This is a genomic window from Streptomyces sp. NPDC006326 (assembly GCF_040612915.1).
Taxonomy (GTDB): domain Bacteria; phylum Actinomycetota; class Actinomycetes; order Streptomycetales; family Streptomycetaceae; genus Streptomyces.
Genome location: NZ_JBEXRC010000040.1, coordinates 1 through 57,671, shown reverse-complemented (window position 1 = coordinate 57,671; position 57,671 = coordinate 1). Strand labels below are relative to the sequence as shown.

47 protein-coding genes, 1 tRNA gene and 1 riboswitch (1 of these 49 running past the window's edge) are annotated in these 57,671 nt (G+C 72.3%); of the genes, 36 read left to right on the top strand and 12 right to left on the bottom strand.

Annotated features, from left to right (window positions below; translation table 11 throughout):
• On the bottom strand, window positions 1-411 hold the 5' end (the start) of the coding sequence (locus ABZ128_RS26745; RefSeq protein WP_356851357.1) for a YfhO family protein. It extends 1,974 nt beyond the left edge of the window; only the first 411 of its 2,385 coding nucleotides appear in the window; its start codon is at window positions 409-411; its stop codon lies beyond the left edge, outside the window.
• A gap of 191 nt (window positions 412-602) precedes the next feature.
• Here ABZ128_RS26745 and ABZ128_RS26740 point away from each other — a divergent pair, with 191 nt between their 5' ends.
• From ABZ128_RS26740 to ABZ128_RS26690, 11 genes are all read left to right on the top strand, one after another.
• Window positions 603-1,229 carry a SurA N-terminal domain-containing protein gene (locus ABZ128_RS26740; protein WP_356851356.1) on the top strand — a complete coding sequence of 209 codons (627 nt, stop codon included), beginning with the start codon at window positions 603-605 and terminating at the stop codon, window positions 1,227-1,229.
• Between the two features lie 28 nt (window positions 1,230-1,257).
• Window positions 1,258-2,244: a nucleoside triphosphate pyrophosphohydrolase gene (locus tag ABZ128_RS26735; protein WP_356851355.1), complete on the top strand. Its 987-nt coding sequence runs from the start codon at window positions 1,258-1,260 to the stop codon at window positions 2,242-2,244.
• 30 nt (window positions 2,245-2,274) lie between these two features.
• The gene (locus ABZ128_RS26730; RefSeq protein WP_356851354.1) at window positions 2,275-3,549 is read left to right on the top strand and encodes a cytochrome P450; all 1,275 of its coding nucleotides are present in this window, start codon (window positions 2,275-2,277) and stop codon (window positions 3,547-3,549) included.
• A 102-nt stretch (window positions 3,550-3,651) separates the two neighbouring features.
• The gene (locus tag ABZ128_RS26725; RefSeq protein WP_356851353.1) at window positions 3,652-4,686 is read left to right on the top strand and encodes a transglycosylase family protein; all 1,035 of its coding nucleotides are present in this window, start codon (window positions 3,652-3,654) and stop codon (window positions 4,684-4,686) included.
• A gap of 276 nt (window positions 4,687-4,962) precedes the next feature.
• Window positions 4,963-5,130: riboswitch (cyclic di-AMP (ydaO/yuaA leader) on the top strand.
• Window positions 5,131-5,132: 2 nt separating this feature from the next.
• Complete coding sequence (locus tag ABZ128_RS26720) at window positions 5,133-5,828, top strand: transglycosylase family protein (protein ID WP_356851352.1); 696 nt, start codon at window positions 5,133-5,135, stop codon at window positions 5,826-5,828.
• A gap of 264 nt (window positions 5,829-6,092) precedes the next feature.
• On the top strand, window positions 6,093-7,379 hold the full coding sequence (gene eno, locus ABZ128_RS26715) for a phosphopyruvate hydratase (RefSeq protein WP_030028493.1): 1,287 nt from the start codon (window positions 6,093-6,095) through the stop codon (window positions 7,377-7,379).
• 90 nt (window positions 7,380-7,469) lie between these two features.
• A complete protein-coding gene (locus ABZ128_RS26710) occupies window positions 7,470-7,958 on the top strand; it encodes a septum formation initiator family protein (protein WP_356851351.1) in 489 nt (162 codons plus the stop codon).
• 91 nt (window positions 7,959-8,049) lie between these two features.
• Window positions 8,050-8,625: a DUF501 domain-containing protein gene (locus tag ABZ128_RS26705; RefSeq protein ID WP_356851350.1), complete on the top strand. Its 576-nt coding sequence runs from the start codon at window positions 8,050-8,052 to the stop codon at window positions 8,623-8,625.
• Window positions 8,622-9,575, top strand: a complete 954-nt coding sequence (locus ABZ128_RS26700) for a Ppx/GppA phosphatase family protein (RefSeq protein WP_356851349.1) — start codon at window positions 8,622-8,624, stop codon at window positions 9,573-9,575. Before ABZ128_RS26705 ends, ABZ128_RS26700 begins: the two co-directional genes overlap by 4 nt.
• A 570-nt stretch (window positions 9,576-10,145) precedes the next feature.
• Window positions 10,146-11,531, top strand: coding sequence for an NAD(P)/FAD-dependent oxidoreductase (locus ABZ128_RS26695; RefSeq protein ID WP_356851348.1), 1,386 nt, complete (start codon window positions 10,146-10,148; stop codon window positions 11,529-11,531).
• 231 nt (window positions 11,532-11,762) lie between these two features.
• Complete coding sequence (locus ABZ128_RS26690) at window positions 11,763-13,091, top strand: cyclopropane-fatty-acyl-phospholipid synthase family protein (protein ID WP_356851347.1); 1,329 nt, start codon at window positions 11,763-11,765, stop codon at window positions 13,089-13,091.
• Window positions 13,092-13,171: 80 nt separating this feature from the next.
• On the opposite strand, the gene ABZ128_RS26685 is transcribed toward ABZ128_RS26690, so the two are convergent.
• On the bottom strand, window positions 13,172-15,721 hold the full coding sequence (locus tag ABZ128_RS26685) for an FtsX-like permease family protein (protein ID WP_356851346.1): 2,550 nt from the start codon (window positions 15,719-15,721) through the stop codon (window positions 13,172-13,174).
• Between the two features lie 74 nt (window positions 15,722-15,795).
• Entirely contained in the window at window positions 15,796-16,569 is a 774-nt protein-coding gene (locus ABZ128_RS26680; protein WP_356851345.1) for an ABC transporter ATP-binding protein, read from the bottom strand.
• A gap of 439 nt (window positions 16,570-17,008) precedes the next feature.
• Between ABZ128_RS26680 and ABZ128_RS26675 the strand changes: the two genes are divergently transcribed.
• Together ABZ128_RS26675 and ABZ128_RS26670 are read left to right on the top strand one after the other, a co-directional pair.
• Window positions 17,009-17,090: transfer RNA gene (locus tag ABZ128_RS26675), tRNA-Leu, on the top strand.
• Window positions 17,091-17,226: 136 nt separating this feature from the next.
• A complete protein-coding gene (locus ABZ128_RS26670) occupies window positions 17,227-18,075 on the top strand; it encodes a Bax inhibitor-1/YccA family protein (RefSeq protein WP_356851344.1) in 849 nt (282 codons plus the stop codon).
• Between the two features lie 138 nt (window positions 18,076-18,213).
• On the opposite strand, the gene ABZ128_RS26665 is transcribed toward ABZ128_RS26670, so the two are convergent.
• A complete protein-coding gene (locus tag ABZ128_RS26665) occupies window positions 18,214-18,444 on the bottom strand; it encodes a DUF4287 domain-containing protein (RefSeq protein ID WP_356851343.1) in 231 nt (76 codons plus the stop codon).
• Window positions 18,445-18,559: 115 nt separating this feature from the next.
• On the opposite strand from ABZ128_RS26665, the gene ABZ128_RS26660 reads away from it, so the two are divergent.
• Entirely contained in the window at window positions 18,560-18,919 is a 360-nt protein-coding gene (locus tag ABZ128_RS26660; protein ID WP_356851342.1) for a hypothetical protein, read from the top strand.
• Here the strand turns inward: ABZ128_RS26660 and ABZ128_RS26655 are convergent.
• The 3 genes from ABZ128_RS26655 to ABZ128_RS26645 form a co-directional block, all read right to left on the bottom strand.
• Complete coding sequence (locus ABZ128_RS26655) at window positions 18,903-19,718, bottom strand: hypothetical protein (protein ID WP_356851371.1); 816 nt, start codon at window positions 19,716-19,718, stop codon at window positions 18,903-18,905. The two genes, ABZ128_RS26660 and ABZ128_RS26655, sit on opposite strands and share 17 nt — an antisense overlap.
• Before the next feature lie 309 nt (window positions 19,719-20,027).
• Complete coding sequence (locus tag ABZ128_RS26650) at window positions 20,028-21,248, bottom strand: acetyl-CoA C-acetyltransferase (RefSeq protein ID WP_356851341.1); 1,221 nt, start codon at window positions 21,246-21,248, stop codon at window positions 20,028-20,030.
• Window positions 21,249-21,405: 157 nt separating this feature from the next.
• Window positions 21,406-22,443, bottom strand: a complete 1,038-nt coding sequence (locus tag ABZ128_RS26645) for an SGNH/GDSL hydrolase family protein (protein WP_356851340.1) — start codon at window positions 22,441-22,443, stop codon at window positions 21,406-21,408.
• 133 nt (window positions 22,444-22,576) lie between these two features.
• On the opposite strand from ABZ128_RS26645, the gene ABZ128_RS26640 reads away from it, so the two are divergent.
• Window positions 22,577-23,962, top strand: coding sequence for a cystathionine beta-synthase (locus ABZ128_RS26640; RefSeq protein WP_356851370.1), 1,386 nt, complete (start codon window positions 22,577-22,579; stop codon window positions 23,960-23,962).
• A 646-nt stretch (window positions 23,963-24,608) separates the two neighbouring features.
• Window positions 24,609-25,451 (top strand): MurR/RpiR family transcriptional regulator, encoded by an 843-nt coding sequence (locus ABZ128_RS26635; protein WP_356851339.1) that lies wholly within the window; start codon window positions 24,609-24,611, stop codon window positions 25,449-25,451.
• A 179-nt stretch (window positions 25,452-25,630) separates the two neighbouring features.
• On the opposite strand, the gene ABZ128_RS26630 is transcribed toward ABZ128_RS26635, so the two are convergent.
• Window positions 25,631-26,974 carry a diaminopimelate decarboxylase gene (locus tag ABZ128_RS26630; RefSeq protein ID WP_356851338.1) on the bottom strand — a complete coding sequence of 448 codons (1,344 nt, stop codon included), beginning with the start codon at window positions 26,972-26,974 and terminating at the stop codon, window positions 25,631-25,633.
• A gap of 104 nt (window positions 26,975-27,078) precedes the next feature.
• On the opposite strand from ABZ128_RS26630, the gene hutU reads away from it, so the two are divergent.
• The 8 genes from hutU to ABZ128_RS26590 all read left to right on the top strand — a co-directional run bounded on the left by hutU (window position 27,079) and on the right by ABZ128_RS26590 (window position 36,814).
• Complete coding sequence (gene hutU, locus ABZ128_RS26625; protein WP_356851337.1) at window positions 27,079-28,743, top strand: urocanate hydratase; 1,665 nt, start codon at window positions 27,079-27,081, stop codon at window positions 28,741-28,743.
• 35 nt (window positions 28,744-28,778) lie between these two features.
• A complete protein-coding gene (locus ABZ128_RS26620; protein WP_356851369.1) occupies window positions 28,779-29,969 on the top strand; it encodes an allantoate amidohydrolase in 1,191 nt (396 codons plus the stop codon).
• Window positions 29,960-31,306 carry a formimidoylglutamate deiminase gene (locus ABZ128_RS26615; protein ID WP_356851336.1) on the top strand — a complete coding sequence of 449 codons (1,347 nt, stop codon included), beginning with the start codon at window positions 29,960-29,962 and terminating at the stop codon, window positions 31,304-31,306. The genes ABZ128_RS26620 and ABZ128_RS26615 overlap by 10 nt, the downstream gene beginning before the upstream one ends.
• A 118-nt stretch (window positions 31,307-31,424) precedes the next feature.
• Entirely contained in the window at window positions 31,425-32,600 is a 1,176-nt protein-coding gene (gene hutI / locus ABZ128_RS26610) for an imidazolonepropionase (RefSeq protein WP_356851335.1), read from the top strand.
• A gap of 126 nt (window positions 32,601-32,726) precedes the next feature.
• Window positions 32,727-33,410 (top strand): LPXTG cell wall anchor domain-containing protein, encoded by a 684-nt coding sequence (locus tag ABZ128_RS26605; protein ID WP_356851334.1) that lies wholly within the window; start codon window positions 32,727-32,729, stop codon window positions 33,408-33,410.
• A 16-nt stretch (window positions 33,411-33,426) separates the two neighbouring features.
• Window positions 33,427-34,404 carry a hypothetical protein gene (locus tag ABZ128_RS26600; protein ID WP_356851333.1) on the top strand — a complete coding sequence of 326 codons (978 nt, stop codon included), beginning with the start codon at window positions 33,427-33,429 and terminating at the stop codon, window positions 34,402-34,404.
• Window positions 34,401-35,471, top strand: coding sequence for a hypothetical protein (locus ABZ128_RS26595; RefSeq protein WP_356851332.1), 1,071 nt, complete (start codon window positions 34,401-34,403; stop codon window positions 35,469-35,471). The genes ABZ128_RS26600 and ABZ128_RS26595 overlap by 4 nt, the downstream gene beginning before the upstream one ends.
• Entirely contained in the window at window positions 35,468-36,814 is a 1,347-nt protein-coding gene (locus ABZ128_RS26590) for a hypothetical protein (protein WP_356851331.1), read from the top strand. The genes ABZ128_RS26595 and ABZ128_RS26590 overlap by 4 nt, the downstream gene beginning before the upstream one ends.
• 118 nt (window positions 36,815-36,932) lie before the next feature.
• On the opposite strand, the gene ABZ128_RS26585 is transcribed toward ABZ128_RS26590, so the two are convergent.
• A complete protein-coding gene (locus ABZ128_RS26585) occupies window positions 36,933-38,450 on the bottom strand; it encodes an oligopeptide:H+ symporter (RefSeq protein WP_356851330.1) in 1,518 nt (505 codons plus the stop codon).
• 493 nt (window positions 38,451-38,943) lie between these two features.
• On the opposite strand from ABZ128_RS26585, the gene ABZ128_RS26580 reads away from it, so the two are divergent.
• A complete protein-coding gene (locus ABZ128_RS26580; protein ID WP_125816630.1) occupies window positions 38,944-39,621 on the top strand; it encodes a response regulator transcription factor in 678 nt (225 codons plus the stop codon).
• A gap of 22 nt (window positions 39,622-39,643) precedes the next feature.
• Complete coding sequence (locus ABZ128_RS26575) at window positions 39,644-40,909, top strand: ATP-binding protein (RefSeq protein ID WP_356851329.1); 1,266 nt, start codon at window positions 39,644-39,646, stop codon at window positions 40,907-40,909.
• A 13-nt stretch (window positions 40,910-40,922) separates the two neighbouring features.
• Here the strand turns inward: ABZ128_RS26575 and ABZ128_RS26570 are convergent, their stop codons facing one another.
• On the bottom strand, window positions 40,923-41,450 hold the full coding sequence (locus ABZ128_RS26570) for a GtrA family protein (RefSeq protein WP_356851328.1): 528 nt from the start codon (window positions 41,448-41,450) through the stop codon (window positions 40,923-40,925).
• A 215-nt stretch (window positions 41,451-41,665) separates the two neighbouring features.
• Here ABZ128_RS26570 and ABZ128_RS26565 point away from each other — a divergent pair, with 215 nt between their 5' ends.
• From ABZ128_RS26565 to ABZ128_RS26550, 4 genes are all read left to right on the top strand, one after another.
• Window positions 41,666-42,805, top strand: a complete 1,140-nt coding sequence (locus tag ABZ128_RS26565) for a 5-(carboxyamino)imidazole ribonucleotide synthase (protein WP_356851327.1) — start codon at window positions 41,666-41,668, stop codon at window positions 42,803-42,805.
• On the top strand, window positions 42,802-43,338 hold the full coding sequence (purE, locus tag ABZ128_RS26560) for a 5-(carboxyamino)imidazole ribonucleotide mutase (protein ID WP_356851326.1): 537 nt from the start codon (window positions 42,802-42,804) through the stop codon (window positions 43,336-43,338). The genes ABZ128_RS26565 and purE overlap by 4 nt, the downstream gene beginning before the upstream one ends.
• 62 nt (window positions 43,339-43,400) lie before the next feature.
• On the top strand, window positions 43,401-44,573 hold the full coding sequence (locus ABZ128_RS26555) for a dipeptidase (protein WP_356851368.1): 1,173 nt from the start codon (window positions 43,401-43,403) through the stop codon (window positions 44,571-44,573).
• A 147-nt stretch (window positions 44,574-44,720) separates the two neighbouring features.
• A complete protein-coding gene (locus tag ABZ128_RS26550; RefSeq protein WP_356851325.1) occupies window positions 44,721-45,809 on the top strand; it encodes a membrane dipeptidase in 1,089 nt (362 codons plus the stop codon).
• Between the two features lie 134 nt (window positions 45,810-45,943).
• On the opposite strand, the gene ABZ128_RS26545 is transcribed toward ABZ128_RS26550, so the two are convergent.
• Complete coding sequence (locus ABZ128_RS26545; protein ID WP_356851324.1) at window positions 45,944-47,287, bottom strand: UDP-glucose/GDP-mannose dehydrogenase family protein; 1,344 nt, start codon at window positions 47,285-47,287, stop codon at window positions 45,944-45,946.
• A 194-nt stretch (window positions 47,288-47,481) separates the two neighbouring features.
• On the opposite strand from ABZ128_RS26545, the gene ABZ128_RS26540 reads away from it, so the two are divergent.
• Both ABZ128_RS26540 and ABZ128_RS26535 read left to right on the top strand, forming a co-directional pair.
• Entirely contained in the window at window positions 47,482-48,639 is a 1,158-nt protein-coding gene (locus ABZ128_RS26540; protein WP_356851323.1) for an acyl-CoA dehydrogenase family protein, read from the top strand.
• A gap of 109 nt (window positions 48,640-48,748) precedes the next feature.
• Entirely contained in the window at window positions 48,749-49,831 is a 1,083-nt protein-coding gene (locus ABZ128_RS26535) for an NDP-sugar synthase (protein ID WP_356851367.1), read from the top strand.
• Between the two features lie 73 nt (window positions 49,832-49,904).
• Here the strand turns inward: ABZ128_RS26535 and ABZ128_RS26530 are convergent, their stop codons facing one another.
• Window positions 49,905-51,401 carry a peptidoglycan recognition protein gene (locus tag ABZ128_RS26530; protein WP_356851322.1) on the bottom strand — a complete coding sequence of 499 codons (1,497 nt, stop codon included), beginning with the start codon at window positions 51,399-51,401 and terminating at the stop codon, window positions 49,905-49,907.
• 139 nt (window positions 51,402-51,540) lie between these two features.
• Here ABZ128_RS26530 and ABZ128_RS26525 point away from each other — a divergent pair, with 139 nt between their 5' ends.
• The 4 genes from ABZ128_RS26525 to ABZ128_RS26510 all read left to right on the top strand — a co-directional run bounded on the left by ABZ128_RS26525 (window position 51,541) and on the right by ABZ128_RS26510 (window position 57,550).
• Complete coding sequence (locus ABZ128_RS26525; protein ID WP_356851321.1) at window positions 51,541-52,293, top strand: TIGR03089 family protein; 753 nt, start codon at window positions 51,541-51,543, stop codon at window positions 52,291-52,293.
• Window positions 52,294-52,506: 213 nt separating this feature from the next.
• Window positions 52,507-53,733 (top strand): LCP family protein, encoded by a 1,227-nt coding sequence (locus ABZ128_RS26520; protein WP_356851320.1) that lies wholly within the window; start codon window positions 52,507-52,509, stop codon window positions 53,731-53,733.
• A gap of 223 nt (window positions 53,734-53,956) precedes the next feature.
• Window positions 53,957-55,702 (top strand): LCP family protein, encoded by a 1,746-nt coding sequence (locus ABZ128_RS26515; RefSeq protein ID WP_356851319.1) that lies wholly within the window; start codon window positions 53,957-53,959, stop codon window positions 55,700-55,702.
• Window positions 55,703-55,855: 153 nt separating this feature from the next.
• Window positions 55,856-57,550 (top strand): LCP family protein, encoded by a 1,695-nt coding sequence (locus tag ABZ128_RS26510; RefSeq protein ID WP_356851318.1) that lies wholly within the window; start codon window positions 55,856-55,858, stop codon window positions 57,548-57,550.
• Window positions 57,551-57,671 lie beyond the last annotated feature (121 nt).

Sequence of the window (57,671 nt, the reverse complement as noted above, 5' to 3'; positions counted from 1 at the left end):
CGTGCGCAGCAGCCAGGCCATGGCCGCCGCGCCGGCGGCCGTCTTCAGCACCGTGACGACGTACACCGCAAGGTCGGTGTCGGTGCGCGGGAACACCGCGACGAGCACGGCGAACGGGCTGGTGAGGTACGTCCCGAGGTCCGGGAGGAAGCTCGTGCCGTAGCCGGACTGCCAGTTGAGCAGCAGCCCGCCCTGCGCCCGCCCGTGCAGGAGGTCCCACAGGTGGGCGTGGAAGGGGACGAACTGGTTGCCGAGGTCGTTGATGCTGCGGTGGCGGTGTCCGTAGGGGAAGACGCGTGCGACGGCGTCCCCCGCGCACACGGCCACCACCGTGATCAGAGCGGCGAGCGCCGAGCCGGACAGGCTCCGGCGGCGCGGCGAACGGTGCGGCGAACGGTGCGGTGTCGACATGGTGGGCCGACTTTGGCAGCACCGGTGGACCGAAGGGTGGCCGCGGGATGGCGCGGACACCAACACACGCGTACCCCGACACCCCCGGAATCGTTGGTCGAACCAGTGGCTCGGATCACTCTGACTGCATACCATCGATCACCGCACGGCCTTGTGCACCGACGCACAATCTCCCGGCCTTGGAGGCTCCTTTGCACCGTCGCACAGCGCTCTCCGTCTCCGCCGCCCTCCTCGTGGCGGCTCCCCTGCTGTCCGCCTGCTCGGGTCAGGCCCGCCCCGGCACCGCGGCCGTCGTCGGCGGCGAGCGGATCACCACCTCGGCACTCCAGGCCCAGGTCAACGACGTCCGCGCCGCGCAGAACCGTTCCGGGGAGGCCGCAGCCCAGCTCATCCAGTCCACGCCGGGCCTGGAGCGGATCAAGCTCAACAAGATGATCCAGACCGCGGTGCTGGAGCGCGCCGCGAAGGACGCCGGCGTGAGCGTCAGCGACAAGGAGATCGGCGACCTGCGCAAGGCCCAGCTGGAGCAGGCGGGCGACGCCGGCAAACTGGAGCAGGCCGCCCTCCAGCAGGCCAGTCTCGCCCCCGGCCAGCTCGACGCGGACGCCCGCTTCAAGCTGCTGCGCGACAAGCTGTTCGACCACTACGGCAGCCAGGACAAGGCCGTCGTACAGCTCGCGGCCGCCGCGAAGGCGCTGCACATCGAGGTCAACCCGCGCTACGGCGTCTGGGACCCGCAGCAGATCGTGCTCGGGGACCAGGACACCCCGTGGATCGTCCAGCGGACCCGGCCCGACCAGCCCCCCGCCGGAGCCTGAGCCGCCGCCGCGGAGGTAGGTTCGGAGGGTGAATGACGACGCCCCCTCCGAACCCGCCGAGCCCACCGGCCGCATCGTCCTGCTGACCGCCAGCCACCGGGTCGCGCCCGGCCTGCTGTCCTGGCCGGCCTGGCAGACCCTGCGCGCCGCGGACCGGGTGCTGTGCGCCGACCCGGACCACCCGCAGCTGCCCTACCTGCGCGAGGCGGGCATCGTCGTCGAGCGGGAGAGCCCCGATGCGCAGGGCCTGGTCGAGGCCTGCGCCGGCGGGCGCACCGTCGTGGTGCTGCCGAGCGGCGAGGGCGACCGGCGGCTGACCGACGGGCTGGCCCGGCTCGCCGGCTCCGGCCGGGTCGCCATGCCCGACCTGGAACTGCTGCCCGGGTCCTACGACCTGCCCGGCGCCCGCCTCCTCGACCTGGTCCAGGTGATGGACCGGGTCCGCCGGGAGTGCCCGTGGACCTCGGCACAGACCCACGAAGGGCTCGTGAAGTACGCCATCGAGGAGGCGTACGAGCTGGTGGAGGCCATCGAGGCCGGCGAACGCGAGGAACTGCGCGAGGAGCTCGGCGACGTGCTGCTCCAGGTGGTCTTCCACGCGCGCATCGCCCAGGAGGACCCCGAGGAGCCGTTCTCCATCGACGACGTGGCCGGGGGCCTCGTCGAGAAGCTGATCCACCGCCATCCGCACGTCTTCGGGGACGCCGAGGCGCGGACCGCGCAGGACGTCCACGCGCACTGGCAGCGCACCAAGGCCGTCGAGAAGCAGCGGGAGTCCGTCACCGACGGGATCCCGCTGGGCCAGCCGGGCCTGGCGCTCGCCGCCAAGCTCGCCGGCCGGGTCCGCGCGGGCGGTGTGCCCGTGGAGCTGCCCCGGGGCGAGGGCATCGGCTACGAGCTGCTCGCGCTGGCGGCGCGGGCGGAGGCCGAGGGAGTCGACCCCGAGACGGCCCTGCGCGCGGCGGCCCGGACCTACCGCGCCGCGATCCGCGCCGCGGAGGGCCTCTCGGCGTAGGGCTTCGGCGGCGCGGGATACCGTCGGGGCGTGCACGAGCCGAACTCCGCAGCCTCCGCAGACCGCACTCCTCCGCAGGGCCCCACCCTGTTCGACTGGGAGTTCGCGACCGACCCGTATCCCGCGTACGCCTGGCTGCGCGAGCACTCCCCGGTGCACCGCACCAAGCTCCCCAGCGGGGTCGAGGCCTGGCTGGTCACCCGGTACGCCGACGCCCGCCAGGCCCTGGCCGACCAGCGGCTCAGCAAGAACCCGGTGCACCACGCGGAGCCGGCGCACGCCAAGGGCAAGACCGGGATCCCGGGGGAGCGCAAGGCGGAGCTGATGACGCACCTGCTCAACATCGACCCGCCGGACCACACCCGGCTGCGGCGGCTGGTGTCGAAGGCGTTCACCCCGCGCCGGGTCGCCGAGTTCACCCCGCGCGTGCAGGAGCTGACCGACCACCTCATCGACCGGTTCGCCGGCCGGGGCGAGGCGGACCTGATCCACGAGTTCGCCTTCCCGCTGCCCATCTACGCCATCTGCGAGATGCTCGGCGTCCCGCGCGAGGACCAGGACGACTTCCGCGACTGGGCGGGGATGATGATCCGCCACGGCGGCGGCCCGCGCGGCGGGGTCGCCCGGTCCGTGAAGCAGATGCGGACCTATCTCGGCGAACTCATCCACCGCAAAAGGGATGATCTGGGCCATGACCTCATTTCGGATCTGATCCGGGCGAGCGACCACGGCGACCACCTGACCGAGGCCGAGGCCACCGCCATGGCCTTCATCCTGCTCTTCGCCGGGTTCGAGACCACTGTCAACCTCATCGGCAACGGCGTCCACTCCCTCTTCATGAACCCGGACCAGCGCGTGCGCCTGCAGGCCTCGCTCGCCGCCGGGGAGCGGTCCCTGCTGGAGACCGGCGTGGAGGAGCTGCTGCGCTACGACGGCCCCGTGGAGCTGGCCACCTGGCGGTTCGCCACCGAGCCGCTGACCCTCGGCGGGCAGGACGTCGAGGCCGGCGACCCGGTCCTGGTCGTCCTCGCGGCCGCCGACCGGGACCCCGGGCGGTTCGCCGATCCGGACACCCTGGACCTCGCCCGGAGTGACAATCAGCACCTCGGTTACGGGCACGGCATCCACTACTGCCTGGGCGCTCCGCTCGCGCGACTCGAAGGACAGACCGCGCTTGCGACTTTGCTCACGCGTCTGCCGGATCTGGAACTCGCCGTTCCGTCAACGGAGCTGCGCTGGCGCGGCGGACTGATCATGCGTGGCCTGCGCACTCTTCCCGTTCGCTTCACACCCCGGAACGAGTGAACGCGAACTGATCGGAAGTCAGTTTCCGACCGAACTTGTGACAATCGTGAGAAGGCCGCTAGGTTCTGCCGTTACCCAGCCGTTATGCGAAAGGTGCAGCTCATGCGTTCCGGGAACGGCCGCCACAGACGCCCCCGCCAGGTGCCCGCGATTGTCGTCACCGCCGGAGTCACCGGCTCCGCGTTGGCCCTGCCCCTGCTCGCCGCCACCGGCGCGAGCGCGGCGGACGCCTCCACGTGGGACAAGGTCGCAGAGTGCGAGAGTGGCGGCTCCTGGAGCGCCAACTCGGGCAGCGGTGCTTACGGCGGACTCCAGTTCACCCAGGAGCAGTGGAACAACGCGGGCGGCCTCACCTACGCCGAGCGCCCCGACCTCGCCAGCCGTTCCCAGCAGATCGCCGTCGCCGAGCAGGTGCTGGCCTCCCAGGGCCCCGGAGCCTGGCCGCTGTGCGCCGCCGGGGCCGGGCTGACCCAGGAGGCGCCCGCCGCCGCGGTGGACCCGGGTACGCCCGGCACCCACGGGCCGATCGCCCCCACCCCCTCGCGCCCGGACGATTCCGTCCCGGCCGGCGGTTCCGGCGCGCCCGCCAAGGACTTCGGGGCCCCGACCCCGACCCCGGACCCCTCGTTCACGCTCCCCGCGGCGCCGCTCGCGCCCTCCAGCGGACTGCCCGTCATGCCCGCCCCGGACGACCCGGCCACGATCCCGGTGTTCCCCGGAGACCCGACGACCACCCCGGTCCCCACGCCGACGCCCCCGACGCCGACCCTCCCGGCCGACCCGACCGCCCCGGTGTCGCCGGCCGATCCGGCGAACCCCTCGGCGCCCGTTCCGGCCGACCCGACCGCCCCCGCGGCCCCCACCGCCCCGGGCGCCCCCGGCGACCCGGCGGCCACCGGGGATGCCGGGGCCACCGGCAAGCACCGTGGTGCGCCCGCGCAGGAGACCCCGGCCCCTTCTGACGCCGCGTCGGAGCCCACGTACACCGTCAAGTCGGGCGACAGCCTGGCCACCATCGCGGTTGCCAAGGGGGTCAAGGGCGGGTGGAGCGCGCTCTACCAGGCCAATGAGCAGGTCATCGGCGAGGACGCCAACCTGATCACGCCCGGGCAGAATCTGGATCTAACCCAGCAATAGGGGCAGTTCGGGCGCCCGGAAGGCGCTGAATGTCCGTAATCGGCAAGTGAGACATGTGTCTCTTCCGGTCAACTGGCGTGTCACGCCCTGCGCCTTCCGCAAACCCCGTCCTCACCTGCGCAAACACCCCTAAGAGGGACGCAAGTAGGGGCCGTTTCTCCCCGATGTCGCGCGTTGAACATCGGGGAGGGACCTGTCTACCTTCTGAACCGCCCGCCACCGCGGGCCCCTTCGACCGCATCGCCGAATCCTGCCGGCGGACGGAGGGAACAGTCGTCGCGTCAAGCGCCGAAGGCAGGAGCGGGGGACCCAAGGTAAGTGCCGGGCCCGGCCATTGAGAGATGGTCAGGAACGGCTTGGGGTGAAGCCGCGCGCCAGCCGCGCGGCCGGGCACCATCGGCCCGAACCCGACAGCTCACCTCGCAGGCGTCGGTGAGGAGAACTCCATGCTGCTTTCCGGCAAGGGCAAGCACCGCCGCGCCTCCAAGGCCGCTCGCATCGTCACGCTCGCCGGCGTCACCGGCGTCGCCGTCGCGGCACCCCTGATGGCGGCCGGCTCGGCCAGCGCCGCGACCGCCTCCGAGTGGGACCGCGTCGCGCAGTGCGAGTCCGGCGGCAACTGGGCCATCAACACGGGCAACGGCTACTACGGCGGCCTGCAGTTCTCGTCCTCCACCTGGGCCGCGTACGGCGGCAAGGCGTACGCCGCGCAGGCCAACCAGGCCTCCAAGGCCCAGCAGATAGCCATCGCCGAGAAGGTCCTCAAGGGCCAGGGCAAGGGCGCCTGGCCGTCCTGCGGCGTCGGCCTGTCGAACTCCTCCTACACCGGTGGTGCCACCGACACCCCGAAGAAGACGGAGCAGAAGACCCAGCCGCAGAAGACGCAGCCGAAGAAGACCGAGCCGAAGAAGACGGAGCCCAAGCGCGCCGAGGCGCCGACCACCCGCTCCGAGCGCTCCGAGGCCCCGGCCCCCGCGCCGGCCGGCAACGGCTCGTACGAGGTCAAGACCGGCGACACCCTCAGCACCATCGCCGAGGCCAACGGCGTCAAGGGCGGCTGGGAGAAGCTCTTCGAGCTGAACAAGGACACCGTCAAGGACGCCGACCTGATCTTCCCGGGGCAGAAGCTGAAGCTCGCCTGACCCCCCCGCACGCACTCCCTGCCGCCCGGCGCGTCTCCGCACGCGCCGGGCGGCGGCGCGTGCAGGTCCACGGCCGCGGGAGCGGGCGTGATCAAGGCCTTGACCAGGGTCCCTATGTCCCGGAAGAGGGGTATTCGGGCCCTTTTTCGTCCCAGGAGCCGGGCGGTCGGGCGGCCCAGTGCCCGGAGCCGGTTAGGCTCTAGTCGGCAGGGCCGTCCACCGGCTCACCGCCACCGCACATCCAGCGTCACATCCCAGAAGGAGATGCTCGTGCCGTCCATCGACGTCGTCGTAGCCCGGGAAATCCTGGACTCCCGAGGCAACCCCACGGTCGAGGTCGAGGTGGGCCTCGACGACGGCAGCACCGGCCGTGCTGCCGTCCCGTCCGGCGCCTCCACCGGTGCCTTCGAGGCCATCGAGCTCCGCGACGGTGACCCCAACCGCTACATGGGCAAGGGTGTCGAGAAGGCCGTCCTCGCGGTCATCGAGCAGATCGGCCCGGAGCTCGTCGGCTACGACGCCACCGAGCAGCGGCTGATCGACCAGGCCATGTTCGACCTGGACGCCACCGACAACAAGGGCTCGCTCGGCGCCAACGCCATCCTCGGCGTCTCCCTCGCCGTCGCGCACGCCGCGTCCGAGGCCTCCGACCTCCCCCTCTTCCGCTACCTCGGCGGCCCGAACGCGCACCTGCTGCCCGTTCCGATGATGAACATCCTCAACGGTGGGTCGCACGCCGACTCCAACGTGGACATCCAGGAGTTCATGATCGCCCCGATCGGCGCGGAGTCCTTCTCCGAGGCGCTGCGCTGGGGCGCGGAGGTCTACCACACCCTCAAGAAGGTCCTCCACACCAAGGGCCTGTCCACCGGCCTGGGCGACGAGGGCGGCTTCGCCCCGAACCTGGAGTCCAACCGCGCCGCGCTCGACCTCATCATCGAGGCCATCAAGCAGGCCGGCTACACCCCGGGCAAGGACATCGCGCTCGCGCTCGACGTCGCCGCGTCCGAGTTCTACAAGGACGGCAAGTACGAGTTCGAGGGCCAGTCCCGCTCGGCCGCCGAGATGACCGACTACTACGCCGAGCTCGTCGAGGCGTACCCGCTGGTCTCCATCGAGGACCCGCTGTTCGAGGACGACTGGGCCGGCTGGAAGACCATCACCGACCGCCTGGGCGCCAAGGTCCAGATCGTCGGTGACGACCTGTTCGTCACCAACCCGGAGCGCCTGGCCCGTGGTATCGAGGAGGGCTCCGCCAACGCCCTGCTCGTCAAGGTGAACCAGATCGGTTCGCTGACCGAGACCCTCGACGCCGTCGAGATGGCCCAGCGCAACGGCTTCAAGTGCATGATGTCGCACCGCTCCGGCGAGACCGAGGACGTCACCATCGCCGACCTCGCCGTCGCCGTGAACTGCGGCCAGATCAAGACCGGCGCCCCGGCCCGCTCGGACCGCGTCGCCAAGTACAACCAGCTGCTGCGCATCGAGGAGATCCTCGACGACGCCGCCGTGTACGCGGGCCGCAGCGCGTTCCCGCGCTTCAAGGGCTAATTGCGCCCTCGCCTCCGTACGTCCCCGCACTCGGTCCCGTACCGTGTGCGGGGACGTATTGCGTAGTGCGTGCACAGGGGAGGCGGGACCATGGCCGGGAACCGGGATCGGTTCTCCACCTTCTCCACCGCGACCAGGCTCAAGCAGCTCGGCGAGCGGACCGCCGCGCACGTCTACCGCTCCCAGAGCCGCCGTCAGGTGCGGCGCAGCCGGCTGACCGGCCGGGCCGCGCTCCTCGTGCTCGTCCTCTGTACGCTGGTCGTCGCCCTCGCCTATCCGATGCGCCAGTACGTCTCCCAGCGCTCGGAGATCGCGGAGCAGCGGCGGGCGGCCGAGGCGGCGAGCCGGCGCCTCGAACGCCTCCGCGACGAGAAGGCCCGCTGGCAGGACAACGCATACGCGGAGCAGCAGGCCCGCAAACACCTGCACTTCGTACGCCCGGGCGAGATCAGCTACATCATGACCGACCCCGGGGCCGAGGCCGCCGAGCGGCACCGCAGCGGACAGGCCGGCTCCGACCGGCCCTGGTACTCCAACGTCTGGGACGGCGTCGACAAGGCCGACCGTCCCGGGGACTGAGCGGCAGCCGGCCGTCCCGGCAGTACCAGGCAGCACCACCGGCGAGCAGTACCAGCACCCATCCACGAGAACGAAGAGACTTCCTCCAGGCATGCAGACGCCCCCGCCCCAGACCGACCGGACCGAGCCGACCGACGCGGACATCGAGGCGTTCGAGCAGCAGCTCGGCCGCCCGCCGCGCGGGCTGCGCGCCATCGCCCACCGCTGCCCGTGCGGCCAGCCGGACGTGGTGGAGACCGCCCCCCGGCTGCCCGACGGCACGCCCTTCCCGACGCTGTACTACCTGACGTGCCCGCGCGCGGCCTCCGCGATCGGCACGCTGGAGGCCAACGGCGTGATGAAGGAGATGCAGGCCCGGCTCGCCGAGGACCCCGAGCTCGCCGCCGCCTACCGGGCCGCGCACGAGGACTACATCCGGCGCCGTGACGCCATCGAGGTGCTCCAGGGCTTCCCGAGCGCCGGCGGGATGCCGGACCGGGTGAAGTGCCTGCACGTGCTGGTGGGCCACTCGCTGGCCGCCGGCCCCGGGGTGAACCCGTTCGGCGACGAGGCCCTGGCCATGCTGCCGGAGTGGTGGGCCAAGGGCGCCTGCGTCACCCCGTGCGCCGACAAGGCGCAGGACGAGCCGGGCGATGCGCAGACGGCCGGGACGGAGGCGGACGCGTGATCCGGGTCGCGGGCATCGACTGCGGTACGAACTCCATCCGCCTCCTCGTCGCGGACTGCGACCCCGCGACCGGCGAGCTGGTCGAGCTGGACCGGCGGATGACGATCGTCCGCCTCGGCCAGGGCGTGGACAAGACGGGCCGGCTGGCCCCCGAGGCCCTGGAGCGCACCTTCGCGGCCTGCCGCGAGTACGCGGCGGTCATCAAGGAGCTCGGCGCCGAGCGGCTGCGCTTCGTGGCCACCTCGGCCTCCCGCGACGCCGAGAACCGGGACGAGTTCGTCCAGGGGGTGCTGGACATCCTGGGCGTCGAGCCCGAGGTGATCTCCGGTGACCAGGAGGCGGAGTTCTCCTTCGTCGGCGCCACCAAGGAGCTGACGGGCGCCGCCCACCTGGACAAGCCGTTCCTGGTGGTGGACATCGGCGGCGGTTCGACCGAGTTCGTGGTCGGCGAGGAGCACGTACGGGCGGCCCGCTCCGTGGACATGGGCTGCGTACGGATGACCGAGCGCCACCTGGTGGTGGACGGGGCGGTCAGCGACCCGCCGGGCGCGGAGCAGATCGCCGCCATACGGGCCGACGTCGAGGCGGCCCTGGACCTGGCCGAGCAGACGGTGCCGCTGCGCGAGGCCCGCACGCTGGTGGGCCTGGCGGGCTCGGTGACCACGGTGGCCGGGATCGCGCTCGGGCTGCCGGAGTACGTCTCCTCGGAGATCCACCACGCCCGGATCCCGTACGAGACGGTCCGCGAGATCAGCGAGCGGATGCTGACCACGACGCACGCCGAACGGGCCGCGATCCCGGTCATGCACCCGGGCCGGGTGGACGTGATCGGCGCGGGCGCGCTGATCCTGCTGGCGATCATGGAGCGGATCGGGGCCTCGGAGGTCGTGGTCTCGGAACACGACATCCTCGACGGCATCGCCTGGGACGCGGCGCGCGACGGCGCTTGAGGTACCGGCCGGCCGCCCGGGAGCTGCAGTTCCCGGGCGCGCCCGCTCACAGCCCGCGGTAGACGTCGCGCCCGTCGCCGATCGTGACCAAGCCTGACCCCGCCCGCACCCGTCACGGCTCCGGCCCAACCGGAACACCCCGTTCCGGTCGGGCCGTTCGCGTGGGGCGGGGGCTCCCCGGGGTGGCCCGAAACCGCCCTTCGGGGGGTGTGCGGGGCCGCGCGCCGAGAAAGTTCGTGAAGTTCTTCACAAGGAAAAGAAGCCTGTGGGGGCGTCCGAAGGCACTTTCGAGGGGTTCCGGGGCGCCGAAGGCGTGTTTTGGGCGGGCGCTTGTGCGAACAGCGGAGCTCGACGCGGCCGGCCGGTAGGTATCCACGAACCCGGTGGTCTACTCCGGTTGAACGCCTGGAGGCCAGTTCAGGACGGGTGGACAACGAATCCCGTTACACCTTGGTTCCCCGTTGGCGCCATGACCTCCGTCACGTGGGCCGCGCAGTGTAGCAGAGGCCTCGGAACACCTTGTGAAGGGGCTCACGAGCGTCACCCCTGAGGGTGCTGGATACTCGTTCCATGAGCACCACGGAGCGTCCCAGGATCCTCGTTGTAGGAGGTGGGTACGTAGGCCTGTACGCAGCCAAGCGCATCATGAAGAAGATGCGTTACGGCGAGGCGACCGTCACGGTCGTCGACCCGCGCTCGTACATGACCTACCAGCCCTTCCTCCCCGAAGTGGCCGCAGGCAGCATCTCGCCTCGGCACGTCGTCGTCCCGCTGCGACGCGTGCTGCCCAAGGCTGAGGTTCTCACCGGCCGGGTCACCAGCATCGACCAGGACCGCAAGGTCGCCGTCGTCACGCCGCTCGTCGGCGAGGCGTACGAGCTGCCCTTCGACTACCTGGTGATCGCGCTCGGCGCCGTCTCCCGCACCTTCCCGATCCCCGGCCTCGCCGAACAGGGCATCGGCATGAAGGGCGTCGAAGAGGGCATCGGCCTGCGCAACCACGTCCTTGAGCAGCTGGACAAGGCCGAGTCCACGACGGACGAGAACGTCCGCCGCAAGGCCCTCACCTTCGTCTTCGTGGGCGGCGGCTTCGCCGGCGCGGAGACCATCGGCGAGGTCGAGGACATGGCCCGCGACGCCGCCAAGTACTACGCCACGATCAAGCGCGAGGACATGCGCTTCATCCTGGTCGACGCGGCCGACAAGATCCTTCCCGAGGTCGGGCCCAAGCTCGGCACCTGGGGCAAGGAGCACCTTGAGTCCCGCGGCATCGAGATCTACCTCAACACCTCGATGGACTCCTGCGTGGACGGCCACGTGGTGCTGAAGAACGGCCTTGAGGTCGACTCCAACACCATCGTGTGGACCGCGGGCGTCAAGCCCAACCCGGCCCTGGCCCGCTACGGCCTGCCGCTGGGCCCGCGAGGCCACGTGGACACCGCCCCCACCCTCCAGGTCCAGGGCACCGACTACATCTGGGCCGCCGGCGACAACGCCCAGGTCCCGGACGTCGCCGCCCGCAAGGCCGGCGTCGAGAACGCCTGGTGCCCGCCGAACGCCCAGCACGCGCTGCGCCAGGCCAAGGTCCTCGGCGACAACGTCATCTCGGGCATGCGGGGCTTCCCGCAGACCGAGTACGAGCACTCCAACAAGGGTGCGGTGGCCGGCCTCGGCCTCCACAAGGGCGTCGCGATGATCGTCATGGGCAAGATGAAGATCAAGCTCAAGGGCCGGCTCGCCTGGTACATGCACCGTGGCTACCACGGCATGGCCATGCCGACCTGGAACCGCAAGATCCGCGTCTTCGCCGACTGGACCCTCGCCATGTTCCTCAAGCGCGAGGTCGTCTCCCTCGGCGCCCTCGAAACCCCGCGCGAGGAGTTCTACGAGGCCGCCAAGCCGGCGCCGGCTCCGGCCGCCGCCGCGGCACCGGCCCAGAAGGCCAAGGCCTCCTGACCCGCCGGTAGTACCTGCACGTCCCCGAAGGGGCCGCCTGCCATCCGTGGTGCGGGCGGCCCCTTCGGCGTGCCGGTGTGCCGCCGGTGCCGCCGACGTGCCGCCCGGTGGTCGCCGGGTGTCGTCGGGGTGTCTTCGTCGCGCCGCCGGGTGCCTCCGCGCGCCGTCCCGGCTTATCCGGCACCGGAATGGGGTAGGCCGTTCGGTCGGATCATTCAGGAGGTGCCTTCGATGACCGACGCCGCGCCGCGGCTGGCCGCAATCGCCGAGACCCTGCTGGGCGCCCCTCTGCCCGTACGCATCCGAGCCTGGGACGGCAGCGAGGCCGGACCGCCCGACGGCCCCACCCTGGTCATCGCCCACCGGAGGGCCCTGCGCCGCGTCCTGTGGAAGCCCGGCGAGCTGGGCCTCGCCCGTGCCTGGGTCGCCGGCGAAGTGACCGCGGAGGGCGACCTTTTCGAGCTGCTGGACCGGGTCGCGGGCCTGCTCTGGGAGCGGGAGCCCGCCGCCGTGCGCCCGCACCTGCCGGAGCGGGCCGCGAGCGCCGCCCGGGCCGCCGCCCTGCTGCGCGATCCGGACGCGCGGGCGGCCGTACGGGAGCTGATCGCGCTGGCCCGGCCGTGGCTCCCGCCCGCACCGCCGCCCGAGGAGGCCGTCCGCCGCGGCGGTCCGGCGCACAGCAAGAACCGCGACCGGCAGGCGATCAGCCACCACTACGACGTGGGCAACGAGTTCTACGAGCGGGTCCTCGGCCCGTCCATGGTGTACTCCTGCGCCTACTGGAGCCCCGGCTCCACCCTGGAGCAGGCCCAGCGCGACAAGCTCGACCTGGTCTGCCGCAAGCTGGACCTGCGCCCCGGCGAACGGCTCCTGGACGTGGGCTGCGGCTGGGGCTCCATGGCCCTGCACGCCGCCCGGGAGTACGACGTCCGGGTCACCGGCATCACGCTCTCGCGCGAACAGGCCGTCCACGCCCGCAAGCGGATCGCCGAGGAGGGGCTGGCCGACCGGGTGGACATCCGCGTCCAGGACTACCGGGACGTCAAGGACGGCCCCTACGACGCGATTTCGTCCATCGGGATGGCCGAGCACGTCGGCGCCGAGCGCTACCGCGGATACGCCCGCACCCTCCACGCCCTGCTGCCGCCCGGCGGCCGGCTGCTGAACCACCAGATCGCGCGCCGGCCCGAGCCGGACGAGGAGGCGTACCGCATCGACGAGTTCATCGACGCCTACGTCTTCCCCGACGGCGAACTCTCCCCGCTCGGCAGCACGGTGGGCGAGCTGGAGCGGGCCGGGTTCGAGGTCCGGGACGTGGAGGCGCTGCGCGAGCACTACGGGCTGACCCTGCGGGCCTGGGTGGCGCGGCTGGAGCGGCACTGGGACGAGTGCGTCCGGCTGACCTCGCCCGGCCGGGCCCGGGTCTGGCGGCTGTACATGGCGGCCTCGGCGCTGGGCTTCGAGCGGGGCCGCCTCGGGGTCAACCAGGTCCTCGCGGTGCGGCCCTCCGGAGCGGGGGAGTCCGGGCTGCCGCTGCGGCTGCGCACCTGGGGCGCGTAGCCCCCGTACGACACCGCGGGCAGCGGGAAGGGCCCCGGGGCGGCTGCCCCGGGGCCCTTCCGTGTCCGCGCGGACGGCGGTTACTCGGTCTTGATGGCCGTCAGCATGTTGAGCCTGGCGGCGCTGCGGGCGGGCCACATGGCCGCCAGGACGCCCACCACGCCGGCGAGCAGCAGGAAGATGCCGATCCGGTCCCACGGGAGGACCAGCGCGTAGCCGGGCACCGACTTCGCCAGGGTGGAGCCGACCGCCCAGGCGAGGAAGATGCCGACGGCGATGCCGAGGACCGCACCGAAGAGGGAGATGACCACGGCCTCCAGGCGGATCATGTTCTTGACCCGGCTGCGGTCGAGGCCGATCGCCCGCAGCATGCCGATCTCCTGGGTCCGCTCGAAGACGGACATCGCAAGGGTGTTGACGACGCCGAGGACGGAGATGATCAGTGCCATGCCGAGCAGGCCGTACATGATGTTCAGCGCCGTGTTGACGACGCCGCCCATCTCGTTGCGCATGTCCTGCTGGGTGGCCAGGGAGATCGCCGGGTTGTTGCCGAGGGCGTCGAGGACGGCCTTCTCGGCGGCCTTGGACTCCCCGCCGGTGGTGTTGACGTACACCTCGGGGATGTACGGGGTCTCGGAGTGGGCGCTGAGGATCCTGTCGTCGAGGACGTACGGGGACAGCAGGCCGTCGAGGTCCTTGTAGACGGCGCCGACCTTGAGCGAGGCCTTCTCGCCGTCGTCGTACATGACCTGGAGGGTCGAGCCGACCGCGAGTCCGTTCTTCTTCGCGGTCTTCTCCGCGACCGCGACCTCGCCCTTGCCGAGGCTCGCGAGCGAGCCGCCGACCACGTCGATGTTGAGGATCTCGCCGATGGCGGCCGGGTTGACGCCGGACGCGGCCCGGAAGTCCTCGCCGATCTTGAGCGAGCCGGCGGTCTGCGGGGAGACCGCCTTGATCCCCTTGGCCTTGGCCAGGGTCTCGGCGACGGACTTGTCCAGGCTGCCGCCGCCCATGGCCATGGAGACCTTGTAGTCGGCCTTGATCTTGTCGGTGCTCATCCGGTCGACGGCCTTGCCCATGGTGATGCCCAGCACCGACAGGGTGGTGACCAGGGTCAGGCCGATGGCCAGGGAGGCGGCGGTGACGGCGGTGCGGCGCGGGTTGCGCACGGCGTTCTGCGCGGCCAGCTTGCCGGGCACGCCGAAGACCTTCTGCAGCAGCGGCCGGACGGCGGCGATCATCGGCCGGGACAGCAGCGGGAGCACCACGATCAGCCCGATGAGCAGGAAGAAGGCTCCGGCGGCGATGGTGTAGCGGCCGTTGGTTCCGCCGGCGGAGACACCGGCGAGGACCAGGGCGATGCCGAGCAGGAACAGGACGCTCCCGCTGATGTTGCGCAGGACCAGCGACTTCATGGTGGCCGGGAGGTGGGCGCTGCCCATGGCGGCGACCGGGGGGATCCGGCCGGTGCGCCAGGCGGGGAACACCGCGGCGACCATGGTGACGAACACCCCGATGACGAGGGCCGTGACGATCGTGGCCGGGGAGATGACGAGCTCGCCGGCGGGGATCTTCGCACCGAGGGAGTCCATGACGGAGCGCATCCCCACGGCCAGGCCGACACCGGTGACCAGGCCGATGGTGGCGGACACCAGGCCGACGACCACGGCCTCGGCCATCACGGAGTTGACGACCTGGCCGCGCTTGGCGCCGACGGCGCGCAGCAGCGCCAGCTCCTTGGTGCGCTGGGCGACCAGCATGGTGAAGGTGTTGTAGATCAGGAAGATGCCGACGAAGAGGGCGATGCCGGCGAAGGCGAGCAGCATGGTGCTCATGCCGCTCATCCCCTCCTTGATGGCCTTGGCCTGTTCGGCGGCCAGCTCGGCGCCCGTCTGGGCCTTGCTGTTCTTGTCGAGCAGCGGCTTGATGTCGGCCAGCAGCCGGTCGGCGGGGACGCCCTGCTTGGCGCTGACGGAGAGCTCGTTGTAGAAGCCGGGCTGGAGGTACAGCTTCTGGGCGGTGGCGGTGTCGAAGAGGACGAGGCTGCCGCCCGCGTTGACCTGGCCGTCCTCGGTGGTGAAGACGCCGGTGAGGGTGTACTCCTTCACCGGGCCGTTGGTGGCGACCCGGACCTTGTCGCCGACCTCGTACGCGCCCTTGTCCGCCGTCGCCCGGTCGAGGGCGATCTGGTCGGCGGTGGCGGGGCCGGCGCCTGCGGTGAACTGGTAGCGGGGGTCCTTGCCCGCGCTGACCGGGGCGAAGTTGGCGCCCTGGTTGGCCCAGCCGTTGCCTATCAGCTTGCCGTTCTCGTCGCCGACGCCGGCGAAGCCGGAGACCCGGCCGCTGACGGTGTCGACGCCGCCCACGGCCTTGACCTTGTCGAGGGTCTGCTGGCTGATGCCGGGCTCGCCCTCGGGGCGTCCCTCGCCGTTGCGGGTCTTGCCGTACGAGGTGACGGAGACGGCGACGCCGTCGTAGCTCTTGGCGGACTGGCCCGAGAGGGCCTTGCCGAGGGTGTCGGTGAAGACGAGGGTGCCGGAGACGAAGGCGACGCCGAGTGTGACGGCGAGGACCGTCATCAGCAGCCTGGCCTTGTGCGCGAGGACGTTGCGCAGGGCGGTACGGAACATGGTGGAGGCGTCCAGGATGTCGTGGGCCCAGGATGTCGTGGGCGGGAAGTTCGGAGGTCGGCGGAGGCGGCGCCTCAGCTGGTGCGGCCCTTGGCGTCGAAGGCCTTCATGCGGTCGAGCACCCCGTCGGCGCTGGGCCGGAGCATCTCGTCGACGATCCGGCCGTCGGCGAGGAAGATGACGCGGTCGGCGTAGGAGGCGGCGACCGGGTCGTGGGTCACCATGACGACGGTCTGGCCGAGCTCGCGGACGGAGTTGCGCAGGAAGCCGAGGACCTCGGCGCCGGAGCGGGAGTCCAGGTTCCCGGTCGGCTCGTCACCGAAGATGATCTCGGGCCGCGAGGCCAGGGCGCGGGCCACGGCCACGCGCTGCTGCTGGCCGCCGGAGAGCTGGGTGGGCCGGTGCGAGAGGCGCTCGGAGAGGCCGACCATGCCGATCACGGTGTCCAGCCACTGCTTGTCGGGCTTGCGGCCGGCGATGTCCATCGGCAGGGTGATGTTCTCCAGGGCGGTCAGGGTCGGCAGCAGGTTGAAGGCCTGGAAGATGAAGCCGATCTTGTCCCGGCGCAGCTGGGTCAGCTGCTTGTCCTTGAGGGAGCCGAGCTCGGTGTCGCCGATGCGGACGGAGCCCGCGGAGAAGGTGTCCAGGCCGGCGACGCAGTGCATCAGCGTGGACTTGCCGGAGCCCGAGGGGCCCATGATCGCGGTGAACTGCCCCTGGGCGAAGTCCACGGAGACGTTGTCCAGGGCGACCACCTGGGTCTCGCCCTGGCCGTACACCTTGGAGAGTCCGGTGGCCCGGGCGGCCACGGCCTGGGCGGTGCGGGGGGCGTAGTTCATGGTGGTCACGGAAGGGACTCCTCGGGCTTGACCTGGCTGCGGTCTGCGGATCGGCACGACCCTTCCATCGTCCCCGCGGCCACCGGCCCGCGGATCAGCCCCGGTGCCCGTTCCCCGGCCCACTGGAGTCTGACCGCCGCGGCGCCCGCCTCCTCCTCTGGTATGACGGCCGGGCCCGAGACGGCTCAGGGCAGGAGGGAGGTCCGGGGTGGCCCGGGGTGGCGTGGAGGGTGGCGGGCGGGGTGGCGCGAGCCATCGAAATCCCGTCATTCCCGTACGAGGGGTGATCGTCGCCCGTAAGGGGCCGACCGTGCGTTCTCGGGTCTGACGGCCACTCAAGCGCCAATAAAATCAGACAACATCGGATAGACGGCCCCCTGGCGACCAGGGCTTTCCGGATAGGCTCGGCGCAGCGTCCAGTGCTTTTTCACGGGAGCCGCCACGCCCTGCCCGGATGGTGGAATGCAGACACGGCGAGCTTAAACCTCGCTGGCCTTTAGGCCGTGCCGGTTCAAGTCCGGCTCCGGGCACTCCCGAAGTCCCCTCCGTTATCCCCTGCGCTTTGCCGCGCCTTCTCCTAAGATCCTCCTCCAGCAGTAGGGTGCTTTCTTTGCGAACGCATTACTCTTGATGCAAGGCCGCGCCCGGTGGCCATGGAGGAGTGAGATGAGGAGCAGCAACCCGGTCTTCTCGCGACGGGGGTTCAGCCGCGACAGCGGCGGCTACGCGGGCTTTGACGCGCAGTCGCAGCAGGCCGGGACCAACCCGTACGCGACGAATCCTTACGCCGCCGACCCGGTCACCGGCATGCCGCAGGCTCCGGCCCGCGCCGGCGCCATGACCATCGACGACGTCGTGAGCCGTACGGCCATGACGCTCGGCACCGTCATCCTGACGGCGACGATCGCCTGGATCGCCCTGCCCGTCGACCCGGCGAACGTGAACAAGTCGTACGGCATCGCCGTCGGCGCCGCGCTCGTCGCGATGGTCCTCGCGCTCGTCCAGACCTTCAAGCGCAAGGCCTCCCCGCCGATCATCCTGGCCTACGCCGCCTTCGAGGGCTTCTTCCTCGGTGTGATCAGCTCGGCCACCAGCACCTACCTCGGCGCGGGCGTGGTCATCCAGGCCGTGCTCGGCACGATGTGCACCTTCGCCGCCGTGCTGTTCGCGTACAAGATGCGCTGGATCCGCGTCACCCGCCGCTTCTACGGCTTCGTGATGGCCGCCGCCCTGGGCTTCATGCTGCTCATGGTGGCGAACCTGCTGTTCTCCGTCTTCGCGGGCGGTGACGGCCTCGGCTTCCGCAGCGGCGGCCTCGGCATCCTCTTCGGCGTCATCGGCGTCGTCCTCGGCGCCTGCTTCCTCGCCCTGGACTTCAAGCAGGTCGAGGACGGCGTGACGTACGGCGCCCCGCGCGAGGAGGCCTGGCTGGCCGCCTTCGGCCTCACGCTGACTCTGGTGTGGATCTACCTGGAGCTGCTGCGCCTGTTCCAGATCCTCTCCGGCGACGACTAGTCCTGCCCCCGGCCGCCCCGCGGCCGGGCCGGACGCGGCAAGGGGAAGGCCCCGCGAGCACAGCGCTCGCGGGGCCTTCCCGCGTCTCGGAGGAGTACGGGGTCGGGGGCAGGGATCGGGGCCGGGACGGGGGAGGGCTCAGCCGAACTTGCGGGCGGCCCTGCGCAGGTCGTACTCGTGGATGATCGCCTTGGCTTGGCCGTACGAGAGCTCGTGCGCCCCGCGCAGCCAGCTGACCTTCTCCTCGAAGCGGACGAGGGAGGGGCCGTCGTCCACGGTGCGGAGCCAGTCGGAGATTTCACGACCGGTGGTCCGGGGGATTCTGTCGATCATGTTGCGGTGGGTCTGCTCGGAGAACTCTACGGACATGGGCGCCTCCGGAGGTATCGCCGTGCTGTTGGCCTCACGGCTGTTCCTTCACGCCACCGTGCCGGAGAGTTCGCCCGTTGGCAATGGTGCCGGGGCGGCGCGTAAGGTCGGCCGGGTGCTTGATACTTCGCCGCTGGCCGCCGCCGTGGAACGTTTCGCCGACCGGCTGCGGGCCATGCCGCAGAGCCGCCTCCAGCAGGGCGCCGCCGCCACGGCGTTGGAGCTGGCCCGGGAGCTGTCCGTACGCGCCCAGCGGCTGGAGGAAGCGGAAGAGGGCCGGGGGGCGGCTCCGGCGCGGGAGATGCCGGACGCGGGGGTCTTCGTGGTGGGCGACCAGGTGGCGGTGGCGGGACTGGACCTCGCCGAGGCGCTCGCGGCCGCCGGGGCGCGCGCGGACGGCACGACGGCCCCGTCCGAGATGCTGGACGAGGCCGTGCGACTGGTGGAGCAGGCGGAGCTCAGAGCGACGCGATGACGCGGTCCGCGAGGATGTAGACGTTGTCGTCCGGGTCCTGGCCGTCCCCGCAGGAGAAGGTCAGCGCGTAGGCGCCGGAGATGCCGGAGCCGCCGAGCAGGACCGGCGCGGTGCCCGAACGCAGGGCCTCGGCGAGGCGCTCCGCCGTCTCCCGGTGGCCCGGGGTCATGCAGAGCGTGGTGCCGTCGGTGAACACGTACACGTCCAGGGTGCCCAGCGGGCCCGGGCGGACGTCCGCGAGGGCCGTACGGGCCTCCGCGAGCTCCTCCAGGCGGCTGACCGTCCGCTCGTGGTCGGCGCCGGGGGCCGAGGGCTGGACCGGCACGAAGTCCGGGTGCGAGGGGTGGCGACGGCGGGCGGCGGCCAACTCGGCGGAGTCCTCGGCGTAACCGGGCTCGTCCCCGGCCTCCTCGCCGAGTACCTGCTCCAGACCGACCAGGTCGGCCTGCCGGGGCAGGAAGACGGCGGGGCCGTCCTCGCCGAGACCGGGCAGACCGCCCAGCAGGGACGGCGCGTCGGCGGCGTCGCGGGCCTCCTGGGCGGCCCAGAACGCCCGCGCCTCGGCGAGCTCGCGCTCGCGCTCCTCGGCGAGGGCCTCGGCGACGGCGGCCCGTATCTCGGCGGCGGGGGACTCCACGGCGCTGCGGGCATGCGGGACGGACACGCCGCGCGGGTGGGCCGGCGCAGCCAGCTCTCCGCGCAGGGCCGTGACCTGCTTGCGTAGACCGTGGACGGCGTGCAGCGCAGCAGCGCCCACGGCCGCGGCGGCGGCCGTGGTCAGCAGCAGGGCAAGAGACATGGCGCTCACTGACTAACTCCTGGTTGGTTCGGTCCCCCGACTTCCTACATCAGAGTGTCCTCACCTGGGAATGGCGTGCAGTGCATTACGTCACGAATTGGACAGGTCTTTGGTCACACCTGCGGCCCCCGGACCGCTCTGACCTGGAGAAACGACGAACCCCCAGGACGTAGGTCACATCCTGGGGGAAATTCGGTCACAGCTCGGACGCGAGGGGGTTGAACGGCAGGCCCTCCGACGCCGGGGATCCGCCCGGATCCCCGGCGCCACAACGACGCGGACCGCTCAGCTCAGCCGCTCAGCTCAGTCTCAGCTCAGGCGCTCGATGACCATGGCCATGCCCTGGCCGCCGCCGACGCACATCGTCTCCAGGCCGAACTGCTTGTCGTGGAACTGGAGGCTGTTGATCAGGGTGCCGGTGATGCGGGCGCCGGTCATGCCGAACGGGTGGCCGACGGCGATGGCACCGCCGTTGACGTTCAGCTTCTCCAGCGGGATCTCCAGGTCCCGGTAGGAGGGGATGACCTGCGCCGCGAACGCCTCGTTGATCTCGAACAGGTCGATGTCGCCCACGGTCAGACCGGCGCGCCTGAGGGCCTGCTTGGACGCCTCGACCGGGCCCAGGCCCATGATCTCGGGGGAGAGGCCGGTCACGCCGGTGGAGACGATCCGGGCCAGGGGGGTCAGACCCAGCTCGCGCGCCTTGGTGTCGCTCATGATCACCAGGGCCGCGGCGCCGTCGTTGAGCGGGCAGCAGTTGGCGGCCGTGACCAGGCCGTCGGGGCGGAAGACCGGCTTCAGGCCCTGCACGCCCTCCAGGGTGACGCCGGCGCGCGGGCCGTCGTCGGCGGAGACGACCGTGCCGTCCGGGGTGGTGACCGGGGTGATCTCGCGGGCCCAGAAGCCGTTCTTGATGGCCTCCTCGGCCAGGTTCTGGGAGCGGACGCCGAACTCGTCCATGTCCTGGCGGGTCACGCCCTTCAGGCGGGCCAGGTTCTCGGCGGTCTGGCCCATCGCGATGTACGCGTCGGGGATCAGGCCGTCCTCCCGCGGGTCGTGCCAGGACGAGCCCTCGCTCTGGGCGACGGCGGCCGTACGGGCCTCCGCGTCCGCGAAGAGCGGGTTGTGGGTGTCCGGCAGGCCGTCCGAGGAGCCCTTCGCGAAGCGGGAGACCGTCTCGACGCCCGCGGAGATGAAGACGTCGCCCTCGCCCGCCTTGATGGCGTGCAGCGCCATCCGGGACGTCTGCAGCGAGGAGGAGCAGTAACGGGTGATCGTGGTGCCCGGCAGGAAGTCCATGCCCATCTGCACGGCCACGATGCGGGCCAGGTTGTGGCCCTGCTCGCCGCCCGGCAGGCCGCAGCCCAGCATCAGGTCGTCGATGTCGCGCGGGTCCAGCTCGGGAACCTTCGCGAGCGCCGCCTGGATGATCGTCGCGGTCAGGTCGTCCGGGCGGACGTCCTTGAGCGACCCCTTGCCGGCGCGCCCGATGGGAGAGCGGGCGGTGGAAACGATGACGGCTTCGGGCATCGGGGCTCCAAGGGTGTGTCGTGCGGCTCGTTGCGGGACCGCAAGCGAAGTTACCGGCCCGTACGGTCGAGGTCATCGCCTTCCCCGTGTGATGCCGGTCGCTCCGCGGGCTGTTCGGGTACCTACCCCGCCCGGGAAGCCCCATCCGACGCCCCCGTCAGGTGCCCGCCACCGGGGCGCCCGGGAGCTCCGCCGACGGCTCGGCGAGTGCCGGCTCCTGCACCGCGACCCGGCGCCGGCGCCGGTGCTTGAGCAGGGCCCAGGGGCCGCGGGCCTGCGTGACCTCCGTACCGGCCTGCCCCGCCGCCGCGGACGCGGCCTTGGCCACCGGGAGCATGTCCTCGTTGCGCGCCACCTCCAGGCGGTCCGATTCCGGCCAGAGCGCGAGGGCCGCGCAGAGGGTCGGCAGGACGGCCATGGCGGCGGTGGCGTACCCCTCCGCCGAGGGGTGGTAGGAGTCCGGGCCGAACATCTCGCGGGGGTTCGCCGCGAACTCGGGGCCGAGCAGGTCTCCCATGGAGACCGTACGGGCGCCCAGGGCGACGACCCCTATGGTCTGGGCGGCGGCCAGCTGCCGCGAGACCCGCCGGGCCAGCCACCGCAGCGGCTGGTAGACCGGCTCGATCGTGCCCAGGTCCGGACAGGTGCCGACCACCACCTCGGTGCCCGCGAGCCGCAGCCGGCGCACCGCCGAGGTGAGGTGGCGCACCGACTGGGTCGGCGGCATCCGGTGGGTCACGTCGTTCGCACCGATCATGATCACGCACACGTCGGGGGCCGGGGCCCCGTCGTCCAGCAGCAGCCCCGTCTGCCGGTCCAGGTCGTCCGACATGGCCCCGGACAGGGCCACGTTCCGCAGCTCCACCGGCCGCTCGGCCACCGCCGCCAGCCCCGAGGCGAGCAGGGCTCCCGGGGTCTGCCCGGACCGGCGGACGCCGAGCCCGGCGGCCGTGGAGTCGCCCATCATGGCCAGCCGCAGCGGGCCGGGCCCCGACCCCGGCTCCGGCCCGGCGAACTCGCTCCCGTACAGCCCGTCCGCCCGCGGGGGGTCGGGGAGCCCCGTCCCGACCGTGCGTTTGGCAAACTGGACCTCAGCCAGTACCAGCCCCACCGCTGCGGCTCCGACCAGCCCGAGCCCGCCTCCGCCGTATGCCGCCCCCGCCGCGATCCGGCGGGCCGTCCTCGCCCTGGACACCCTTGGAGCCTCCTCGCTTCCTGCCTGGCCCTGTTGACCTACCTGCCCCGTACTGCCCGTCGGCCAATCCCTTTCCGCTTACTCTGGCCGTGCCTCCCGGAGAACCCGTGGAGTCCCCTCCCTGGAGAACATGGTGCAATTCCACGACTCGATGATCAGCCTCGTCGGCAACACCCCGCTGGTGAAGCTCAACCGTGTGACCGAAGGCCTGCAGGCCACCGTCCTTGCCAAGGTCGAGTACTTCAATCCCGGCGGATCCGTGAAGGACCGGATCGCCGTCCGGATGATCGAGGCCGCCGAGCAGAGCGGTGCCCTCAAGCCCGGTGGCACCATCGTGGAGCCCACCAGTGGCAACACCGGTGTAGGACTCGCCATCGTGGCCCAGCAGAAGGGCTACAAGTGCATCTTCGTCTGCCCTGACAAGGTGTCCATGGACAAGATCAACGTGCTGCGCGCGTACGGCGCCGACGTCGTGGTCTGCCCGACCGCTGTCGACCCCGAGCACCCGGACTCGTACTACAACGTCTCCGACCGCCTCGTGCGCGAGACGCCGGGCGCCTGGAAGCCCGACCAGTACAGCAACCCGAACAACCCGCGTTCGCACTACGAGACCACCGGTCCCGAGCTGTGGGAGCAGACGGACGGGAAGATCACCCACTTCGTGGCGGGCGTCGGCACCGGCGGCACCATCTCCGGCACCGGCAACTACCTGAAGGAGGTGTCCGGCGGCAAGGTCAAGGTCATCGGCGCCGACCCCGAGGGCTCGGTCTACTCCGGCGGCTCGGGCCGCCCGTACCTGGTCGAGGGCGTCGGCGAGGACTTCTGGCCGACCGCCTACGACCCGAACGTGACCGACGAGATCATCGCGGTGTCCGACAAGGACTCCTTCCAGATGACCCGCCGGCTCGCCAAGGAGGAGGGCCTCCTCGTCGGCGGCTCCTGCGGCATGGCGGTCGTCGCCGCACTGAAGGCGGCCGAGGGCCTCGGCCCGGACGACGTCGTCGTCGTCCTCCTGCCGGACAGCGGCCGCGGCTACATGAGCAAGATCTTCAGCGACGAGTGGATGGCCGGCCACGGTTTCCTGGAGGAGGCGGGCCCCTCGGCGCGCATCGGGGACGTGCTCGCGGACAAGGAGGGCGGCATCCCGTCCCTGGTCCACATGCACCCCGAGGAGACGGTGGGCGAGGCGATCGAGGTGCTGCGCGAGTACGGCGTCTCGCAGATGCCGATCGTCAAGCCCGGCGCCGGCCACCCCGACGTCATGGCGGCCGAGGTCATCGGCTCGGTCGTCGAGAAGGAGCTCCTCGCCGCGCTGTTCGCGCAGCGGGCGTCGCTGACCGACCCGCTGGAGAAGCACATGAGCTCGCCGCTGCCGCAGGTCGGCTCCGGTGAGCCGGTGTCCGAGCTGATGGCCGTGCTGGGCGAGGCGGACGCGGCGATCGTGCTGGTCGAGGGCAAGCCGACCGGCGTGGTGAGCCGCCAGGACCTGCTGGCGTTCCTGGCCAAGGGTTCGAAGTAGGCCGTCGCCGTCGGGGGCCCGTCGCGCAAACGGTACGGGCCGGACATGTGACGGCAGCACCGGCTTAACACGGCTCCGGCACAGTGGTGGTCGTCGGCAGGGGCGCCAGTGCCCCCGCCGGCACCACGGAACGGCGTTGGCGTACCTCCGGAGCGGCTCCCGGACCGCGTGAACGCCACGGACGCGGACGGCCCTGACCCGGCCCGTGTCCCGCGCGGGGACCGCCGTCGTCCCGCCCCTCGCCTGCGCGAGGGTGCGGCGGTCCCCGCGCCCGTCTTCCGGGACTCCGGCTACGGGCGCGGGCGCTTCGCCGCCACGAAGTTCACGCCGACGATCCGTGATGATCGCGAACCCGAAGCGCTCCCCGAAGTTCCCCTCCGGCTGGGCGGTGCGTCCGCCGCGGGCGGCCGACAGCCGTTCCTCGGCCGGCAGGCGCCGCAGCTGCGTGTCGACCTTCTCCACGAACGAGTCCACGAGCGCGGCCTCGTACTCCGCCCCCAGCTCCTGCCGGGCGTCCGGCGTCGCGCCGAGGGGGCAGCCCCCGTATCCCGGCCGCGTCTCGCCGAGTGGTCCGCCGCTTGCCGTCTTGCATAACCGCATGCAGAGTGCTCCGTGACTGAATAAACACGGGGACGGAGGGGTCGGGATGAGTGACAGCCCGGCAGCGCGGCTGCAGCAGCTGTTCGAGGGGCACCGGCTGACGCCCACCCAGCGGCGGATCGCCCACTGCATGGTGCGGGGCGCGGCGGACGTGCCGTTCCTGTCGAGCGTGGAGCTCGCCGAGCTGGCGGGGGTGAGCCAGCCCTCGGTGACCCGGTTCGCGGTGGCGCTCGGCTTCGACGGGTACCCGGCGCTGCGCCGGCACCTGCGCGAGGTGGCTCCGGCGGAGCGCGCCGAGGCGGTGCGGGAGGACGCGTACAACGAGTACCAGCAGGCAGTCCAGGGCGAGATCGAGAACCTGCGGCAACTGTCCGTCCTGCTCGCCGACCCGGCTCCCGTCGAGGAGGCGGGCCGCCTGCTCGCCGGCTCCACCCCGCTGCCGGTGCTCGGCCTGCGGGCGGCGTCCTCGCAGGCGCGGGGCTTCGCGTACTTCGCCGCCAAGGTGCATCCGGACGTTCGGCTCCTCGACGAGGGCGGCTCGATGCTGGCCGACCGCATCGACGCGGTGGTGGGGGCCGGGGCCTCGGCCCTGCTGTGCTTCGCGCTGCCGCGGCATCCGCGGGAGGTGGTGGACGCGCTGGAGCAGGCGCGGGGGGCCGGCCTGACGGTGGTGACGGTGGCCGACTCCGCGTTCGCGCCGGTGGCGCGGCACTCGGACCTGCTGATCCCGGCTCCGGTGGGGACGGGGCTGGCCTTCGACACGGCGTGCGCGCCGATGCTGTTGGGGCGGGTGCTGCTGGAGGCGATGGCGGACGCGCTGCCGGACGCGCAGGCCCGCCTGGAGGCCTTCGACGCCCGGGCGGCCGCGCGGGGCCTGTTCGTGGAGTGACGGTTCCCTGCGGGGCGGCTCCGGGGTTGAGGCGGTTTCCTGCCGTGCGGCTCCCGGGCAGCGAGCCCCCGATCGCAGCCACCGGCCCCGCGAGGTCCCGTACCGCCCCGCAGGGCCACGGCCCCGGGAGCCCCGTACCCGCCACGCAGGGCCACCGCCCCGCAGGGGACCGGCAACGTTCAGAGCAGGGCGTCGGAGTGGGCCGCGCCGGCTTCGGTGAGGAGGTCCGAGAGGGACTGCGCCGGGCGGGCCAGGGTGAAGTGGACCTCCGGGGTGGTGGTGAAGCCGTGGACCGGGGGGCGCGGGAGGCTGTTGTAGCCGTAGTGGGCGGTGAAGAAGTACGCCCCCGTGTCCGGGACGGCGATCAGGTCGCCCGGGGCCAGTTCCGGCAGCTCCCGGGCCGTGGCCAGCAGGTCCCCGGCGAAGCACGCGGGGCCGGCGATGTCCTGGGCGACGGGCGGGCCCGTCTTCGGGGTGCCCTTCGCGTCGTAGGGCAGGATCCGCAGCGGCCACGCCGCCGGGGCGTACACCGTCCGGGTGGCCAGCTGGACGCCCGCGTGGGTGAGGGCGATGGGCCGGCCGCCGGTGGTCTTCGTGTACTCGACCCGTGCCAGCGCCAGCCCGTGCTTGGCCAGCAGGGAGCGCCCGAACTCCGTCACCAGCCCGTAGGAGCCGTCGAACAGCGCCGGGCAGGCCTCCTGCAGCGCGGCCACGTACTGCGCGTACGTCGGGCTCTCCTCGTCGGAGGCGAAGTTCACCGGGAGGCCGCCCCCGATGTCGAGCGTGTCGACCTGTCGGCGCCCCACGGCCGCGTTGATCTCCTCGGCCAGCGCGTGCAGCTCCCGTACGCCCTGCGCGATGAGCGGGAGCGGCACCCCCTGTGAGCCGGAGTGGGTGTGCAGGCGGGTCAGCCAGGGCCGGTCCGCGAAGGCCCGGACGAGCCATGCGCGGGCGCCCGGGTCCCGCAGGGCGATGCCGAACTTCGACGTGGCCGTCGCCGTGGACAGGGCGTCGATCGTGCCGGCGCCCGTCTGCGGGTTGACCCTGACGCCGACCGGGCCGACGGGGTGCGGGCCCACCAGCGTGTCCAGGCGTTCCAGCTCCTGCCGGCTGTCGGCGTTGACGGCCACCCCCAGCGCCAGCGCCTCGCGCAGTTCCGCCGTGGTCTTGGCGGGTGAGTCCAGTACGGTCCGCTCCGCGCCGATCCCCGCCGCCCGCGCCAGCGCCAGCTCGCCGGGGCTCGCGACCTCGCAGCCGAGGCCGGCGTCGGCGAGCAGCCGCAGCACCGGGACCAGCGGCGCCGCCTTGACCGCGAAGGCGTGCAGGACCGGGGTGCCGGGCGCCAGCGCCGCGGCGAAGGCGCTGGTCAGGGCGGCTGCGGAGGCCCGGATGCCCTCCGCGTCCAGGAGGCACACCAGGGGCGGGGAGCTCTCCGTCCCGCCGACGAGCCCCTGCTCGACGGCGGCCCGTACGACCCGGTCGCGGCGCGCCGCCGCATCCTCACCCTGCGTTCGCCGATGCATGTCTGTCAGCCAATCATCCGGCGCGGCGGCCCGCAGCTGTTGACTGAATCTATTCAGACCGCGAGGATGTGAATGGATTGACCAACATCGGAGGAGGCACCGCCATGTCAGGACCCCGCCCCGTACGGGCCGCGCGAGGCACCGAGCTCAGCACCCTGGGATGGCAGCAGGAGGCCGCCCTGCGGATGCTGCAGAACAACCTCGACCCCGAGGTCGCCGAGCACCCCGACAAGCTCGTCGTCTACGGCGGCACCGGCAAGGCGGCGCGTGACTGGCGTTCCTTCGACGCGATGGTCCGCACCCTGCAGACCCTCAAGCAGGACGAGACGATGCTCGTCCAGTCCGGCCGTCCCGTCGGCGTGATGCAGACCCACGAGTGGGCCCCCCGCGTCCTGCTCGCCAACTCCAACCTGGTCGGCGACTGGGCCAACTGGGAGGAGTTCCGGCGCCTGGAGCAGCTCGGTCTGACCATGTACGGCCAGATGACCGCCGGTTCGTGGATCTACATCGGCACCCAGGGCATCCTCCAGGGCACCTACGAGACCTTCGCCGCGGTCGCCGCCAAGAAGTTCGGCGGCACCCTCGCCGGCACCATCACCCTGACCGCCGGCCTCGGCGGCATGGGCGGCGCCCAGCCGCTCGCGGTGACGATGAACGACGGCGTCGCGATCTGCATCGACGTCGACCCGCGCGCCATCGAGCGCCGCATCGAGCACCGCTACCTGGACGTGAAGGCCGACAACCTCCGCCACGCCCTGCAGCTGGCCGTCGAGGCGCGCGACGCCCGCAAGCCGCTCTCCATCGGCCTGCTCGGCAACGCGGCCGAGCTCCTCCCGCAGATGCTCGCGGAGGGCGCCCCGATCGACATCGTGACCGACCAGACCTCGGCGCACGACCCGCTGTCGTACCTGCCCGTCGGCGTCGACTTCGACGACATGGCCTCCTACGCGGCCAAGGACCCGGCCGGCTTCACCACCCGGGCCCGCGAGTCCATGGCGAAGCACGTCGAGGCCATGGTCGGCTTCATGGACGCCGGTGCCGAGGTCTTCGACTACGGCAACTCCATCCGCGGTGAGGCCCAGCTCGCCGGCTACGACCGCGCCTTCGCCTTCCCCGGCTTCGTCCCGGCCTACATCCGGCCGCTGTTCTGCGAGGGCAAGGGCCCGTTCCGCTGGGCGGCCCTGTCCGGCGAGGCCTCGGACATCGCCAAGACGGACAAGGCGATGCTGGAGCTCTTCCCGGAGAACGAGTCCCTGCACCGCTGGATCAAGATGGCCGGCGAGCGCGTCCACTTCCAGGGGCTGCCCGCGCGGATCTGCTGGCTCGGCTACGGCGAGCGCGACAAGGCCGGCGAGCGCTTCAACGACATGGTCGCGAGCGGCGAACTGGCCGCCCCGCTGGCCATCGGCCGCGACCACCTCGACTGCGGCTCCGTCGCCTCCCCGTACCGCGAGACGGAGGCCATGCTCGACGGCTCGGACGCCATCGCCGACTGGCCGCTGCTCAACGCCATGGTCAACGTCGCCTCCGGCGCCTCCTGGGTCTCCCTGCACCACGGCGGCGGCGTCGGCATGGGCCGCTCCATCCACGCGGGCCAGGTCACCGTCGCCGACGGCACCCCGCTGGCGGGCGAGAAGATCCGCCGCGTGCTGACCAACGACCCCGGCATGGGCGTCATCCGCCACGTCGACGCCGGCTACGACATCGCCGAGTCGGTCGCCGCCGAGCGCGGCGTCCGCGTCCCCATGCGCGAGGGCGACGACGCGTGAGCGACAACCCCGCCCGGGCGAGCTCGTTCCACACCATGTGGGACGAGCTGGCCCCCGTCGGCCGCCACCCGGACTCCGGCGGCTACCGCCGCTTCGCCTGGACCGGCGCCGACGCCGACTGCCGTACGTGGTTCCAGGAGCAGGCCGAGGCCCGCGGCCTGCTGTACGAGACGGACCGCAACGGCAACCAGTGGGCCTGGCTCGGCGACCCGCTCGCCGGGGACGCGGTGGTCACCGGCTCGCACCTGGACTCCGTCCCCGACGGCGGCGCCTTCGACGGCCCGCTCGGCGTGGTGTCCTCCTTCGCGGCCCTGGACGAACTCCGCAGCCGCGGAGCCCGCTTCACCCGCCCGCTGGCCATCACCAACTTCGGAGACGAGGAAGGCGCCCGCTTCGGACTCGCCTGCGTCGGCTCCCGGCTCGCCGCCGGGCAGCTGACCAAGGAGAGGGCGTACGAGCTGCGGGACGCCGACGGGATCAGCCTCCCGCAGGCCATGGAGGCCGCCGGGTACGACCCCGCCGCCATCGGGGCCGACCCGGAGCGCCTCGCCCGCATCGGGGCCTTCGTCGAACTCCACGTCGAGCAGGGCCGGGCCCTGGACCTGTCCGGGGACCGGGTCGGCATCGCCTCCGCGATCTGGCCGCACGGCCGCTGGCGGTTCGACTTCCACGGCGAGGCCAACCACGCCGGCACCACCCGCCTGGTGGACCGCCGCGACCCGATGCTCACGTACGCGGCGACCGTCCTCGCGGCCCGTACGGAAGCCGCCCTCGCCGGGGCCGTCGCCACCTTCGGGAAGGTCTCCGTCGAACCCAACGGGGTCAACGCGATCCCCTCCCTGGTCCGCGGCTGGCTCGACTCGCGGGCCGCCGACCAGGCCACCCTGGACACCGTGGTCACCGCCGTCGAGAAGGCCGCCCGCGAGCGGGCCGACCAGGACGGCATCGACCTGTCCGTCGTCCGGGAGTCCTTCACCCCGGTCGTCGAGTTCGAGCACGCCCTGCGCGACGAGCTGAACCGGATCCTCGGCGGATCCGTCCCCGTCCTCGGCACCGGGGCGGGACACGACGCCGGAATCCTCTCCGCGGCCGTCCCGACGGCGATGCTGTTCGTACGCAACCCCACCGGCGTCTCCCACTCCCCGCGGGAGTTCGCCACCGAGGACGACTGCGTGGCGGGCGTCCTCGCCCTCGCCGACGTACTGGAGGGCCTGGCGTGCCGCTGACCGCGCACACGACGTACTGGCTGGAGCACGCCTGGCTCGGCACCCATGTCGAGCCGGGCGTGGCCCTGGAGGCGGGCGGCGACGGGCGGATCGCCGCCCTGCGCACCGGCGTGGACACCCCGCCGCCCGGTGCCGAGGTCCTGCGCGGGCTGACCCTCCCGGGTCTGGCCAACGCGCACTCCCACGCCTTCCACCGGGCGCTGCGCTCCCTGGTGCAGGTCGGCTCCGGCACCTTCTGGACCTGGCGCGAGTTCATGTACCAGGTCGCCCAGAACCTCACCCCGGAGCGCTACTTCGCGCTGGCCCGCGCGGTGTACGCGGAAATGGCGCTCGCCGGCGTCACGAACGTCGGCGAGTTCCACTACGTCCACCACGCGCCCGGCGGCGCCCCCTACGCCGACCCGAACGCCATGGGCGAGGCCCTGATCGAGGCCGCCGCCGAGGCGGGCATCCGGATCACCCTCCTGGACACCGCCTACCTGTCCGCGGGCTTCGGCGAGGCGCCCAACGCGCACCAGCGGCGCTTCAGCGACGGCAACGCCGAGGCCTGGGCCGAGCGGGTCTCGGCCCTCAAGCCCCGCGAGCACGCCCTGATCGGCGCGGCCGTCCACTCCGTGCGCGCCGTGCCGGCGGCCCAGCTGGCCACGGTCGCCCGCTGGGCCGAGGAGCGGCAGGCCCCCCTGCACGTCCACCTCTCGGAGCAGACCGCCGAGAACGAGGCCTGCCTGGCGGCCCACGGCCGGACCCCGACCCAGCTGCTCGCCGACCACGGAGTGCTCGGGCCGCGCACCACCGGCGTCCACAACACGCACCTCACGGACACCGACATCGCGCTCCTCGGCGGCTCCGCCACCGGCACCTGCATGTGCCCCACCACCGAACGCGACCTCGCCGACGGCATCGGCCCGGCCGGCCGGCTCCAGCGCGCCGGCAGCCCGCTCTCCCTCGGCAGCGACAGCCACGCGGTGATCGACCTGCTGGAGGAGGCCCGCGCGATGGAGCTGAACGAGCGCCTGCGCAGCCGGACCCGGGGCCACTGGACGGCGAACGCCCTGCTCACCGCCGCCACCGCCGACGGGCACGCGGCGCTCGGCCGGCCCGACGCGGGCCGCCTGGAGCCCGGCGCGCTCGCGGACTTCACCACCATCGCCCTGGACTCCGTACGCACGGCCGGTCCGCTGCCGCGGCTGGGCGCCGAGACGGCGGTCTTCGCGGCCTCCGCCGCGGACGTCCGCCACACCGTGGTCGGCGGTCGCCACATCGTCCGGGACGGCCACCACACCCGTGTGGGTGACGTGGCGTCGGCCCTGTCCGCTTCCATTGCCGCCCTCCGCTGAGGGTGCGGGCGAGCGTCCCGCAGGGCGGGACGGGTGGGCGCACCGGGACCACCGGCGTGCAGCCGGACCCCGCAGCCCCCACCGGCCCGCACCGAACCGCCGAACCCCGGAGACTCCCTTGACCACCCTCATCACCAACATCGGCAGCCTCGTCACCAACGACCCCGCGCTCGGCGACGGCAGCCCGCTCGGCCTCATCGAGAACGCCGCCGTCGTCATCGACGGCGAAAAGATCGCCTGGGTCGGCGCAGCCGCCCACGCCCCCGCCGCCGACGGCGTCTTCGACGCCCACGGCCGGGCCGTGATCCCGGGCTTCGTCGACTCCCACTCGCACCTGGTGTTCGCGGGCGACCGCACCGCCGAGTTCAACGCCCGGATGTCCGGCCGCAGCTACACCGCCGGCGGCATCCGCACCACCGTCGCCGCCACCCGCGCCGCCACCGACGCGGTGCTGGAGGCGAACCTGGTGCGCCACCTCGACGAGGCGCGCCGCCAGGGCACCACCACCTTCGAGACGAAGTCCGGCTACGGCCTGACCGTCGCCGACGAGGCCCGCGCCCTGCGCATCGCGGCCGCGCACACCGAGGAGGTCACCTACCTCGGCGCGCACATCGTCTCCCCCGACTACGCGGACGACCCGGCCGGCTACGTCGACCTGGTGACCGGCGACATGCTCGCCGCCTGCGCCCCGTACGCCCGCTGGGTGGACGTCTTCTGCGAGAAGGGCGCCTTCGACGGCGACCAGGCCCGCGCCGTCCTCACCGCGGGCGCCGCCGCGGGCCTGATTCCGCGGGTCCACGCCAACCAGCTCACCCAGGGTCCGGGCGTACAGCTCGCGGTGGAGCTGGAGGCGGCTTCCGCCGACCACTGCACGCACCTGACCGACGCCGACGTGGACGCCCTGGCGCAGGCCGCGGGCACCACGGTGGCGACCCTGCTGCCCGGCGCCGAGTTCTCCACCCGCGCCCAGTGGCCGGACGCGCGCCGGCTCCTCGACGCGGGCGCCACCGTCGCCCTGTCCACGGACTGCAACCCGGGCTCCTCCTACACCAGTTCCATGCCGTTCTGCATCGCGCTCGCGGTCCGGGACATGGGCATGACGCCCGACGAGGCCCTGTGGTCCGCCACCGCGGGCGGAGCCCGCGCCCTGCGGCGCACCGACATCGGCACGCTGACCCCCGGCGCCCGCGCCGACCTCGCCCTGCTGGAGGCCCCCAGCCACGTCCACCTGGCCTACCGGCCGGGCGTCCCGCTCGTCTCGGCGGTCTGGCAGAAGGGCGTCCGTGCGGCCTGATCCGGGCCCGTTCCCCCACGCCTGATCCCGCATGTCCTTTGTCTTCCCTCCGTAAGGTCCCGGGCGTACCTTGAGCCACCCATCTGATGTGTCGTCAGTAACTTGTGGCCCGAGGGGAAGACGAAGGTGACCGACCGGAAACGCTCCACCGCGCTTGCGCTGGCGTCCGCGCTGGCCGGATCGGCGGTACTGCTTGCCGCCCCCGCAGCCCATGCCGACGTCGTCGACGTCGCCTACGACTGCAAGACCCCCATCGGCGACAAGTCGGCGGTCTCGCCCATCGACATCAAGTCCGTCAAGGAGGGCGACGGGTACAAGCTGACGATGTCCTTCCAGAAGGGCGTCTCGTCCAGCCCCGTCGAGCTCGGCAAGGGCGCGATGAGCCCCAGCGCCGTCATCGTCACCGGCGGCGCCGAGAAGGTCTCCGTACCGGTCTCGGGACCGCCCAACCCCGAGGCCGTGCCCGCCAACACCCCCATCAAGATCACCGACCTCTCGGGCACCTACACCCCGAAGAAGAGCGGCAAGGTCACCTTCACCGCGGGCGTGCTCACCATCAAGGCCCTGGGCACCACCACCACCTGCACCCCCGGCAACAGCCCCAAGCCCTCGCTGGAACTCGACGTCACGGCGGCGGCCGGCGCCAAGGACACCACCGGATCCGGCGGCGCCACCACGGGCGACACCCTGCCCCAGACCGGGCCCGCCGACTCCGCCCTCGCGCTCGGCACCCTCGGCGGCACCGTGCTGCTCACCGGCGCCGCCGGCATGCTCTGGCTGACCCGGCGCGGCCGGCGGGCCCGGGCCTGAACGGAGCGCCCCGGCCATGCCCGTGCCCTGCGCCCGTACGCACCTCGCACGCCTCCTGATCCTGTTCCTGCTCACCGCGGCGGCGGCCGCGCCCGCAGGCCCCGCCGCGGCCGACGGGCCCGGCTGGACCGCCGAGCCCGCGGCGGGCACCGCCGGCGCGGCCCGCCCGTACTTCTACCTGGCGGGCACCGCCGGCACCGTGCTGGAGGACCGGGTGGCCCTGTCCAACACCACCGGCCACGAGCTCACCCTCACCCTGCGCGGGGCCGACGCCTACAACGAGGCGGACGGCGCCTTCGCGGTGCGCCCCGCCCGGCAGTCGACGGGCGCCGGGTCCTGGATCAGCTTCGGCGCGGCCGCCACCGTGCGGATCCCGCCCCGGACCCGCGCCGTGGTCCCCTTCACCGTCACCCTGCCGCCCGCCTCCCCGCCCGGCCACCACCCCGCCGCCGTGGTCGTCGCCGAAGCGGGCCACGAGGCGGGCGTACGGGTCCACCTGCGGGTCGGCGGCCCGACGCTGGCCGCCCTCACCGTCGAGGGCGTCTCCGTACGCGGCCGGGGCGCCGGCGCGCAGGTCGCGTACACCCTCGTCAACCGCGGCAACGTGGCCCTCGCCCCGGAACTCTCGATCCGCGCCGAGGGCCTCTTCGGCCCGGTCCCCGGCCGCAGCGCCCGCGCCGTCCCGGTGGAACTGCTCCCCGGCCAGCGGGTCCGGCTGACCGAACCGTGGCCCGGGGCGCCCGTCCTCGACGACGTGGACCTCACCCTCACGGTCACAGCGCCCGGCGCGGCCCCGGCCACGGCCGCCGTCTCGGCGTGGTGCGCGCCCTGGGGGATCTCCGCGCGGACCGGCGCCGGGCTGCTCGCCCTCGCCGGGGCCGCGCCGGCCGCACTGCTCCTCGTACGCGCCCGGCGCACCCGCCGGGAGCGGCCCGTGGCGCCGGCGCAGGAGGAACGGACACCGGAACACGAGCTGACGGGAGCAACCACGTGAGCGGCAAGCTCAGGGCCCGGCTCGCGGCAGGGCTGGCGGTGTGCGTCCTGGCGCTGGTCCCGGGGGCCTGGGGCGCGGCCCCGGCCGGTGCCGCCGAGGACAAGCCGGGCGTCGCGCTCTCGCTCCAGGAGGCCGCGAAGGGCACCGAACTCACCGTCACCGGCACCGGCTGGCACTCCAGGACGCTGGTGATGGTCCTGCTCTGCGGACAGAACATGATCGGCGGCACGAACAGCTGTGCCAACGCCGACGGAACCGCCGTCTCGGCCGGAGACGACGGCCGCTTCACCGCGCGGCTGCCGGTGGTGGCCCCGCCCAAGCCCTGCCCGTGCGTGGTCAACGTGACCTCGGTGGGCGGGGACCAGGCCACCGTCGCCGTCCCCCTGAAGATCACCGACCACCCGGTGGCCGAACTGCCCGCCGAATCCGGCACCGCCCGCCTCGCGATGCTCACCGGGGTCCGCCTCAAGGGCGAGGACGGCGTGCTGACCTGGTTCGGCGCCCCGCCGACCCGGAAGTTCACGGTCACCGTCGGCAATCTGGGCTCCGCCCCCGTCAAGGACCCCGTCTTCCAGCTCGGCACGGCCCACGGGGTGTTCGCGCCGCAGTGGGACGAGGTCCGGTGGAAGGGCACGATCCCGCCGGGCGGCAAGGCGGAGGTCCGGCTCGACGTCAGCCTGTCCGCGGGCGCCCACGGCGACTACACGGTCTCCCTCAAGTACGGGGACACGGTCGTCGCCACGCAGCCCTGGGGCGTGGACCGCCCGTACGGGGTCCTGCTGTTCTGGGGCCTGCTCCTGCTGGTGGTCCCGGCCGCGGTCTTCCGTACCGGCATGGCCGTCGTCGACCGGGTCCGGCCGCGCACCGGAGCCACGGGCGGCCGCCACCGGGCCGAGGCGGCGGCCGGCCCCGGCGGCGGGGAGAGCGGGGCCGGCGAGACCGGCGCGGATCCCGAGACCCCCACGGCGGTCCTGCCGTGGTTCACACCCCATCCCTCTCAGTCACCACCGTCACCACAGGCGTCCGCACCGTCTGAGAACACTCCGACGACGAAGGGACATTCGTGAAAACCCAACGGAGGGTGAGCGCGGCCGCGGTCGCGCTGCTGTTCGGCGGCGCGGGCATCCTGCTGGCGGCAAGCCCCGCCCAGGCGGCCGACGTCTCGTACAAGGTGGAATGCATTCCGCCGGCGGGCGGCGGCGGTCCGGTCCAGGGGACGAACACCGTCGCCATCACCGCGCCCGCCACCGCGAAGGTCGGCGACGAGGTCGAGGTGGTCTGGAAGACCGTCAAACCGGCCTCGAACAACACCGACCTCATGGACCTGGGCAAGGACACCGTCAAGCCGACCGGCTTCGTCCAGTTGGGCGGGGCGCTCAGCGCGGAGGTGAAGCTGGAGGGCGAGCGCAAGAACCCGCCCATCCCGAAGAAGGCCCCCATGGTCATGTCCGACATGAAGGGCAAGATCAAGCTCACCAAGGCCGGGGAGGTCACGATCACGCCCGGCAAGTACGACGTGGACTTCAGCGGATTCGTCACGCACTGCTCGCCGAAGGAGACGGCCGCGGTCGGGGCCACCATCAAGGTCACCGAGGGCGGCGGGTCCACGACGGGCGGCTCGACCACGTCCGGCGGCTCCACCACCGGCGGCAGCACCTCCGGCGGCTCCACCACCGGCGGCAGCACCTCCGGCGGCTCCACCTCGGGCGGCTCCGCCTCCGGCGGCAGCACCGCGTCGGGCGGCAGCACCTCCGGCTCCACCACCGGCGGCGGTGGCGGCCAGACCGACTTCCCCGGCAAGCCCGTCGAGGTCGCCTTCGACTGCGGCGCGGTCGTCCCCGGCGGCATCAAGACCCCGGTCACGATCAACGCCAAGAAGAACGGCGGCGGCTACGACCTGACCGTCAAGACCGCCAAAGGCGCCATGGCCAGCCCCATGGCCCTCCCGGCCGGAGCCCTCAAGCCCTCGATGAACATCAAGCTCGGCGGCGCCGACACCGGCACGGTCAAGGTCACCGGCCCGGCCAACGCCGAGCCGATCCCCGACAAGGCCCCGGTCAGCCTGAGCGACATGACCGGCACCTACACGCCCGGCAAGACGGGCAAGGTGACGCTGAGCCCGGACCAGCTGACCATCGACGTCACCATGGCCCCGGGGTCCACGCCCATCAACGTCCCCTGCAAGGCGGTCAGCAGCGGCGTCTCGCTGGAACTGGACACCACCGCCCAGCCCGGCGGCTCCGGCTCGCCCGCCACCACCGGCTCCGCCTCCTCCTCGGGCGGCCTCGCCGAGACAGGCGGCGAAGAGGGCGGCATCAAGGCCCTGGCACTGGTCGCGGGCACCGTGATCCTGCTCGGCGGCGCGGTCTTCACCTTCACCCCCTGGCGGCGCCTGCGCGGCACGCGCTGACCCGGCGGCCCCTGGAACTCACCGCGGGAACTCACCGCGGGAACGCACCGCGGGAACGACGAAGCGGCCCGGCACACCAGGAGGTGTGCCGGGCCGCTTCACGCGCCGGGGGCCTGCGTCAGTGGACGTCGCCCATCAGGGCCTGGACCTTCTTGCGATAGGCGTACACCGCGAAGCCGGCCAGGGCGGCGGCGGCCGCCTGCAGGGCGATGATGCCGAGACCGTTCAGGTCCACCCCGCCGATGGACAGGAGGCTGGTGATGCAGTCGCCGGCGGTGACCGCGAGGAACCAGACACCCATCATCTGGGAGGCGTACTTCTGCGGGGCCATCTTGGTGGTGACGGAGAGGCCGACCGGGGAGACGCACAGCTCACCGATGGTCTGGATCATGTAGATCGAGACGAGCCACATCGGGGAGACCTTGGCGTCGCCGCCCGCCATGTTCATCGGGATGATGAAGACGAAGAACGAGGCACCGATCAGCACCAGGCCCATCGCGAACTTCACGATGGTGTTCGGCTCCTGGTTCTTACGGGACAGCCACACCCACAGCCAGGCGAAGACCGGGGCCAGCGCCATCACGAACAGCGGGTTCAGCGACTGGTACCAGGTGGCCGAGAAGCCGAGGCCGAAGACGGTGTCGGCGGTCTTGTCGTCGGCGAACAGGGAGAGCGTGGAGCCACCCTGGTCGTAGATCATCCAGAAGACGGCCGCGGCGATGAAGAACCAGATGTAGGCCGTCATCTTCGACTGCTCGGTCGAGGACAGGTCCTTGTCACGCTTGATGCGCACCAGCACGGCGATCGGGATGAACAGACCGGCCAGCGTCAGCGGGACCAGCGCCCAGTTCAGCGTGTAGGCACCGAGGGCCACCACGGCGCCGTAGAAGACGGCGATACCGGCGACCGCGAGGGCGACCTTGGTGAGGACGGCCTTGCGCTCCTGCGGCGTCAGCGGGTTCGGGACCTCGCTGCTCTTCGGGCTCAGGTGCTTGGTGCCGAACAGGAACTGGGCCAGACCCAGGCCCATGCCGACGGCGGCGAGGGCGAAGCCCAGGTGCCAGTTGTGCTCCTTGCCGACCGTTCCGACGACGAGCGGGGCGACGAAGGCACCGAGGTTGATGCCGATGTAGAAGAGCGTGAAACCACCGTCGCGGCGCGGGTCCTCGGGGCCGTCGTACAGGTGGCCGACCATCGTGGAGATGTTGGCCTTCAGCAGACCGGAGCCCGCCGCGACGAGGATCAGACCGACGAAGAACATCGCCTGGCCCGGGAGGGCCAGCGACAGGTGGCCGGCCATGATGACGAAGCCGGCGATGGCGACCGTCTTGCGGGCACCCCAGACGCGGTCACCGAACCAGCCGCCGGGCATGGCCATCAGGTAGACCATCGACACGTACACGGAGTAGATCGCCGTGGTCGTGGCCGCGGTCATCGCCAGACCGCCGCCCTGGCTTCCCGTCGCGGCGTCGGCGCCGCCCGAGACCAGGTAGTACACGAGAAGTGCACGCATGCCGTAGTAGGAGAAGCGCTCCCACATCTCGGTCATGAACAGAGTGGCCAGGCCACGGGGGTGGCCGAAGAAGGTCTTCTCGGAGGCCGGAGCCGCCGTGTCCTTCGTCAGGCTGGAAGCCATGGTCGATCCTTGCTTGCTCGGGACGCCTCGCTTCGTGAGCGGAACAGCGCCCGGTGGGGGGTTGGCCGGCACCGGCGACGGGCGACCCACCCCACGCCCTGGGGTCCGTCGCCGCCGGTGGGGCGGAGACGAGGGAGCATCCGTAACCGGGATCCACGCTTCGTCGCACTCTTCGCGTACGAAGCCCGGCCCACAGGTCATTCACTGTCATCAAGCCCGGCCACGTCAGTCCGCGGACTGACCGGACCGGTCAGGACAGAAAGAGAGACCCTCGGCGCGCTTTTCGGCACAAAGGTCTCAGAGGTAGTGCATCAGGCGTCTCGCCACCATACGACACGACACGGCGGCATATGAAAGGACTTGAGACATGGATCACAGGCCTTCCGGGAACCGTTTGGTCACATTCGAAGGCGACCCCTTGCCATAAGACCAGATCGGCAGGGGTGTGCACGCACGACCCTGCTTTCAGCCGCTGCGGACTACCATCACCCACATGACGCGTGTACTGCTCGCCGAGGACGACGCATCCATCTCGGAGCCCCTGGCCCGCGCCCTGCGCCGGGAGGGGTACGAGGTCGAGGTCCGGGAGGACGGCCCCACCGCCCTGGACGCCGGGCTGCAGGGCGGCGTCGACCTCGTCGTCCTGGATCTGGGCCTGCCGGGCATGGACGGCCTGGAGGTCGCCCGACGGCTGCGCGCCGAGGGCCACGGCTTCCCGATCCTGGTCCTGACCGCCCGCGCGGACGAGGTCGACACCGTCGTGGGCCTGGACGCGGGCGCCGACGACTACGTGACCAAGCCCTTCCGCCTCGCCGAACTGCTGGCCCGCGTACGGGCCCTGCTGCGGCGCGGCGCCAACGAGGCCAGCCAGGCCCCCGCCACCCACGGCGTACGGATCGACGTCGAGTCGCACCGCGCCTGGATGGGGGAGGAGGAGCTCCAGCTCACCGCCAAGGAGTTCGACCTGCTGCGGGTCCTGGTCCGCGACGCCGGCCGGGTCGTCACGCGCGACCAGCTGATGCGCGAGGTGTGGGACACCACCTGGTGGTCCTCCACCAAGACCCTCGACATGCACATCTCCTGGCTCCGCAAGAAGCTGGGCGACGACGCCGCCAACCCGCGCTACATCGCGACCGTCCGCGGCGTCGGCTTCCGCTTCGAGAAGAGCTAGGGAAGACGAGCACCACTGAGCCATGCGCCGCCGCCTGATCCAGTCCACGCTCGCCGTGGTGCTCGTCGTGATCGCCGTCTTCGGGGTCTCCCTCGTCATCGTGGAGACCCGGACGATCACCAGCAGCGCCCAGGACCGCATCGAGTCCGAGGCGCTGCGCCTGGTGGGCAGCGTCGAGGCGGACGTCCTTGAGCACAAGCCGATCGACGCCCAGGCCCTCGCCGAGCAGCTCGACGCGGGCCGCTACGCCCGCATCACCGTCCCCGGCCGCCCGGCCGTGGAGGTCGGCAGCCGGATCCCCGACAGCGTGATCCGGGGGACCGCGAAGGGCGAGCAGGGCGAGGTCGTCGTCGTCGAGGCGTCCCGCTCCACCGTGACCAAGGAGGTCGGGCGGACCCTCGCCGTGGTCGGCGCCGTGGCCCTGCTCGCGGTGGTGGCGGCCGTACTGCTGGCCGTACGGCAGGCCAACCGGCTGGCCTCCCCCCTCACCGACCTCGCCGAGACCGCCGAGCGGCTGGGTTCCGGGGACCCGCGGCCCCGGCACAAGCGCTACGGGGTGCCCGAGCTGGACCGGGTCGCCGACGTACTGGACGCCAGTGCCGAGCGGATCGCCCGGATGCTGACCGCCGAGCGGCGCCTCGCCGCGGACGCCTCGCACCAGCTGCGGACCCCCCTCACCGCCCTGTCGATGCGGCTGGAGGAGATCACGGTCACCGAGGACCTGGAGACCGTACGGGACGAGGCGAGCATCGCCCTGACCCAGGTGGAACGGCTCACCGACGTCGTCCAGCGGCTGCTGACGAACTCCCGCGACCCGCGGACGGGCTCGGCGGTCCCCTTCGACCTGGACGAGGTCGTCAAACAGCAGGTGGAGGAGTGGCGGCCCGCCTACCGCAGCGCGGGCCGGGCCATCGTGCGCTCCGGCAAGACGGGCATCCGGGCCGTCGCCACCCCGGGCGCGGTCTCGCAGGTGCTGGCGACCCTGGTGGAGAACGCGCTCATGCACGGCGGCGGAACCGTCGCCCTGCGGACCCGGGTGATCGGCAACCAGGCGGTACTGGAGGTCACCGACGAGGGGCCGGGAGTCCCGCCCGACCTCGGCAACCGGATCTTCGAGCGGACCATCAGCGGCCGCAACTCCACCGGGATCGGCCTCGCCGTGGCCCGGGACCTCGCCGAGGCCGACGGGGGGCGCCTGGAGTTGCTGCAGGCGCAGCCGCCGGTGTTCGCCCTGTTCCTGAGCCGGACGGCGCCGGAGCGCCCGGAGCCGGAGGAGACGGTCCGCTGACGCCGGACGGCCCCTACTTGCCCGCGGGCTCCGGGGCGAGCGCGGACTCCGCGGAGAGCGTCGGGTCCTCGTGGGCCGCGGCCGCGGCGGCGGCCTCCGGCGGGGGCAGCGCCTTGAAGACCCAGGTCCGGTACGACCAGAAGCGGAAGACGGTGGCCGTGCCGATGCCGACGAACTTGAAGACGTTGGTGGCGAGCGGGCCGTCCCAGTCGAAGCCGTAGGTGGCCGTGTAGAGCACGCCGTTCTCGATGACCAGGCCGACCACGCTGAAGGCCACGAACAGCGGCAGCTCGCGGGAGCTGCCGGACTGGGCGCGGTCACGGTAGGTGAAGTACCGGAACCCGATGTAGTTGGTGATGATGGCCACGACGGTGGCTATGACGCTCGCCCGCACCACCTGCAGACCGGTGGTGTGCCGGATCAGGTTGAAGACGCCCAGATTGACCAGCACGCCCAGGCCGCCGACCGCCCCGAACTTCGCGATCTCCCGTACGAGACCGCGCACCCGTTCGAGGGCGGATCCCTGCTCCGGCGCGCTCATGTGATGGATCAGTCCCGTCGTCGGCGCCCCCCGGACCGGGGGCCGTCTCGTCTCTCTCGGTCAGCCACCCATGCTAAGTGTCGCCCCGGCGGGCCGTCCGTGCCTTCGCACACCGTGCGACGCACGGCACACCCGGAGGATGAGACGAGCCACATCGGCGCGTACGGGCCAGGGTCACGTCCGGATGGCGGAATACCGGCGGATACTCTGGAGGGGTGACGTTCCCGGTAGTCGGCATGGTCGGCGGCGGACAGCTCGCCCGCATGACCCACGAGGCGGGCATCCCCCTCGGCATCAGATTCAAGCTCCTCAGTGACACCCCACAGGACTCGGCGGCCCTGGTCGTGAACGACGTCGTCATCGGCGACTATCGCGACCTGGACACGCTGCGCGCCTTCGCGCGCGGCTGCGACGTGATCACCTTCGATCACGAGCACGTACCCACCGAACACCTGCGGGCCCTGGAAGCGGACGGAATCCCCGTCCGTCCGGGGCCCGACGCCTTGGTGCACGCCCAGGACAAGGGGGTGATGCGCGCCAAGCTCGACGAGATCGGCGCGCCCAGCCCCCGCCACCGGATCGTGAGCGATCCGGCGGACGCGGCCGCGTTCGCGCAAGAGGTGGGCGGCTTCCCCGTCATCCTCAAGACCGTGCGCGGCGGCTACGACGGCAAGGGCGTGTGGTTCGTGCGGTCCGTGGAGGACGCGCAGGCCCCCTTCAAGGCGGGCGTCCCGGTCCTGGCGGAGGAGAAGGTCGATTTCGTCCGCGAGCTCGCGGCCAACATCGTCCGCTCCCCGCACGGCCAGGCCGTGGCCTACCCCGTGGTGGAATCCATCCAGGTCGACGGCGTGTGCGACACGGTGATCGCCCCCGCCCCGAACCTCTCCGAGGCCCTCGCGGGCGAGGCCCAGGCCCTCGCCCTGCGCATCGCCAAGGAACTCGGCGTGACCGGCCACCTGGCCGTGGAGCTGTTCGAGACCGCCGACGGCCGGATCCTGGTCAACGAACTGGCCATGCGCCCGCACAACAGCGGCCACTGGACCCAGGACGGCGCCGTCACCTCCCAGTTCGCCAACCACGTCCGCGCGGTCCTGGACCTCCCCCTGGGCGACCCGCGCCCCCGGGCCCGCTGGACGGTCATGGCGAACGTGCTCGGCGGGGACTACCCCGACATGTACGCGGCGTACCTGCACTGCATGGCCCACGACCCGCAGCTGAAGATCCACATGTACGGCAAGGACGTGAAACACGGCCGCAAGGTCGGCCACGTCAACACCTACGGCGACGACCTGGACGATGTGCTGGAGCGCGCACGTCACGCTGCCGGCTACCTCAGAGGAACGATCACCGAATGAGCACCGCTACCGCAGGTCCCGTCATCGGCATCGTCATGGGCTCGGACTCCGACTGGCCCGTCATGGAGGCCGCCGCGCAGGCGCTGGACGAGTTCGAGATCTCCTACGAGGTCGACGTGGTCTCCGCGCACCGGATGCCGCGCGAGATGGTCGCGTACGGGGAGCAGGCGGCCGACCGCGGCCTGAAGGCGATCATCGCGGGTGCCGGCGGCGCGGCCCACCTGCCCGGCATGCTCGCCTCGGTCACGCCCCTGCCGGTCATCGGCGTCCCCGTCCCGCTGAAGTACCTCGACGGCATGGACTCGCTGCTGTCGATCGTCCAGATGCCCGCCGGGGTTCCCGTCGCCACCGTCTCCGTCGCCGGGGCGCGCAACGCCGGGCTGCTGGCCGTACGGATGCTCGCCGCCCACGACCCGGAGCTGCTGGGCCGGATGCGGGACTTCCAGCAGGAGCTGAACGACCAGGCCACCGAGAAGGGCAAGCGGCTGCGCGCCAAGGTGGCGGGCGCGGAGTCCTTCGGATTCGGCAAGTGAGCGCGGCCGGCGAGGCCGGGGCGGGCCGGGCGGGAGCGGCCGGTGCGGCCGCGTCCGGCCGGCTGGCCGAGGCCCGCGAGCTGCTCGCCGGGCACCCGGTCGTCGACGGGCACAACGACCTGCCCTGGGCGCTGCGCCAGCAGGTGCGCTACGACCTCGACAGGCGGGACATCGCCGCAGACCAGTCCGCACACCTGCACACCGACATCCCGCGGCTGCGCGCCGGCGGGGTCGGTGCGCAGTTCTGGTCGGTCTACGTGCGCTCCGACTACGCCGGCGACGAGGCGGTCAGCGCCACCCTGGAGCAGATCGACGCCGTCGCCCAGCTGATCGGGCGTTACCCGGCGGACCTCGTACGGGCTCTGACGGCGGACGACATGGAAGCGGCCCGCGCGGACGGCCGGATCGCCTCGCTGATGGGCGCCGAGGGCGGCCACTCCATCAACAACTCGCTCGCCACCCTGCGCGCCCTGCACCAGCTGGGCGTGCGGTACATGACGCTGACGCACAACGACACGATCGACTGGGCGGATTCGGCGACCGACGAGGCACGCCACGGCGGTCTGAGCGACTTCGGCCGCGAGGTCGTCCGCGAGATGAACCGCATCGGCATGCTCGTCGACCTCTCGCACGTCGCGGCGACGACCATGCGGGACGCGATCGCCGTCTCCGCGGCGCCGGTGATCTTCTCCCACTCGTCCGCGCGGGCGGTCTGCGACCATCCGCGCAACGTACCGGACGACGTGCTGGCGCAGCTGCCCGCCAACGGCGGGGTGGCGATGGCCACCTTCGTCCCCAAGTTCATCCTCCCCGCGGCGGTCGAGTGGACCCTCGCGGCGGACGAGAACCTGCGGGCGCACGGCTTCCACCCGCTGGACACCACGGGGGAGGCGATGGCCCTGCACCGGGCCTTCGAGGCCGAGCACCCGCGCCCGGTGGCCACGGCCGCGACGGTGGCCGACCACCTGGACCACATGCGGGAGGTGGCCGGCGTCGACCACATCGGCATCGGCGGGGACTACGACGGCACCGCCTTCACCCCCGCCGGCCTGGACGACGTGGCCGGATACCCGAACCTGATCGCGGAGCTCCTGACCCGCGGCTGGTCCCGGGCGGACCTGGCCAAGCTGACCTGGTCCAACGCGGTACGGGCGCTGCGCGACGCCGAGGCCGTGGCGCGGGAGCTCTCCGCCACGCGGGGACCGTCCAACGCCGTGCTGCAGTCGGCCACCTAGCGGGCCGGCCGCTCCCCGGAGGATGGGGCCACCAGGTGTGACCTGCGGGTTCACCCGAACGCCCCATCCGCCGGGCGGCCCGGCCGCTGGGCGTGGCACCGTGGCAGGACCCCTCTCCCTGCTGCCGCCGAGACCGGAGCGAACGCCATGGCCGACCTGCAGGATGAACCGAACGCCGGGAATGCGGCCTACACCGCCGACCCGGCTCCCCTGGGCTCCGCAGGAGCCGAGGACCTGCCCGCAGACGCGGCGGCCGGCGCCCTGGAACGGGCCGTCGAGCTGCTGTCCGTCCATCCCGTGGCGGACGGGCACAACACCCTGGTGTGGACGCTGCGCCAGAGCCCGTACCACGACATCGACACCCCGGACGCCGGGGTCGACACCGACATCCCGCGGCTGCGGGCCGGCGGGGTGGGCGCCCAGTTCTGGTCGCTGATGCTGCCGCACGAGGCCTCGTCCCCGGACCAGGTCCTGTCCGACACCCTCGACCAGATCGACGCGGCGCTGGCGCTGATGCGCCGCTATCCCGACGGCCTGTGCTTCGCGCTGACCGCGAACGACATGGCCGATGCCCGCAACCGGGGCCGGATCGCCTCGTTCCTGGGCCCGGTGCCCGGCCGTACGCTGACCGGCTCGCTGGGCGCGCTGCGGGCCTTCCACGCCCTGGGCGTACGGATCCTCGCGCCGGCCGGGGCGCCCTGGGCGCGGGACGAGCTGACGGCCTTCGGCCACGAGGTCGTCAAGGAGATGAACCGGCTGGCGATGCTGGTGGACCTGACCGGCTGCACCCCGGCGGTGGCCTGCCAGCTGACCGGGGCCTCCAAGGCCCCGGTGATCGTCTCGCACACGGGAGCCGCCGCGCTGAACCCCCACCCGGGGAACGTGACCGACGAGGTGCTGCTCGCGCTGCGGGAGGCGGGCGGACTGGCAATGGTCACCTTCGACGCCGCGCAGACCGGAGACAGCCTGCACGCGGTGGCCGACCACGTCGACCACGTACGGGCCGTGGCGGGCCCGCACTGCGTGGGCCTGGGCGCCACCTTCGGCAGCGAGCCGGGCATCCCCCGCCCGACGGGCCTGACCGACCCCTCGGGCTATCCCCGGCTGATCGCGGAACTCCTCGAACGCGGCTGGCCGGAGACCGACCTGGCCCTGCTCACCTGGGGCAACGCCGAGCGGGTTCTGTTCGACGCGGAGTTCACGGCTCGCGCGGCGCAGTACCGCAAGACCCCCTGAAAGGCTCAGGCGCGGGGACGCCCCATCGCGCGGTACGTCCCCTTCTTGACGCGTCCCTCGCGCCGCTCGGCCCCGGGGGGCCTTGCGGGCTTCGGGCCGCTGCGCCGGACTCCGTCCGTCGGGGCCGTCCGCGCTCAGGCGCGGGGACGCCCCATCGCGCGGTACGTCCAGTCGGCCGCGCGCCAGGTTTCCGGGTCCAGGGCGTTGCGGCCGTCGAGGATGAGGCGGTCGGTGACGACGGAGCCGAGCTCGACCGGGTCGAGGGTGCGGAACTCCCGCCACTCCGTGAGGTGCAGGACCACGTCCGCGCCGCGGGCCGCCTCCAGGGCCGAGTCGGCGTAGCCCAGCGTCGGGAAGACGCGGCGGGCGTTGTCCATGCCCTTCGGGTCGTAGACGGTCACCTGCCCGCCCTGGAGGTGGATCTGCCCGGCCACGTTCAGCGCGGGGGAGTCGCGGACGTCGTCCGAGTCCGGCTTGAAGGTGGCGCCGAGCACCGCGACCCGCTTGCCGAGGAAGGCGCCGCCGACGGCCTCCCGGGCCAGCTCCACCATGTGCCCGCGGCGGCGCATGTTGATCGAGTCGACCTCCCGCAGGAAGGTCAGCGCCTGGTCCGCGCCGAGCTCGCCGGCGCGGGCCATGAAGGCGCGGATGTCCTTGGGCAGGCAGCCGCCGCCGAAACCGATCCCGGCGCGCAGGAACTTCGCGCCGATCCGCTCGTCGTAGCCGATGGCCTCGGCCAGCTTGACCACGTCGCCGCCGGCCGCCTCGCAGACCTCCGCCATCGCGTTGATGAAGGAGATCTTCGTGGCCAGGAAGGAATTGGCCGCCGTCTTGACCAGCTCGGCCGTCGGGAAGTCGGTCACCACCAGCGGGGTGCCCTCCGCCATCGGCGTCTCGTACACCTCCCGCAGCAGCTTCTCGCCGCGGTCGCCCTGGACGCCGATCACGATCCGGTCCGGGTGCAGGGTGTCCTGCACGGCGAAGCCCTCCCGCAGGAACTCCGGGTTCCAGGCCAGCTCCACGTCCGCGCCCGCCGGGGCGAGCTGCGCCAGCTTCGCCGCGAGCCGCTCCGCGGAGCCCACCGGCACGGTCGACTTGCCGACCACCAGGACCGGCCGGGTCAGGTGCGGGGCGAGCGACTCGACGGCGGAGTCGACGTACGACATGTCGCAGGCGTACTCACCGTGCTTCTGCGGGGTGTTCACGCAGACGAAGTGGACGTCGCCGAAGGCGCCGACCTCCTCCCACGACTGGGTGAAGCGGAGCCGCCCCGAGGACCCCGGCAGCCCGGCGACGTGCGCGGCGAGCAGTTCCTCCAGCCCCGGCTCGTACATCGGCACCCGGCCCGCGGCCAGCATCTCGATCTTCTCCGGCACCACGTCCAGACCGAGCACCTCGAAGCCCAGCTCCGCCATCGCCGCGGCATGCGTGGCGCCGAGGTAGCCGGTGCCGATCACAGTGATCTTGAGGGGGGCCATGGGTGCTCCAGAGGTGCGGGGCCGTGTGCGGCAACCGAGCATAGTCGCGCCCGCCGCAGGGGACGCTCACAGGAGCGACACCGCTGTCATGCAGCTCACGTGCCCCGTACATATCGCTGCGCGGACGCCGGACACTAAGATTTGGGTTACTTAACGGTAGTTAGCACATGGTTCACCTTGGGGAGTGAGAGATCTTGGCGGGTTCTGCCGACTTCGACCTGTACCGCCCGGCCGAGGAGCACGACATGCTCCGAGAGTCCGTCCGCTCGCTCGCCGAGGCGAAGATCCTCCCGTTCGCCGCCGCGGTGGACGAGGAAGCCCGCTTCCCGCAGGAGGCCCTGGACGCCCTCGTCGCCAACGACCTGCACGCCGTGCACGTCCCGGAGACCTACGGCGGCGCGGGCGCCGACGCCCTCGCCACCGTGATCGTGATCGAGGAGGTGGCCCGCGTGTGCGCCTCCTCCTCCCTGATCCCGGCCGTGAACAAGCTCGGCTCCCTCCCGGTGATCCTCTCCGGCTCCGAGGAGCTCAAGGCCAAGTACCTCGGCCCGCTGGCCAAGGGCGACGCGATGTTCTCGTACGCGCTCTCGGAGCCCGACGCCGGCTCCGACGCCGCGGGCATGAAGACCCGCGCCGTGCGCGACGGGGACCACTGGATCCTCAACGGCGTCAAGCGCTGGATCACCAACGCGGGCGTCTCCGAGTACTACACCGTCATGGCGGTCACCGACCCGGAGAAGCGCTCCAAGGGCATCAGCGCCTTCGTCGTCGAGAAGGGCGACGAGGGCGTCTCCTTCGGCGCCCCGGAGAAGAAGCTCGGCATCAAGGGCTCCCCGACCCGCGAGGTCTACCTCGACAACGTGCGCATCCCCGCCGACCGCATGATCGGCGCCGAGGGCACCGGCTTCGCCACCGCGATGAAGACCCTCGACCACACCCGCATCACCATCGCGGCCCAGGCGCTCGGCATCGCCCAGGGCGCCCTGGACTACGCCAAGGGCTACGTCCAGGAGCGCAAGCAGTTCGGCAAGCCGATCGGCGACTTCCAGGGCGTGCAGTTCATGCTCGCGGACATGGCCATGAAGATCGAGGCCGCCCGCCAGCTGACGTACGCGGCCGCGGCCAAGTCCGAGCGCGTCGACGGCGACCTGACCTTCTTCGGCGCCGCCGCCAAGTGCTTCGCCTCCGACGTGGCCATGGAGGTCACCACGGACGCGGTCCAGCTGCTCGGCGGCTACGGCTACACCCGTGACTACCCGGTCGAGCGCATGATGCGCGACGCCAAGATCACGCAGATTTATGAAGGTACGAACCAGGTCCAGCGGATCGTCATGGCGAGGAACCTGCCGTAACGGCACCGTCGGCCGGGGGCGGCGCGATTCCGCCGCCCCCGGGCTGCGAGGCCCCCCGGATGGGCTAACTTTGGACCTTCGGACTCCCGAACCGGGTGGGGAGAGGCAAATTTTGGAAGCGATCCTGCTGGTCGGGGGGCAGGGGACGCGTCTGCGCCCCGTCACGGTCAACACCCCGAAGCCGATGGTGCGCGCGGCGGGCGTGCCCTTCCTCGCCCACCAGATAGCCCGGGCGGCGGCAGCCGGCGTCACCCACATCGTGATGGCCACCTGCTACCTCGCCGAGGTCTTCGAGCCCTACTTCGGCGACGGCTCCGCGTTCGGCGTCAGCCTCGAATACGTCGTCGAGGACGAGCCGCTCGGCACCGGCGGCGCCATCCGCAACGCGGCGCAGCGCCTGACCGGCGGCCCCGACTCCCCGGTGCTCGTCTTCAACGGCGACATCCTCACCGGCCTGGACATCGCGGGCCTCGTCGACTCGCACCGGGCCGCCGCCGCGGACGTCTCCCTGCACCTGGTGCAGGTCGACGACCCGCGCGCCTTCGGCCTGGTGCCCACCGACCCGGACGGGCGGGTGCTGGCCTTCACCGAGAAGCCGCAGACGCCCGAGGAGATCGTCACCGACCAGGTCAACGCCGGCTGCTACGTCTTCCGCCGCAGCGTGATCGACTCGATCCCGGCGGGCCGCCCCGTCTCGGTCGAGCGCGAGACCTTCCCCGGGCTGCTCGCCTCCGGCGCGAAACTGCACGGGGTCACCGAGAACACGTACTGGCTGGACCTCGGCAAGCCCGAGTCCTTCGTCCAGGCCTCCGCCGACCTGGTCCGCGGCGTCGTCGCCTCCCCGGCCGTCCCCGGCCCGCGCGGAGAGGCACTGGTCCTGCCCGGCGCGAGCGTCGCGCCGGGGGCCGAGCTCTCCGGCGGCACCGTCGTCGGCGCGGGGGCCCGGATCGGGGCGGGCGCCGTCGTGCACGGCTCGATCGTGCTCGACGACGCGGTCATCGGCGCGGACACGCAGGTCCGGGCCAGCCTCATCGGCGTCGCCGCCTCGGTGGGCGCGCGTACGGTCCTGGAGGGGGCGGTCGTCGGCGACCGCGCCGTCGTGGGGTCGGACAACGAGCTGCGCGGTGGAGCCCGCGTGTGGTGCGAGGCCGAACTCCCGCCCGCCGCGGTGCGCTTCTCCTCCGACCGCTGAACCGCAAGGGCCCCGGAGGACCTTCAGTTCGCCGACCTCCCGGGGCCGTTCGGGCGGAGGTCGACGACAGCGCCTACGGGCGGCCCTGCAGCTTGGCCGAGGAGAGGCGGGTCGGGGGCAGCTGCCCGTACAGGAGGCGGCCGGGGCATTCGGTGGCGAAGCCGTCGCGGTGCCCGGAGATGACGTTCATCTTGACGTTGGTGCCCTTCGCGAAGCGGTTGCCGCCGCCCGACTTGAGGGTGGTCTTCGTGCGCGGGTCGCGGTTGAACAGGCCGAGCTTCCACGCCGTCAGGCGGGCCACCGCGCTCACCGCGGCGGCCGGCGGGGCGGTGCTCGTGTAGGTGCCGATCACCGCGATGCCCATGCTGTCCGTGTTGAACCCCATGGTGTGCGCCCCGAGGACCGCCTTGGCGACGCCGCCCGCCCGGCCCTCGTAGACCGTTCCGCACTTGTCGACGGCGAAGTTGTAGCCGATGTCGCGCCAGCCGCTGCTGACGACGTGGTAGCGGTACAGGCTGCGGAGTACCGCCGGGGCGTCCTTGCAGGCGTAGTTGTTGCCGGAGGCGGTGTGGTGGACGAAGGCCGCCTTGACGGTGTTGGTGTAGACGAAGCCCTTCTCGCGCAGGGTCTCGTCGGCGCCCCAGCCCTTGCGGGTGATGATCCTCGGCCGCGGGCCGATGTAGGGGCGGGAGGCCGCGGTGAGTTCGCCGTCGCTCGCGAGGATCGCGTCCGCGGTGGAGTCGGCCTTGTCGAGGGCGGTGATCTCGGTCGCGCCGAGCGGGGCCAGGGGGACGTTCGCGGAGGAGGACTCCGCCATCTCCATGGTCATGCCCGGCAGGGTCACCACGTCGCCCTTGTCGTCGCCCTCGGGGTCGTCGACCGCGTCGACCGCGCCCGGTGCCCCCGTGGGTCCGGTCGCGCCGGTCGCCCCGTCGGGGTCGTCCGCCCCGTGCCCGCCGTTCTTGGCGTCGACCACCGTCGTCACCGGGTCCGTCGAGCCCGGGTCGACGAGTTCGATGCGCATGCCCGAGGGCAGCCGGTGCGCGGCGGACGCGCGCAGACCGGGCGGCGCGGGTTCGGCCTGGACGCGGACCTCCACGCCGTCGGAGTCGCCGACCCACAGGGGGGCGGTGCTGCCCCGGACCCGGCCGGAGCCGCGCTCCGCGGCGTCCGGGTCGGCGGCGTGCTCGCCGTTGTGGGTCTCCAGGTCCTGCCATGCGGACCAGGCCCCGGTCCCCACGGAACGGGTGCGGACCTGGACGCGGCCGAACAGCTCGGTGCGCGCGTCGTCCCAGACCACACCGACCAGCGAGAACCTCTTGACCTCGTGCGGGGTCAGCCCCCGGGTCTCGGGCAGCCGTGGCGAGGCGCTCATGCCGGGTACGCCGGGAGACCGGTCGGCCGAGGGACCCAGGGGGACGAGCGGCAGTGACCGGGTCGACCCGGCGGGGGTCACCGGGGAGGCTGCGGACGGGGACGCAGCGGCCTGGGCAGGAGTGGCGAGCGAGAGCGGCAGGGCCAGTGCGGCCGCGGTCGCGACGGCGATCGAGGAAGCAAGGAATCCACGCATGGAAGAGATGCTGGGCACACGCACCCCGGGCCGCCATCCGAGAACTGACGGTCCGTCCGGTCCGCGGGCCCCGGCGCTCGCCCGTACGGAGCAGTCGCCGACGGCCGTACGGGGGAGGGCGCCGCGTACGCTGGGCCGGGTGAACGCCACTGACCGCACCCCTGCCGACCTGCTGCGATCCGCGCTCGCCGCCGATCCGGGCCGCCCGCTCGTCACCTTCTACGACGACGCCACGGGCGAGCGCGTCGAATTGTCCGTCGCCACCTTCGCCAATTGGGTGGCCAAGACCGCCAATCTGCTCCAGGGCGACCTGGGCGCCGGGCCCGGTGACCGGCTCGCCCTGCTGCTGCCCGCGCACTGGCAGAGCGCCGTGTGGCTGCTCGCCTGCGTCTCGGTCGGGGTGGTGGCCGAGGTGGGCGGTGACCCGGCCGGCGCCGACCTCGTGGTGAGCGGGCCCGACACCCTGGAGGAGGCGGCTGCCTGCCCCGGTGAGCGGATCGCGCTCGCGCTGCGTCCGCTGGGCGGCCGGTTCCCCCAGCCGCCCGCCGGGTTCGCGGACTACGCGGTGGAGGTGCCCGGGCAGGGCGACCGGTTCGCGCCGTTCGTCCCCGTCGACCCGGACGGCCCGGGGCTCGTGGTCGGGGGCGAGGAGCTCTCGTACGCGGGGATCGTCGAGCGGGCCCGGGAGGACGCGGCGAAGCTCGGCCTGGGCGAGGGCTCCCGGCTGCTGTCGGGGCTCGGCTACGACTCCTGGGAGGGACTGTCGGCGGGCCTGTTCGCGGCCCTTGCGGCGGGCGGGTCGGTCGTGCTCTGCCGGAACCTGGACCGGTTGCCGGCGGACGGGCTGGCGCAGCGGACCGAGAGCGAGCGCGTCACCCACACCGCCCGGTAGCCCGGCCCGCCCGGCCGTTACGCTGCGTTGCTTCCCGTCACCCACTTCGCCCAGTCGCCACCTCGGGCGATTTGTCACCCGTACGGCCCTTGACCGGGCCCTGCCCCCGGGCCGCCCCGGTGCCCCGGGGGCAGGATCGGCACAGGCCGTGCGTACACCCGGACGGCCCGCAGGTCACCACACAGCGCAGAGCGGTGAGGGGACGGTAGGCGAGTGTCGGACAGCGCAGGCATACCCGGTGGTACCGGTGTCGCCGGAGGCTCCCCGAAGCCTCCGCGCAGCCGCCGGCGCCGACTGCTGCGCTGGGTGGGGCTCGTGCTGGTCGTGCTGGTGCTGGGCGGGACGGCGGCGGGCTGGTGGCTGTACTCCAAGCTCGACGGGAACATCACCGAGGACACCTCGGCGGCGGCCGAGCTGGAGCGCTACGAGCGGGAGCGTCCCACGCACCTGGCGGACGGCTCGCAGAACATCCTGGTGATCGGCTCGGACTCGCGCTCCGGCAAGGAGAACGCCCGCTACGGACAGGACCAGGGCACCCAGCGCTCGGACACCGCGATCCTGCTGCACCTGCCGGCCGACCGTAAGAGTGCGACGGCGGTCTCCATACCCCGGGACCTGATGACGCGGATCCCGAGCTGCCTGACCCCGGGCGGCAGCCGCACCTCCGAGCAGCTCGCGCAGTTCAACTGGGCGTTCCAGTGGGGCGGGGCCGCCTGCACGATCCGTACGGTGGAGAAGCTCACCGGGATCCGGATCGACCACCACATGGTGGTGGACTTCGGCGGCTTCAAGAAGATGGTCGAGGCGGTCGGCGGCGTGGAGGTCTGCCTCAAGCAGCCGATGAACGACCCCGAGGCCCGGCTGAAGCTCCCGGCCGGCCGGCAGACCCTGCGCGGCGAGCAGGCCCTCGGCTTCGTCCGCGCCCGCTACAGCCTGGGCAACGGCAGCGACACCGACCGGATGGCCCGCCAGCAGCAGTTCCTGGGCTCCCTGGTCAAGAAGGTGCAGAGCAACGGGGTGCTGCTGAACCCGGCGCGGCTGTACCCGCTGCTGGACGCGGCGACCTCCTCGGTGACCACCGACCCGGGGCTGGCCTCGCTGCGGGACCTGTACGAGCTGGCCCGGAGCGTCCGGGGGATACCGACCGATCAGGTCCGGTTCCTGACCGTGCCGCGGCGGCCGTACGCGGCCAACCCGAACCGTGACGAACTGGTACAACCCGAGGCGAGTCGGCTGTTCGCGCAGTTGCGGGCGGACCAGCCGCTGACGGTGACCCCGCCGAAGCCGGCGGCGCCGCAGCCGACCGGAACCGGGCGCAGGCCGGGCGGTGCCCAGGGCAGCGCTGACGAGGCGAGTCCTTCCCCGTCCGGAACCGGAACGGCCCCCGCACCCGTCCCCACCTTCACCGGAACCACCGCCGACACGGCCGAATGCCGGTAAAGCAATCGCCAAGGGCGGTCTCGAACCAAGAGGCTTGGGAGTTTTGCCCCGTTATAAGGGGAGTGGAATTTGTCACCAGCATGGTTTGGAGCAGACCGGGGCGGATAAGGTGAGCGATCCGGTGCCCCGGCCAGCAAAGAGGCCGTGCACCAGCAGCCGGATCGTTGACCGGGCGCCTTGGGGGAGGCGCGTCGCGAGGCACCGACGGAGGATTCGAGCAACCGTGGATGCGCAAAGCCGTGGGCGGGCGGACGAGATCGACCCCGCAGACCAGTGGGTACTCAACCCCCGCACCGGCAACTACGAACTGCGACTGGACCGCTCCGCTGCGCAGCAGCAGCCCCCCGTCGCCGCTGCTCCCCGCAGACCATCCTCGGCCCGCACCGGGGCGCCGGCCACCCCCAGGCCCTCCTCGCCCTCGCCGTCCCCCGCGGTCCCCGGGCCGCGCCGCGGCGACGGCCCGCCCGGGCGACGCACCGGCCGCAAGGGCGGCGGCGGAGGCGGGCGCCGCAAGAGGATCCTGGTCATCACCGGCGGCACCCTGGCCTTCCTGCTCGTCGTGGGCTCGGTGGGCGCGTACCTCTACTACGACCACCTGAACGGCAACCTCAACGTCACGGACGTCGGGGACGCGGGCACGGGCGGGTTCAAGAAGGACCAGCCCATCAACATCCTGGTGATCGGCACCGACAAGCGCAGCGGCGCGGGCAACGAGGGCTACGGGGACGCGGAGAGCGTCGGCCACGCCGACACCACCATCCTGTTCCACGTCGCCAAGGACCGCACCAACGCGACGGCCCTGTCGATCCCGCGCGACCTGATCACGAACATCCCGGCCTGCCCGACGAAGCAGCCGGACGGCTCGACCAAGACCATCCCGGGCCAGCGGGGCACGCGTTTCAACACCAGCCTCGGCCAGGAGGGCCGCGACCCGGGCTGCACGATGCGCACGGTCAAGGACCTCACCGGCATCACGGTCGACCACTTCATGATGGTCGACTTCAACGCGGTGAAGGTGCTGAGCACGGCGGTCGGCGGCGTGCCCGTCTGCCTGGCCAAGCCCGTCGACGACAAGGACTCCAAGCTGAAGCTCTCCGAGGGCGAGCACCGGCTCCAAGGCGAGGAGGCCCTGGCCTTCGTCCGGACCCGGCACGCCTTCGGCAACGAGAGCGACCTCGACCGCATCAAGACCCAGCAGCAGTTCCTGAGTTCGATGATGCGCGAGATGAAGTCGAAGGAAACGCTGACCAGTCCGAAGAAGTTCTTCTCCCTCGCCGAGGCGGCCACCAAGTCGCTGACCGTGGACTCGGGGATAGGGTCCATCGACAAGCTCACCGACCTGGCGGGCGAGTTGAAGGACATGAACCTGAAGAACGTCACCTTCACCACCCTGCCGGTGCTCGACAACCCGGCGGAGCCCGTGGGCAAGAAGGCGACCGTCGTCGTCCAGACGGCAGTGGCCGACCCGCTCCTGCAGATGATCCGCAACGACGTCTCCCTCACCGAGGTCGAGCAGAAGGAGCAGGCGGCCAAGGACGCGGCCGACGCCGCGACCAAGGCCAAGCAGGACGCCCTGCTGCAGGGCGGGCGCGCCGCCGCCAAGGACGTACGGGTGGACATCTACAACGGAGGCGGCCCCGGCGGCTCCGCCTCCGCGACGCTGACCTGGCTGCAGAACAACAAGGGCGTCACCCGGGCCAGCAACCTGGGCAACGCGCCCGCCAAGGTCGACGCGACGCAGCTGGAGTACGCGCCCAACCAGGCCGACCAGGCAAGGGCGTTGGCCGACATGATGGGCCTGCCGGCCTCGGCGCTGAAGATGGGCTCGGCGGACGCCGCGCCCAAGACCCCGATGAAGCTCACGCTCGGCGCGGACTTCAAGGGGGCGGGGGTCTCGCTGACGGCGCCGCAGAAGGCGCCGGAGGACATCCAGCGGGTCGAGGCGGACAAGGCGGTCTGCGCCAAGTAGGCGGAGCACGGAGGACGGCCGGGCCCCGCCCGGCCGTCCCGGCGAGCCCGAGAACGAGTACGGCTACCGACGGCCGGCCGACGACCGGCCGGTCACCGACCCGTGCCGGTGCGACCGGCACACTGAGACCAGAGTGATCTTGAGGGGGGACGCGTGAGGCACAGCAGCGTGCGGGGGGAGGGGGCGCCTGCCCAGGGCGCCGGTGGCATATCCGGCAGTGGGGCGGATGCGCCGGGAGCCGTTCCACCACCGCGGAACGGCGGCGGCTCCGGCGGCGGCGCCGGCACACCGCCCCGGCGGGGGCGGCGGCGCGTACTGCGCTGGGTCTCCTCGGTCCTGGCGTTCCTCATACTCGGGACGGCGGCGGCCGGCTACCTCTACTACCGCCACCTCAACGGCAGCATCAAGACGGATGCGCTGAACCTCGGCGAGAACAAGCTGGGCGGCTCCAGGCCCAACGCCTTCGGGCAGACCCCGCTGAACATCCTCCTCATCGGCTCCGACGCCCGTGACGACGCGGCCAACCAGGCCCTCGGCGGCGCCAAGGACACCTTCGACGGCCCGCCCCTCGCGGACGTGCAGATGCTGCTGCACCTGTCGGCGGACCGCAGCAACATGTCGGTGGTGTCGATGCCGCGCGACACGATGCTGATGATGCCGAAGTGCACCGAGCCCGGCGGCAAGGTGCACCCGGCCAGCAAGGGCCTCGTGCAGACCAACGAGTCCCTCAGCCGGGGCGGCCCGGGCTGCACGGTCGCCGCCTGGCAGGAGCTCACGCACATCCCGATCGACCACTTCATGATGATCGACTTCAAGGGCGTGGTGACGATGGCGGACGCCATCGGCGGCGTCCCCGTCTGCGTCCAGCAGAACGTGGAGTCGCGCACCAAGGACGGCAAGGGCTCCGGCCTGAAGCTGCCCAAGGGCGAGAGCGTCATCCAGGGCGAGCAGGCGCTGCAGTGGCTGCGCACCCGCTACGGCTTCGAGGACGGCACCGACCTCGGCCGCACGCACGCCCAGCACCTGTACATGAACTCGATGGCCCGCGAGTTCCGCAAGAACGCCAAGCTGAGCAACCCCGTGAAGCTCAACAGCCTGGCGCAGGCGGCCATCAAGGCCATGGTCGTCGACCCCGGCCTGAACAAGATCGACAAGCTGTACGACCTCAGCACGGAGCTCAAGAAGGTCCCCACCGGGCGGATCACCATGACCACCATGCCGTGGGTCTACAGCACCCGCGAGGAGGGCCGGGTCGAGCCCAAGCCGGGCGAGGCCGAGGACGTGTTCCGGATGGTCCGCGAGGACATCGCGCTCGACGGCAAGGGATCCGGCAACCCGGCCGCCAGCCCGTCGGGGCCGGCCGCCTCCGGTTCCCCCGCGGCCCCGGCGGCCTCCACCGCCCCCTCCCAGCCCGCCGTCACCCCGGCCGCCCCGCCCGCGAAGATCGCGGTCTCGGTGCGCAACGGCACCGGCGGCAAGGACGGCGGACAGGCCAGGGTCAAGGGCCGGGCCGACACGGTCGCCTCGCTGCTGGTCGCCAAGGGCTTCACGAAGGCGGCCGCCACCACCCAGACGGCCGCCGAGGACACCACCGTGGTCCGTTTCTCCAACCCCGCGCAGGCGGCCGACGCGACGGCCCTGGCCGCCGCCCTCGGCCTTCCGGCCGGTTCGGTGGAGAAGACCGACGACGTCTCCGGGATCACCTTGTTCGTGGGCAAGGACTGGCGGACGGGCGACGCGCCGACCCCGCCGCCGCCCGCCCCGACCAAGGCCCCGGACTCCGCGCGCCCGCTCAACGGCGACAACGACCAGGAGTGCATGGCGATCCAGCCGGGCTTCACCTGGTAGGAGCCGTACGCGGCCGCCCGGCGGCCTCGCACGCGAAAGGGGCCCGTGGTGGGGGGGGGGGGGGGCCCCCCCCGCCCCCACGACAGAAAGGCCCCCCCCGCCAACCACCCCACCGGGGAGG

Coding starts and splice junctions, on each gene's coding strand:
- ABZ128_RS26655 (WP_356851371.1), bottom strand. CDS start 19,718: ATGTCTCTTGCCCTGCTGCTGACCACGGCCGCCGCCGCGGCCGTGGGC.
- ABZ128_RS26585 (WP_356851330.1), bottom strand. CDS start 38,450: ATGGCTTCCAGCCTGACGAAGGACACGGCGGCTCCGGCCTCCGAGAAG.
- ABZ128_RS26545 (WP_356851324.1), bottom strand. CDS start 47,287: ATGGCCCCCCTCAAGATCACTGTGATCGGCACCGGCTACCTCGGCGCC.
- ABZ128_RS26720 (WP_356851352.1), top strand. CDS start 5,133: ATGCTGCTTTCCGGCAAGGGCAAGCACCGCCGCGCCTCCAAGGCCGCT.
- ABZ128_RS26650 (WP_356851341.1), bottom strand. CDS start 21,248: ATGCCCGAAGCCGTCATCGTTTCCACCGCCCGCTCTCCCATCGGGCGC.
- ABZ128_RS26665 (WP_356851343.1), bottom strand. CDS start 18,444: ATGTCCGTAGAGTTCTCCGAGCAGACCCACCGCAACATGATCGACAGA.
- ABZ128_RS26670 (WP_356851344.1), top strand. CDS start 17,227: ATGAGGAGCAGCAACCCGGTCTTCTCGCGACGGGGGTTCAGCCGCGAC.
- eno (WP_030028493.1), top strand. CDS start 6,093: ATGCTCGTGCCGTCCATCGACGTCGTCGTAGCCCGGGAAATCCTGGAC.
- ABZ128_RS26695 (WP_356851348.1), top strand. CDS start 10,146: ATGAGCACCACGGAGCGTCCCAGGATCCTCGTTGTAGGAGGTGGGTAC.
- hutU (WP_356851337.1), top strand. CDS start 27,079: ATGTCAGGACCCCGCCCCGTACGGGCCGCGCGAGGCACCGAGCTCAGC.
- ABZ128_RS26630 (WP_356851338.1), bottom strand. CDS start 26,974: ATGCATCGGCGAACGCAGGGTGAGGATGCGGCGGCGCGCCGCGACCGG.
- ABZ128_RS26725 (WP_356851353.1), top strand. CDS start 3,652: ATGCGTTCCGGGAACGGCCGCCACAGACGCCCCCGCCAGGTGCCCGCG.
- ABZ128_RS26690 (WP_356851347.1), top strand. CDS start 11,763: ATGACCGACGCCGCGCCGCGGCTGGCCGCAATCGCCGAGACCCTGCTG.
- ABZ128_RS26710 (WP_356851351.1), top strand. CDS start 7,470: ATGGCCGGGAACCGGGATCGGTTCTCCACCTTCTCCACCGCGACCAGG.
- ABZ128_RS26580 (WP_125816630.1), top strand. CDS start 38,944: ATGACGCGTGTACTGCTCGCCGAGGACGACGCATCCATCTCGGAGCCC.
- ABZ128_RS26550 (WP_356851325.1), top strand. CDS start 44,721: ATGGCCGACCTGCAGGATGAACCGAACGCCGGGAATGCGGCCTACACC.
- ABZ128_RS26575 (WP_356851329.1), top strand. CDS start 39,644: ATGCGCCGCCGCCTGATCCAGTCCACGCTCGCCGTGGTGCTCGTCGTG.
- ABZ128_RS26600 (WP_356851333.1), top strand. CDS start 33,427: ATGCCCGTGCCCTGCGCCCGTACGCACCTCGCACGCCTCCTGATCCTG.
- ABZ128_RS26570 (WP_356851328.1), bottom strand. CDS start 41,450: ATGAGCGCGCCGGAGCAGGGATCCGCCCTCGAACGGGTGCGCGGTCTC.
- ABZ128_RS26685 (WP_356851346.1), bottom strand. CDS start 15,721: ATGTTCCGTACCGCCCTGCGCAACGTCCTCGCGCACAAGGCCAGGCTG.
- ABZ128_RS26530 (WP_356851322.1), bottom strand. CDS start 51,401: ATGCGTGGATTCCTTGCTTCCTCGATCGCCGTCGCGACCGCGGCCGCA.
- ABZ128_RS26620 (WP_356851369.1), top strand. CDS start 28,779: ATGTGGGACGAGCTGGCCCCCGTCGGCCGCCACCCGGACTCCGGCGGC.
- purE (WP_356851326.1), top strand. CDS start 42,802: ATGAGCACCGCTACCGCAGGTCCCGTCATCGGCATCGTCATGGGCTCG.
- ABZ128_RS26635 (WP_356851339.1), top strand. CDS start 24,609: ATGAGTGACAGCCCGGCAGCGCGGCTGCAGCAGCTGTTCGAGGGGCAC.
- ABZ128_RS26705 (WP_356851350.1), top strand. CDS start 8,050: ATGCAGACGCCCCCGCCCCAGACCGACCGGACCGAGCCGACCGACGCG.